The sequence below is a fragment of the Pseudomonas sp. LBUM1651 genome (assembly GCF_059716135.1).
Window position 1 is genome coordinate 227,318 of the sequence record NZ_CP166805.1, and the last position, 56,145, is coordinate 283,462.

Sequence of the window (56,145 nt, forward strand, 5' to 3'; positions counted from 1 at the left end):
GAACGTGCCTTGTGCTTTTGCGACGAGTTTGTCGCCCTGCATCACGTCAGCTTCAACCACCAGCGTGCGGCGGCCCGGGTGGATGACCCGCGCCGTGCACATCACCTCACCGTCAGAAACGGCGCGGATGTAGTTGATCTTGCACTCGATGGTCGCGCTCTGCTGGTCAAAGCCGTGGGTGCTGGAGCAGGCCAGCCCCATGGCAATGTCCACCAGACTGAACAAGGCCCCGCCGTGCAGCTTGCCGCCGCGATTGCGCAGTTCTGGTGCAAGCCCGAGGGCGACTTGCGCCACCCCGGCCTCCAGACTGTGCAAGCGACACCCCAGCAGGTTGAAAAACGCGCTTTCGGTCAGCCCGGCCGGAATGTCCATCAGCGTTTCTTCAACTGCTTGGCGTTGGCGAACAGCGAAGCCATGGCGTTGTTGGCCGGGGCCGCCGCCGTGGTTTCCTTGCGCGGTGCAGTGTTCTGGGACTGGCGCGGTGCCGACCCCGGACGTGCGCCACGGGCGCCGTCAATTTTCTCGCCCGGGGTGTCGCTCATGCGCATCGACAGGCCGACGCGTTTGCGCGGGATGTCGACTTCCATGACCTTCACCTTCACCACATCACCGGCCTTGACCGCTTCACGCGGATCCTTGATGAACTTCTCCGAAAGCGCGGAAATGTGCACCAAACCGTCCTGATGCACGCCGATGTCGACGAACGCGCCGAAGTTGGTCACGTTGGTCACGACGCCTTCGAGGATCATGCCCAGCTGCAGGTCCTTGAGGTCTTCGACGCCTTCCTGGAACTCGGCGGTCTTGAACTCTGGACGTGGGTCGCGGCCCGGTTTTTCCAGTTCTTGCAGGATGTCGGTGACCGTTGGCAGACCGAAAGTCTCGTCGGTGTACTTCTTCGGATCGAGGCGTTTGAGGAAGCTTGCATCGCCAATCAGCGAGCGGATGTCGCGGTCGGTTTCAGCGGCGATGCGCTGGACCAGTGGATAGGCTTCCGGGTGAACCGCAGACGAATCCAGCGGGTTGTCGCCGTTCATGACGCGCAGGAAGCCAGCGGCCTGTTCGAAGGTTTTTTCGCCCAGACGCGCGACTTTCTTCAACGCCGCGCGAGTTTTGAACGCGCCATGCTCGTCGCGGTGGCTGACGATGTTTTGCGCCAGGGTCGCGTTGAGGCCGGAGATGCGGGCCAGCAGCGCCACGGAGGCAGTGTTCACGTCCACGCCGACGGCGTTTACGCAGTCCTCAACCACAGCGTCCAGGCCGCGCGCCAGTTTCAGCTGCGACACGTCATGCTGGTACTGGCCGACACCGATGGATTTCGGATCGATCTTCACCAGCTCGGCCAGTGGATCCTGCAGGCGACGGGCGATCGACACTGCGCCACGGATCGACACGTCGAGGTCCGGGAATTCCTTGGACGCCAGTTCCGACGCCGAGTAAACCGATGCACCGGCCTCGGAGACCATGACTTTGGTCATCTTCATCGCCGGGTATTTTTTGATCAGCTCAGCGGCCAGCTTGTCGGTCTCGCGGCTGGCGGTGCCGTTGCCGATGGCGATCAGGTCCACCGAGTGCTTGGCGCACAGGGCAGCAAGTATCGCGAGGGTTTGGTCCCATTTGTTGTGCGGCACGTGCGGGTAAACCGTGGCGTGATCCAGCAGCTTGCCGGTGGCGTCGACCACGGCGACCTTGCAACCGGTGCGCAGGCCCGGGTCGAGGCCCAGCGTGGCGCGCGGGCCGGCCGGGGCCGACAGCAGCAGGTCGTGCAAGTTATGGGCGAACACGTTGATCGCTTCGGTTTCCGCGCCATCGCGCAGCTCGCCCAACAGATCGGTTTCGAGGTGGGTGTAGAGCTTGACCTTCCAGGTCCAGCGCACCACTTCGCCCAGCCATTTGTCGGCGGCGCGGTTCTGGTTCTGGATGCCGAATTGCTGGCCGATCATGCCTTCGCACGGGTGCATGGTGCCCGGCAGTTCATCGCCGACTTTCAGCGCGGAGCTGAGAATGCCTTCGTTGCGGCCACGGAAAATCGCCAGCGCGCGGTGCGACGGCATGCTTTTCAGCGGTTCGTCGTGTTCGAAGTAATCGCGGAACTTGGCGCCTTCCTCTTCCTTGCCGGCAATCACGCGGGCACTGAGGGTGGCTTCCTGCTTGAGGTAGTTGCGCAGCTTGTCCAGCAGGCCGGCGTCTTCGGCGAAGCGTTCCATCAGGATGTACTTGGCGCCTTCGAGGGCGGCCTTGACATCGGCGACGCCTTTTTCGGCATCAACGAAGCGCGCGGCTTCGGTGTCCGGATTCAGGGTCGGGTCGTTGAACAGGCCGTCGGCCAGCTCGCCGAGGCCGGCTTCCAGGGCGATCTGGCCCTTGGTGCGGCGCTTCTGCTTGTACGGCAGGTACAAGTCTTCGAGGCGGGTCTTGGTGTCGGCGAGCTTGATGTCGCGTTCCAGTTGCGGGGTCAGCTTGCCTTGCTCCTGGATGCTGGCAAGGATGCTGATGCGCCGTTCGTCGAGTTCTCGCAGGTAGCGCAGACGCTCTTCCAGATGACGCAACTGAATGTCATCGAGGCTGCCGGTCACTTCTTTCCGGTAACGGGCGATGAAGGGAACGGTAGAGCCTTCATCGAGTAGCGCGACGGCCGCTTCGACCTGTTGTGGGCGTACGCCGAGTTCCTCGGCGATGCGGCTGTTGATGCTGTCCATAAAACCACCTGACAAATTGTGAAAGCAGGCTCGCAGGCACAGGGATAAAGGCTCGGCGAGTCTGGTTGAGCGGCCTGGCCTGCGCCGCTACCTGGATCAACAGGCATCCCGTTGACCCGTGAAATCGAACAAATACTGCCAGCGCCTTGAAAATAAAAAGCGGCTACCGCAGTAATGATCAGACGTTGCCTGACACAAAAGGCCGCGCATTATAACCAGCGTTCTGTCATTCGGGGGCATCACAGGCTGTAGGCACAATGCCCGGATTTCTGGCGGTGAAGGAAAAATCTGCTAACAATGCACACGGTGCGTATAACGGCAGCTACGCCATAATGCGCGCCGAGATCAAAGGAGCATCCAATGAGCAGCACTGCAAACATTGCTGAAGGCGAAAAAATTCTTATCGTTGACGACGATCCGGGGCTCAGCAGCCTGCTGGAACGCTTTTTCGTCAGCAAGGGCTACCGTGCCCGCGCCGTACCGAACACTGAACAAATGGACCGCCTGCTGGCGCGTGAAGTGTTCAACCTGGTCGTCCTCGACCTGATGCTGCCCGGCGAAGACGGTCTGACCGCCTGCCGCCGCCTTCGCGGCGCGAACAATCAGATTCCGATCATCATGCTCACCGCCAAGGGCGACGAGCTGAGCCGTATCAAGGGCCTGGAACTGGGCGCCGACGATTACCTGGCCAAGCCGTTCAACCCGGACGAGCTGATGGCGCGCGTCAAAGCCGTCCTGCGTCGTCAGTCCGCGCCGGTGCCGGGTGCGCCGGGCAGCGAAGACGAAAGCGTGACGTTCGGCGACTACGAATTGTCGCTGGCGACTCGCGAACTGAAACGCGGTGACGAAGTGCACATGCTCACCACCGGTGAGTTTGCGGTGCTCAAGGCGTTGGTCATGAACGCGCGTCAGCCACTGACTCGCGACAAACTGATGAACCTGGCCCGTGGTCGTGAGTGGGATGCCCTGGAGCGTTCCATCGATGTGCAGATTTCCCGTCTGCGCCGGATGATCGAACCCGATCCATCCAAGCCCCGTTACATCCAGACCGTCTGGGGCGTGGGCTACGTGTTCGTTCCGGATGGCGCCGCCGCCAAGTGATCGGCGATTTGTAGGAGCGGGTCGTGCGGATGATGTTGTCCGCAGACTCGCGATCCGCAATATGCGAGCATCGCTCGCTCCTGCAAGTGTGTAGCGGTTATCCATGAAAACCCCCGTGTGGTTCCCCCAGAGTTTCTTCTCCCGCACCCTGTGGCTGGTGCTGATCGTCGTCCTGTTTTCCAAGGCGCTGACCCTGGTTTATCTGTTGATGAACGAAGACGTGCTGGTGGACCGTCAATACAGCCACGGCGTCGCCCTGACGCTGCGCGCCTATTGGGCGGCGGATGAAAACAACCGCGACAAGATTGCCGAAGCCGCGACCCTGATCCGGGTGGTGGGCACTGGCGTGCCGGAGGGCGAGCAACACTGGCCTTACAGCGAGATCTATCAGCGGCAGATGCAGGCAGAGCTCGGTGCCGACACCGAGGTGCGATTGCGCATGCACTCACCGCCAGCGCTGTGGGTTCGGGCGCCAAGTCTGGGCGATGGCTGGCTGAAAGTGCCGCTTTATCCGCATCCGTTGCGCGGCCAGAAAATCTGGAACGTGCTGGGCTGGTTCCTTGCCATCGGCTTGCTGTCCACCGCCTCGGCGTGGATCTTCGTCAGTCAGCTCAATCAACCTTTGAAGCGCTTGGTCTATGCCGCGAGGCAACTTGGCCAGGGCCGTAGTGTGCGTCTGCCGATCAGCGATACGCCAAGCGAGATGACCGAGGTGTATCGCGCCTTCAACCAGATGGCTGAAGACGTCGAACAGGCCGGCCGCGAGCGCGAGCTGATGCTGGCCGGGGTGTCCCATGACTTGCGTACGCCACTGACGCGATTGCGGCTGTCACTGGAACTGATGGGCGACCACAGCGACCTGACGGACGACATGGTGCGTGACATCGAAGACATGGACGCGATTCTCGACCAGTTCCTCGCGTTCATTCGCGATGGCCGCGATGAGTCGGTGGAAGAGGTGGACTTGACCGATCTGGTGCGTGAAGTCGCTGCGCCTTACAACCAGAATGAAGAGAAAGTACGCCTGCGCCTGGAGCCGATTCAGCCGTTCCCGTTGCGTCGCGTGTCGATGAAACGGCTGCTGAACAACCTGATCGGCAACGCGCTGCATCATGCTGGCAGTGGGGTCGAAGTGGCGGCGTATGTGTCCGGGGACGTGAGCGCGCCCTATGTGGTGCTGAGCGTCATGGACCGCGGGGCGGGAATTGATCCGTCGGAGCTGGAAGCGATCTTCAATCCGTTTACCCGGGGGGATCGTGCTCGTGGTGGTAAAGGGACCGGGTTGGGACTGGCCATTGTGAAGCGGATTGCTTCGATGCATGGCGGGAATGTTGAGTTGCGCAACCGGTCTGGTGGCGGGCTGGAAGCGCGGGTGCGGTTGCCGCTTGGGTTGATGTTGCCGAGAGACGCGGTTTAAGCGGCGCAGATAAACCTTGTGGCGAGGGAGCTTGCTCCCGCTGGAGGCCGAAGGACTCCCAAAGCTGGCAACCGTGTTCTCGTAGCTGAAACACGGTTGCCTGGTTTTACGGCTGCTGCGCAGCCGAGCGGGAGCAAGCTCCCTCGCCACAGAGGACCGGTTTAACCCTTGCCTTTGGTCCGCGTCATATTCGGCCCACCATTCTTCTCAAGATGCTCAATGATGATCCCCGCCACATTCTTCCCGGTGGTGGTTTCAATCCCTTCCAGCCCCGGCGAAGAATTCACTTCCATCACCAGCGGCCCGTGATTGGAACGCAGGATATCCACGCCCGCAACCGACAAACCCATCACCTTCGCCGCACGCAACGCGGTCATGCGTTCTTCCGGCGTGATCTTGATCAGACTGGCGCTGCCACCGCGATGCAGGTTGGAGCGAAACTCCCCAGGCTTGGCCTGACGCTTCATCGCCGCAATCACCTTGTCGCCGACCACGAAGCAGCGAATGTCCGCACCGCCGGCTTCCTTGATGTATTCCTGAACCATGATGTTCTGCTTGAGGCCCATGAACGCCTCGATCACCGATTCCGCCGCCGTCGCCGTTTCACACAGCACCACGCCGATGCCCTGGGTGCCTTCCAGCACCTTGATCACCAGCGGTGCGCCGTTGACCATGTCGATCAGGTCGGGAATGTCGTCCGGGGAATGCGCAAATCCGGTGACCGGCAAACCGATTCCACGGCGAGACAGCAATTGCAGCGAACGCAGTTTGTCCCGCGAGCGGGCAATGGCCACCGATTCGTTGAGCGGAAACACCCCCATCATTTCGAACTGGCGCAACACCGCGCAGCCATAGAACGTCACCGAGGCACCGATCCGCGGGATCACCGCGTCGAAACCTTCCAGCGGTTTGCCGCGGTAGTGGATCTGCGGCTTGTGGCTGGCGATGTTCATGTAGGCGCGCAGGGTGTCGATCACCACCATTTCATGGCCACGCTCGGTACCGGCTTCGACCAGACGACGAGTGGAATACAGACGCGGGTTCCGCGACAGCACAGCGATCTTCATGCAACACCTGTGGAGGAGGTAGATACCGGGAACACCGGCTTGTCTTGTACATATTTAATGCCCGGATTGACCACCAGTTGGCCGTCGATCAGGGCTTTGGAACCGAGTAACAGGCGATAACGCATGGACTTGCGGCAGGCGAGGGTGAACTCGACCCGCCAGACCCGATCACCGAGGGCCAGGGTGGTGCTGACCACGTAACGCTTCTGCGCATGGCCGTTGGAGCTTTTAATGGTTTTCATCGTCACCAGTGGTGCTTCGCAGCGGCGGTGACGTAGTTGCACGACCGTGCCCAGGTGCGCGGTGAAGCGCACCCAGCTCTCGCCCTCGCGCTCGAACGGCTCAATGTCGGTGGCGTGCAGGCTGGAGGTGCTGGCCCCGGTATCGATTTTTGCCCGCAGGCCCGCGACTCCCAAATCCGGGAGCGCCACCCACTCGCGCAGACCGATAACGGTTAAATGGTCAAATGTCTTCAATAGGAAAAACCGGCGATTATCGCGTCCAGGCTTCAGGCGATACCTGAGCCAACGCTTTGAATGCAGGTTTGGCGAACCAGTAACCCTGCATCAGAAAAATTCCACAGTCCGCCAGGAAATCCCGTTCTCCAGCGCTTTCAATGCCTTCGGCGATGACTGTAACGTCCAACTCCGCACAGATTGTGACAATCCCCCGAACGATAGCCTGACGAACACGATCGCGGTCGACATCGCGGATCAGTGCCATGTCGAGTTTGATCAGGTCCGGTTGGAAATCAGCCAGCAGATTGAGCCCCGAGTAGCCCGCGCCGAAATCGTCGATGGCGGTCTTGAAGCCGAATTCGCGGTATTCACGCAGAATATTAGTCAAATGGCGATAGTTATCTACGTGCTCGCTTTCCAGGGTTTCGAAAATCAGCTGGTCGATGGGGAAGTTGTGTGTTTTCGCGGCCTCCAGCGTGCTGCGAATGCAGAGTTCCGGGCGGTATACAGCGTTGGGCATGAAGTTGATCGACAAGTGTGTCTGCATGTTTAGACGAGCGGCTCCTTCAATGGCCCGGGTCCGGCAGAGCTGGTCGAAGCGGTAGCGATTCGCCTCTGTAATCTGCTCAAGCACAGACAGTGCGCCTTCCCCGGCAACGCCGCGTACCAAGGCTTCGTAGGCGAAAATCGACTGATCCCGCAAGTCGACGATCGGTTGGTAGGCAAAGGCAAAATCGAAGCCCAGCGGCTCGCTTTGCTGACAGCCCTGGCAACTGCCTTGGGGTGAGGTCAATGAAGCCGGAAATATAGTCACTCAATCACTCCATGCCGGTGAGCCGGCCTTGATCACATTCTATCTGGAGGGCCGGGTTGTTGCGCCCGACAGAAACGGTAGTACAGTTCCGACTATTGGCGGAAAGAGGAATTCAAGTGGCACAAAAACAGGAAGAGGACGACAAGGTCCGTCTCGATAAATGGTTGTGGGCCGCGCGTTTTTATAAAACACGCGCGTTGGCGAAAGCGGCTATTGAAAGCGGCAAGGTGCATTGCCGTGGCGAGCGTTGCAAACCGGGTAAGGAACCGCGAATCGGCGACGAGTTTCAGATTCGTACCGGGTTCGAGGAGCGCACGGTGGTGGTCCAGGCGTTGTCGATCGTGCGCCGTGGCGCGCCGGAGGCTCAGGCGTTGTACGCCGAAACCGAAGCCAGCATCGCCAAGCGCGAAGCGGCTGCGGCCATGCGCAAGGCGGGCTCGCTGGGCGTAAGCACCGATGGCAAGCCAAGCAAGAAACAGCGGCGGGATTTGTTTAAGTTTCGTGGGAGCAGTAACGACGAGTGAGTCAGTTGCTTCTGCGTCGTCTGGGCTGACGTCTTCGCGGGCAAGTCGAATCGTCGCACCGCTCGCTCCTACAGTTGATCACGAATCCCTGTAGGAGCGAGGCTTGCCCGCGAATCGAGTGCGCAGCACTCGCCCGGCAGCACAAAAAATCAGGCGCTACGCACCACACTCATCCGCGAAACCATCGGCATTTTCCCCAGCAGGCCGAACAACGCCAGCCCCCAAATCACCAGTGAAGCAGGATCACCCCGACCACCGCATCGAAGGGTCGCAGACTTGCAATTGCCCAGATGTGCAGCCATATCGGGTTAGTCGCCAGCGGCGAACCGAGTGGGGGAAACAGCCACTCGTCGAAAATCACACACAGCCTCTGACCCGTAGGCCATAACCAGAAGGCCAGCAGTGCCAGAGGCACAACATTGCAGAATGCCAACCGGCGGGCGTTCCACCTTGCTTGGAACAAACCCGGATTGTTCATAAAATGCCTCCCATGGCTGAACATCGCGCACCAAAACGGTGCTGCGGACGCGCAATTTTCAAGTTTTGTAATTATTTTGTCATCACTTCAGATACCCAGACCTATGACCGATCTACCGGATACCGACTACACCCAACGCTTCATCTTCGATGACAGCGACACCCGCGGCGAACTGGTGTCGTTGGAGCGCAGCTACGCCGAAGTCCTCGCCAAACACGCTTACCCGGAACCGGTAAAACAATTGCTCGGCGAACTGATGGCAGCGGCGTCGTTGCTGGTCGGCACCTTGAAGTTCGATGGTTTGCTGATTCTCCAGGCCCGCTCCGACGGCCCGGTGCCACTGTTGATGATCGAATGCTCGAGCGAGCGCGAAATCCGTGGCCTGGCCCGTTACGAGGCGGACCAGATCGCCCCCGAAGCAACCCTCGCCGATCTGATGCCCAATGGCGTATTGGCGCTGACCGTCGACCCGACCCAAGGCCAGCGCTACCAGGGCATCGTCGACCTGGATGGCGAAACCCTGTCGGAGTGCTTCACTAATTACTTCGTCATGTCCCAGCAGGTGGGCACGCGTTTCTGGCTGTACGCCGATGGCCGTCGCGCCCGTGGCCTGTTGCTGCAGCAATTGCCCGCCGACCGTCTGAAAGACGAAGAAGAACGCGCCGCCAGTTGGCAGCATGTCACTGCACTGGCCGGCACCCTGACCGCCGATGAATTGCTCAGCCTGGACAACGAGACCGTGCTCCATCGCCTCTACCACGAAGAGCAGGTTCGGCTGTTTGACGTGCAGAAGCTACGCTTCCGTTGCAGCTGCTCGCGCGAACGTTCTGCCAATGCACTGGTCAGTTTGGGTCAGGAAGATGCCCAGGCACTGGTCATCGAACACGGTGGCCACATCGAGATCGATTGCCAGTTCTGCAATCAGCGTTACCTGTTCGATGCCGCCGATATCAGTCAATTGTTCGCTGGCGCGGGTGTCGAGACGCCGTCAGATACCCGTCACTAAAACGGTTCAGCGCAGGTAAATTCACTGGATAGTGCCGGAATAACGCCGTTACGACGGGAGGGCCCTACTTTTTTTGGGCTTTTCTGGCATAATCCGGCCCACTTTTTTCGCGGTAGTAGTGCACGACTTTCTACTACAAAACGTTTGGAGCACTCGGCCACTGGCCGACGGGGAACCTCATGACGCAAGCCAATAACGCCGTGTACACCGATCTGAGTGTTGATGATCTGGTTAAAGAAGCCCTGAATCGCGGTGAAGGCGAGCTTGCCGATACCGGCGCGCTGGTTGTTCGCACCGGTCACCGTACCGGCCGCTCGCCAGTCGATCGTTTCATCGTTGAAGAGCCGACCACCCAGGCCGCCATCGCCTGGGGCCCGATCAACCGCAAGTTCCCGGCCGACAAGTTCGATGCCTTGTGGGCTCGCGTTGAGGCGTTCAACAACGCGCAAGAGCATTTCGTTTCCCACGTGCATGTAGGTGCGTCTGAAGATCACTACCTGGCCGTGAAGATGACCACCCAGACTGCCTGGCAGAACCTGTTCGGTCGTTGCCTGTTCATCAACCCGGAAAAGTACAACCCGGCTGGCCGTGATGAGTGGCAAGTGCTCAACGTTGCCAACTTCGAATGCGTTCCAGAGCGTGATGGCACCAACTCCGACGGTTGCGTGATCCTCAACTTCGCACAGAAGAAAGTGCTGATCGCCGGCATGCGTTACGCCGGTGAAATGAAAAAAGCCATGTTCTCGGTGCAGAACTTCCTGCTGCCGGCTGCCGACGTACTGCCAATGCACTGCGCCGCCAACATCGGCGAAGCGGGCGACGTGACCCTGTTCTTCGGCCTGTCCGGCACCGGCAAGACCACCCTGTCCGCCGACGAAAGCCGGTACCTGATCGGTGACGACGAACACGGCTGGGGCGAAGGCGTTGTCTTCAACATCGAAGGCGGCTGCTACGCCAAGTGCATCGACCTGTCCGAGAAGAACGAGCCGGTCATCTGGAAAGCCATCAAGCACGGCGCAGTCCTGGAAAACGTCGTGATCGACGACGCCAAGCACGCCGACTACACCGATGTCAGCCTGACCCAGAACAGCCGCGCCGCCTACCCGCTGGAACACGTTGCCAAGCGTTCCGAGAAAAACCTCGGTGGCGAGCCAAACGCTGTGATCTTCCTGACCTGCGACCTGACCGGCGTACTGCCGCCAGTCTCGATCCTCAGCGAAGAACAAGCGGCCTACCACTTCCTGTCCGGCTACACCGCACTGGTGGGCTCGACGGAAATGGGTTCCGGCAGCGGCATCAAGTCGACCTTCTCCACCTGCTTCGGCGCACCGTTCTTCCCGCGTCCGGCCGGCGAATACGCAGAGCTGCTGATCAAACGCATCCGCGGCTTCGGCTCCAAGGTCTACCTGGTCAACACCGGCTGGACCGGCGGCGGCTACGGCGTCGGCAAACGCTTCAACATTCCGACCACTCGCGGCGTGATCGCAGCGATCCAGAGCGGCGCGTTGATCGGTGCTGAAACCGAACACCTCGACACCATCAACCTCGACGTGCCACTGGCCGTACCGGGCGTTGAGACTGGCCTGTTGAACCCGCGTAATACCTGGGCTGACAAGGCTGCTTATGATGAAGCCGCTAAAGCACTGGCCGGGTTGTTTGTTGAGAACTTCAAGAAGTTCGAAGTGAGCGACGCGATCAAGGCGGCTGGGCCGAAGTTGTAAGACTGGTTTGATGTAATGAGAAAGCCGCCCTTTGGGGTAATGCCGATCAGTTAGGCGAAAGCTGCCCCCTGTAGGAGCGAGCTTGCTCGCGATGGACGTTAACGATAACGCGTATTTTCTGGATAAACGCGTCGCCTTGAAGTCCATCGCGAGCAAGCTCGCTCCTACAAATCTGCTTAACTGACCGGCATTAGCCCTTTGGGGCGGTTTTTTTTGTGGGCGCGTAATGCCAGGGTCAATTTCCGGAAAGACGAAACGCTGGTGCCATGTTGTCTTGCTCACGCTTTGATAGCCCTAACGCACTGGCCAGTGTTGGCCATTGGCTGACTACCTCTTGGAAACTCTCAATAATTTCCTCCGCATCTGCACGGCTTACCCGAAAGTACTCGGCCACTTCACGAGCCAGTTCGAGATCCAAAGCGTTGTCCGCATCTGTGATGTTGAGCTTCAACCCATCAGCGTGTGCCACAGGGTTCATGTCGTAGGCGTCAGACAGGCGCCACCCTCGACCGGGATCAAGAATAAAACCATGGTTGCGCAGGTGGTCGTCGGTATTGGAGACCAGGATGTTGAACACGATACGGGACCACAACTCGCGAAGATCCGCGTTGGCTTCCGAGCCATGCTCCATGAGCACTTCTGCTAACTCAAGGTAGCTCGCACCGACCGATGCGTCGTCACCGTCAACGCGATCGGTCATGGTCATGGCTGAAGCAAAATGCAGTCGGCCACCCTGTTCGGTACGGTCGAAACGCTTGACCATGAAGCAGTGATGATCGCTCGCGAAGCGGCGTGCAGTGCCGGTCGCGACCCGCAAGCCACAATGATTTGCCAAGGCATTGACCACCATTTCCCAGCCGCCTACGTCATAGTCATCGCGAGTGCTCGGAAATTTGGCGATCCACAAATGACCACGCTCGTCAGCAACGCTGGCTTTGGGTCTGGCGCCTCCTAATGAACCCCCGGGTGCTATCAGCATCCTCAGCCACTCTCGCCCATCGGGAGACGTGTTGTCCGGATCGCTTTCCAAGGCGCGGCTTGCTTCCTCTAATGCGCGTAATTCAACGAAAGGCGGAGCGGCCAAACCGTCGCGATCATCTAGAAAGTTGCCTTCATCATTGAGCTTGTAGCGGATAGCTCCGACCCGGAAGAGGTCATGAACGCCTAAAAGGAAATCCGATTCGTATAGTTTGGTGCCTTGAGGAGTTAACCCTTCACGAATGTCTCGCTCCAGGCGCCGCTTCATTAACAATTGGCCCCATCGATCGGGGCTTGAGTCGGCAAAAACGCCAAACCGGGTTTGATGTTGACCGGGAAACTGTCGGCCTTCGAAGAGCCCGATGCGCGGATCCAGCGATGTGAAGTTCAATTCGGGATCGGCTAGTGCTGCGGCGTCGTACTCAAACTCGAATACATTGCTGGAGTGAGCCTTTCTGGCATGGAGGAACCCAAGACGCCTTGGGCCATTCAAGGACTCCCAATCGGCATACACCGCGATCCGTGTCATTTTTTACCCGTCGTAGGTTTAGGTTTTTTCTTGGTTAATAAACTGGACAAAGAGTGGGTGTTCAAAGGGAAATCAGCAGCGAGGTCCGATTTTGAGGTGGGACTATCAGATGCCCTCGTCTCCCTGTCGCGAATAGGTGGTGATGTCTTTGCGGGAGTCACACTGCGTGCTCGTTGGCGTTTGTTGACGGCGAGGTTTGCTCCTGGGATCAATTGAGCGTCTTGCAGTTGGCGGCCCAGTTCATCCGCTGCGGCGAGCGTGCTCAAGTCTTTCTCCAGCCCCAGCACCTGCATCACTGATAAATAGGCGCCCATCGTCACACCTGATCCACCCGATTCCAGAGAGCGCAGCGTCGTCAGGGACATACCAGCCCTCTCGGCTACCTGCTTGGCTGTCAGCTTGCGGCGCAGCCGAGCGAGTTTCAGTCGTTCCCCAAACTCGGAGAGCAGCTTGGCTGCTGCGGGCAGGAGTGGCGCTGTTTTCTTTGCCATGTGCCATTATTCCTTCATTTTTCAGGCTTAACTGCCAGAATAATAGCACTTATTGGTGTTTGTGCCGGTCCCCCCGCGGGGAGCTTCTCTCGGTTGACGCTGCAATATTTTGGTTTTGCTAGTTCATCGTAACAACCATTATTCCAGCTGAAATAATGATAAACAGCCAGAATATTGCCACTTAGGTTCGGATTTAGCTTCGGTGATGACCTAAGTGCTGCAGGCTCTCCAGCGCTTGTGTATCCCATCGTTGCGCCTGAGTCGCTTGGTAAAGCATGCCAATGGTTAAAGGCACCTTGTCGCCACGGCCTTTGGTTCGGCGTTTCAGGAACACATCGAACCCTTCCGGCTGAAAGTAGCGATAGGCATCGTAGTCCACGAAATCGACCCCGAACTGTTCTTCCAGCGCTTCCATCAGATGCCGGGCGTCAGCGCCGTCGCAGCCCAAATCGAAGTTGATCGAGGTACTGAGGCTGATGGTTTTGCGTTCGGGCAGGCCGAGTTCTTCGTGCAGCAGCTGCATGAGCAGGTGCATGGTGTGGTCGTCGGGGAAGTTGGGGGTGAGGTTCATTCGGGTGCGTCCGGTTGGGCTTGGGCGGATCTTATTGGTCGTCAGGCTCGCTGGGAAGAACGGGAGCAAACTGTTGCAGTTTGTCTTGTCGGTGATCGTTCCTACGCTCTGCGTGGGAATGCAGCCCGGGACGCTCTGCGTCCCAAGAGCCGAACGCGGAGCGTGGGAACGATCTTTGTTCGGCTTCAGGCAGGCGCTTTCCAGCCCATCATGCGTTGTTGGGCGACTGTGAGCAGGTCGCAGCCGTCTTGGGCCAACAGGTAGAGCGCGTGGGTGATGTGGGGGATGTCTTCGAGATCGCCTTGTTCGAAGCATTGGCAGTGCAGGGTTCGGAGCAGTTCGCTGGAGGCTCGGACACGCTGGAGGGCCGCTTCGAGGAGGTCTTTGGGGTTGGCCTCTGTGTCGATGATCAGGGCTGGGGTATCGGTTAGGTTTGTTTTGAGTGGGCGGTAGCGGCTTGGAAACGGATTTAATGTGGTCACTGAAGAACACCTCAACGTAATGGGAAAGTGAGCTCTCTCTTTTCGGGTGACCAAGCCCGAGTCGCTGAATTGGCAGCGACAGTCCGACTATAGATACGAGTGTCCAGTTGGCGATAGGCGACAAGGTGTCTTCTGTTGTAGGACCGGGATGAAGCTTTGATAGGGCGTTGCCTACGGACTTATCTCTTGCGCAATTTTTCGCGTTTGCTTGCCATCAACTGCCTGGCTTCTTCGTCCGTAATGCTTGGGCGAGGGTCGTCGAGGCTGGCTTGTACTTGTGCTCGGAACCATGCGTCGTAGGCCGCTTTTTCTTCTGGCGATGGTTGAGTTTCGGGCGTTTTGGTTTTCATCAGGTTCACCGCGTTATCGTTCTTCGCGAGCAGGCTCGCTCCCACAGGGGTGTGTGGTGGGGCGTTAACCCGCGGTGATTTTCGGGAGGCGTTGGCGGGCGATTTCGAGGAGTTCGTTGCCGTCCTGGGTCAGCAGGTATAGCGCGCTGACGATGTTCGGGATGTCGCTCGCATCGGCCTGTTTGAAGCACAGGCAGTAAAGCGTTTCGAGCAGGTCGCTGGCGGCGCGGATGCGTTGGCGGGCGGCGTCGAGGATTTCGTGGGGGTCGGCCTCGGTGTCGATGACCAGGACAGGAGTGTCGCTGTAGCTGCTTTTAAGTGGGCGATAGCGGTCTTGCATCTGGGTCCGTCCTGTAGGAAGTCTGGCAGGCCGACACACTGTTTCAGCCGCGGCGAAAACTATGAGGGGGATAACACGCTGCGGCAATACGGCCGCAATCGACAGGATTCGTAGGGGGTTTTACTGGCTTTTGGGGAATGGCCCTACGTGTTTAACGAGGTTTTTAACAGCTAAACCCCTATAGGTGAAATTTCCTACGAGTTTGTCAGGCGCGGCGCAGCAAACCTCTGTATCGTGCGCGCCAGAATCTGTAGGGCATTTCGAAAATGCCTGGTTAAGCACTTAAAGGGAATTAGGTATGCAGTGGCTACGTATGGCCTCGGTTTTGTTGTTGTGGGCGGGTGTTTGTCGTTTGACGGGCGCGGCTGACGCAGGTAACTCGATGGTGCTGGCCAACATGGACCGCACCGGTTGGCCGGACGCTCTCACCACTCAAGCGAACATGGACACTGCGTCCCGCGCCGAGGTGTTGATGTTCGGCAAGGCGCTGCTGGCCAGCGAAGCGCTGGACGAACAGGGTCTGAAACAGCGCCTGGGCGTGCAGGCGGTGAAGCTCAAGTCTGTGCGACAGGTGCGTGACGGGCTGTGGGATCGGTTGCTGACCACCTACCGCAACGCCAGCCAGAACTGCGACGGCGAACCGTTCTGCCCGCGTGTGCGAAGCGTCGCTGATTTGCGTCAGTTGGCGGCGGCGTTCACCGGCGAAATCAGTCCGGCTCATGCGGCTTGGGCGAGCAAGAGCCAGGTGTTTCATGAGCAGGCGTTGAATGAGCAGCTTCGGGTGGCGGTGTTGGTGCCCTGAGTAGTTTCATGACTATTGTGGTGAATGGGCTGGCCTCATCGCGAGCAGGCTCGCTCCCACAAGGGTTCCGGGTCGTACGAAAAATCCGGGTTCACTGACGATCAACTGTGGGAGCGAGACCGGCTTGCCGGGGATAGCGATCTATAAGCCGCCATATTCCTCAAACCCCGTAATCCTCCCCGCACCATCCGCTGTATCATCCCGTATCGTTTTCGCCCCCGACCTTTTCTCGACTCGCTGCGATCACCGGCTAGGCTTTGGGCTTCGCAGCGGTCAACGGAGTGACAGCTTATGCACAACACCCTGGAACAGGTTTTCGGTTATCCACAGTTTCGGCCCGGCCAGGAGGCGGCGATCAGCGCTGTACTGGCCGGGCGCTCGGCGGCGGCGATTTTCCCCACGGGTTCAGGCAAGTCCCTGTGTTACCAGATGTCGGCGGTGTTGCTGCCGCACCTGACGCTGGTGGTCTCGCCGTTGTTGGCGTTGATGCAGGATCAGTTGGCGTTTCTTCAGCGTCACGGTATCGCAGCGGGCAGTATCGATTCGGCCCAGAGCCGCGACGATGCCAGCGATGTGATGGCCCGCGCCAAGTCCGGCGAGTTGAAGATTCTGATGATTTCCGTGGAGCGTCTGAAGAACGAGCGTTTTCGCAATTTCCTGCAGCAAGTGCCGATCTCGTTGCTGGTGGTGGACGAGGCGCATTGCATCTCGGAGTGGGGCCATAACTTCCGCCCCGACTACCTCAAGCTCCCGGACTACCAGCGCCAGTTCAACATCCCCCAGGCGTTGCTGCTGACCGCCACCGCGACCCCGAAAGTGATCGCGGATATGGAGGCGAAATTCGCCATCGCCCCTGAAGACGTGGTCACCACCGGTTTCTATCGGCCGAACCTCAACTTGCTGGTGGAGCCGGTGCGCGGTCAGGACAAACGCCGACGCCTGGTCGAATGGATGCGTGAACGTCCCGGCCAGCCGAGCATTGTCTACGTCACCCTGCAGAAAACCGCCGAGCACATCGCCGAACACTTGGGTCGCAATGGCATTCAGGCCGAGGCGTATCACGCCGGTTTGCCCCATGAACAACGGGAAGCGATTCAAAAGCGCTTCATGGGCGGTCAGTCCAATTGCATCGTCGCGACCATCGCGTTTGGCATGGGCATCGACAAGAGTGACATCCGCAACGTGGTGCATTTCGACCTGCCCAAATCCATCGAAAACTACAGTCAGGAAATCGGTCGCGCCGGGCGTGACGGACAACCGTCGGACTGCCTGGTACTGGCCAACCGCGACAGCCTCAACGTGCTGGAAAACTTCGTCTACGGCGACACGCCGGAATTGGACGGCATCCTTCACGTGCTCGACGAATTGCAAGCCGCTGCGCCTGAAGGGCAATGGGAGTTTCTGCTGGGACCGTTGGCCGATCAGAGCAATATCCGCCAGTTACCGCTCAAGACCTTGCTGGTGCAATTGGAGCTACGCAGGATCATCACCCCGCGTTACGCCTATTACGCCGAATACCGCTTCAAGTATTTGCAGGAGCCGGAAGACTTGCTGACCCGCTTCGAGGGTGAGCGCAAGGACTTCGTTGCGGCAATCATCCAGACTTCCACTCGCGCGCGGACCTGGGCCACGGTTAATTTCGATGCGTTGTACGAGCAGCATCGAGCCGAGCGCGATCGGGTGGTCAAGGCACTGGATTATTTCCAGGAGAAGGGCTGGGTCGAGCTGGAAAGCAAGCAGATGACCGAGGTCTACAGCCTGTTGCAAACGGACTTCGACAGTCAGGTGTTGAGTGCCGAACTGCACGCCTGTTTTACCCAGCACGAACGCACCGAGATCGCGCGGATCCACGCCATGCTGGATCTGTTCGCCACTGACCATTGCCTGGGTTATCGCCTGGCCGAGTATTTCGGCGACGAAAACGCGCCGCAGCAGTGCGGGCATTGTTCGGTGTGTCACGGGCACGTGGCGCGGCTGCCCGCACCACCCGAGTTGCCGGCGCTTGTGGATAAAAACTTCGAGGCGCTGTGCGGTGATTTTATCCACAAGCATGAACAGCACGTGGGCAGTGTTCCCTCAGCCGAGCGCGTGACGCGGTTTTTGTGCGGGATCAGTGTGCCGCTGTTTACCAGGCTCAAGGCGCGGTCGATTTCGGGGTTTGCGGCGCTGGAGGATTATCCGTATGGCGAAGTGCGAACTTGGTCCGAACAACATCTGGCACGCTGAGCCGTGTCCCTGTAGGAGCAAGCTTGCTTGCGATGGACGTTAACGATATCGCGTGTTTCCTGAATAAACGCGCTGCGCTTTAGTCCATCGCGAGCAAGCTCGCTCCTACAAGGGGGAGCGGTGTTTTCGGGAGACATCCATCCGCTGAATGTCCCCCATCACAGGAATAAATTTCAAAAAAGCCCGGTGGCTGACTATGGTGGGGACTGTCTTTGGATCGAAAACAAGAGAACAACCATGAGCCAGACACCGTTCAACATTCAGCGCGCCGCCGTCATCGGTGCGGGCACCATGGGCCGTGGCATTGTCATGTGCCTGGCCAACGCCGGGGTGCCGGTGCAGTGGGTCGATAACAATCCGCAGATGCTTGAACAGGCTCTGGCCACTGTGGCCGAGACCTGCGCACACAACGTGCGTCAGGGGCGGATCGATCAGGCCGAGGCGGACGCTCGTATTGCACGGATCTCGGCGGCTGCCGATTACGCAGCGATCCGCGATGTCGATCTGGTGATTGAGGCGGTGTACGAAAACCTTGAGCTCAAGCAGAAAATCTTCCGCGAACTGGATGGCCTGCTCAAACCCGAAGCCATTCTGGCCAGCAACACGTCGGCGCTGGATATCGACGCGATCGCCGCGGCCACTCGCCGTCCGCAACAAGTGCTGGGGCTGCACTTCTTCAGCCCGGCGCACATCATGAAATTGCTGGAAATCGTTCGTGGCGCACAGACTGCGCCGGCGGTGCTGGATGCCGCGCTGGAACTGGGCAAGCGCATGGGCAAGGTCAGCGTGGTGTCGGGCAACTGCGAGGGGTTTATCGGCAACCGCATGCTCAATACCTATGTGCTCGAAGCGCGCAAGATGCTGCTTGAGGGCGCTTATCCCTATCAAGTGGATGCGGCGCTGCAGGGATTCGGTTTCGCCATGGGGCCGTTTCGCATGTTCGACGTGGTCGGCATCGACCTGCAATGGCGCGCGCGGGAGCTGGCCGGTGTCGGGCAGGATGCGCCGCAAGTCCAGGTGGACAACCGCCTGTGCGAACTGGGGCGTTTCGGCCAGAAGAGTGGCAACGGTTATTACCACTACGAAGCGGGCAGTCGCCAGGCTGAGCACGATGTGGAGGTGGATGCGCTGGTGCTGTCCGTCAGCGAAGGATTGGGCTTCCAGCGTCGCGAGATCGGAACTGAGGAAATTCTCGAGCGCTGTTTGCTGGCACTGGTCAACGAGGGCGCGAAGATTCTTCAGGAAGGGATTGCCGAATCGGCGCACGACATCGATCTGGTGTACCTCAACGGCTATGGCTTCCCGGCGGACAAGGGCGGGCCGATGGCCTGGGCGGATCAGCAGGGGTTGGCGGATGTTCATCAGCGGTTGTTGGCGCTTGAAACCCGGCAGGGTGATCACTGGCAGCCGGCGCGGTTGATTGGGGAGTTGGCGGCGGTAGGGAAGGGGTTTGCTGACAGGTGATTGATAGAGCGCCTGTGCCGGCGCTTTCGCGAGCAGGCTCGCTCCCACAGTTGATCTTCAGTGAACACAGAGTTTGTGGACGACCAAGATCTCTTGTGGGAGCGAGACCGGCTTGCCGGCGAAGAACGATAAAGCGGTTTTCACCTTAAACTCGCAATCCAACTCCAGGAATCGTCCCTGATGTCCAACCCGATGCCCCAACGCACCGACTACCCGCACTTCCAGCCCATCACCACGCGCTGGCACGACAACGATGCCTACGGTCACGTCAACAACGTCACCTACTACAGCTTCTTCGACACTGCGGTGAACACCTATCTGATCGAAGTCGGCGGCCTGGATATTCATGACGGTGAAGTCGTGGGTTTTGTCGTGAGTTCGGCTTGTGATTACTTTGCCTCCATCGCTTTCCCCGACCCGATCGAGATCGGTTTGCGGGTGGGCAAGTTGGGCAACAGTTCGGTGCAATACGAACTGGCGGTGTTCAAGGCGGGTGAAGACGAAGCCTGTGCGGCGGGGCGTTTCGTGCATGTGTTTGTGGATCGGACGTCGAATCTGCCGGTGGCCATTCCTGCCGGGTTACGCGGGGCGCTGGAGCGGTTGGTGGTTTGACGGGCAAAAAAAATCGCAGCCGTTGGACTGCGATATTTTGATCTACCGGTAAACGAGGCGACTCAGGCCTCAGTCGTCGTGGTAGCGATGTTTGTGCTTGTGCTTGCGATGGCCGTAATGGTGGCCACGATCATGGTGCCCATCACGGTAGGAGCGGCGATCGCCACGGTTACGACGATCATCTTCCTCGTCGCTCTTGTTACCCATGTAGTTACCCAGCGCGCCACCGGCGCCGCCGCCTGCTGCGGAGCCGATCAGGCTGCCGGTGGTGCCGCCCATGCTGCGGCCGACCACGTTACCGCCCGCTGCGCCCAACGCACCGCCAATGGCCGCTTCGCCACGGCTGCGTTTGTCTGCGCCGACTGCGCTACCACCCGCGCCGCCCAAGGCTGCGCCAATGGTTGAACCTGTGTTGCCGCCTAACGATTGACCGACGACCGAGCCCAAAACCCCGCCCAATGCGCCGCCCACACCTGCTTCGGTGGTGCCTCCGGCAGAAGCGAAGCCACTGACCAGGCCAAGGGACAACAAGAGAATCGAGGAGAACTTCATAGAGGAACCTCAAGGGGATGACGGCGCGATCCTGAGGCTGAGGCATGGTGCTTACAATCGATATCCGACGAATGACACGACTTCAAAAGATATACCTAAGTTGCTGTTTTTAAGCCGGAACTTAAGTGTTTTTCGCCGGTCTTTAGCTACTTCGGAATGGCCGTTTTTGTGAAAAAACGGCCTTTTTTGTGGGCGTTTGGAAAGTGCTTGAATGGTCCCGATCATGTGTTGCCATATCGGACGCCTTCGCGGGCAAGCCTTGCTCCAGGACTCTCGTCGTGTACAAAAAATGCGAACAACACGAAACCTGTAGGAGCAAGGCTTGCCCGCGAAGAGGCCGGACCTGCTGTCGCGTTAAGCCGATTTGGCCAAAATCAACCCAGTCTCACTCGCCGCTTCCAACCGAATCGCCACAAACTTCGACGTCGGCGTATGGCTGCCATCCCCAGTGCTCTCCAGCGGCACCAGCGGGTTCACTTCCGGGTAATACGCGGCAGCCTGTCCAGCAGGAATATCAAACGCCAGCAGCGTGAAGCCCTTCACCCGACGCTCAACGCCATCGTCCCAGATCGACACGATGTCGGCCTTCTGGCCAGGCTTGAAGCCCAGACGAATGATGTCGGCTTCGTTGACGAACAACACGTCGCGCTGACCTTTCACGCCGCGATAACGGTCATTCAGGCCATAGATCGTCGTGTTGTATTGATCGTGGGAACGCATCGACTGCAGGATCAGGTCCGGCATTACGCCAGTGGCGCGGGTGCGTTCGTGCACCAGGTCCTTGGGCAATACGTTCGGGCGGAAATTGGCCCGGCCTGACGCGGTGTTCCATTTGCGCGCACCGGCACTGTTGCCGAGGTAAAAGCCACCAGGGTTCTTGATCCTCTCGTTGAAGTTCTTGAAGTTGGGAATGGTGTCGGCAATCAGGTCGCGGATGCGGCTGTAGTCCGCCACCAGCCAGTTCCAGTCCACCGGGTGGCTGCCCAGCGTTGCGGCCGCGATACCGGCAAGAATCGCTGGCTCCGAGCGCATCTGGTTCGACAGCGGCTCCAACTGGCCATTGGAGGCGTGGACCATGCTGAACGAGTCTTCGACGGTCACTGCTTGAGGGCCTTCGGTTTGCCGGTCGATGTCGGTTCGGCCCAGGCACGGCAGGATCAGCGCGTCTTTACCGTGGGCCAGGTGGCTGCGGTTGAGCTTGGTGCTGATCTGCACGGTCAGGTCACAATTGCTCAGAGCCTTGAAGGTCCGTGGACTGTCAGGGGTGGCTTGGGCGAAGTTGCCACCCAGGGCGATGAACACTTTTGCCCGACCTTCGGCCATGGCGTGAATCGCCTCAACCACGTTGTGGCCGTTTTCACGCGGCACCTTGAACTGGAAGCGACGTTCCAGGGCGTCGAGGAACGCCACCGGCGGACGCTCGTTGATGCCCATGGTCCGGTCGCCCTGCACGTTACTGTGGCCACGCACCGGGCACAGGCCTGCGCCCGGCCGGCCGATGTTGCCGCGCAAGAGCATCAGGTTGGCGATTTCCTGGATGGTCGCCACCGAATGACGATGCTGGGTGATACCCATGGCCCAGCACATGATGACGTTCTTGCCTTTGGTGTACATGCGCGCGGCTTTTTCGATCTCGACAAGGGGCAGGCCGGATTGCTCGACAATCTGTTCCCACGACGTGTCGTCGACGATGCCCAGGTATTCCAAAACGTTGACGCTATGTTCATTGAGGAAGTCGTGGTCGAACACCGCAGGCTCACCCGCCTTCTGCGCATCGCGCTCCCATTGCAGCAGGAACTTGGCCATGCCGCGCATGATCGCCATGTCGCCGCCCAGTGCCGGACGGAAGTACGCGGTGTTGGTCGGCTTGTCACCGTTGGTGAGCATTTCGATCGGGTGTTGCGGGTGCTGGAAACGTTCCAGTCCCCGTTCTTTTAGCGGGTTGATACATACCACTTGAGAGCCACGTTTGACCGCTTCGCGCAACGGTTCGAGCATCCGTGGGTGGTTGGTGCCGGGGTTCTGGCCCCAGACGAAAATCGCATCGGCGTGTTCGAAGTCATCGAAGGTCACGGTGCCTTTGCCGACGCCAACGCTCTGCGCCAACGCGACACCGCTGGCCTCGTGGCACATGTTCGAGCAGTCGGGGAAGTTGTTGGTGCCATAGGCGCGTACGAACAATTGATAGAGGAACGCCGCTTCGTTGCTGGCACGTCCCGAAGTGTAGAATTCGGCCTGATCCGGGCTCGACAAACCGCGCAGATGCTTGGCGATCAGGGCAAACGCATCTTCCCAACTGATCGGTTGGTAGCGATCGGTTTCGGCGTTGTACCTCAATGGCTCGGTCAGGCGGCCCTGATATTCAAGCCAGTAGTCGCTCTGTTCCAGCAACTGAGTGACGCTGTGTTTGGCGAAGAACTTGCCGTCGACACGGCGTTTGGTCGCTTCCCAGTTCACCGCTTTGGCGCCGTTCTCGCAGAACGCCACCATGCCGGCTTCATTGGAATCGCCCCAGGCGCAACCGGGGCAGTCGAACCCGCCGTTCTTGTTGGTCTTGAGCATCATGCGCAGGTTTTTCAGCGCGTTGTCGCTGGTCAACCAGGCCTGGGCAACGCTGATCAGCGCGCCCCAACCACCGGCCGGGCCTTTGTAGGGCTTGTAGCGGGGGATGGGTGTCTGGTCGGCTTGACGATGTTGACTCACGCTTGATTCTCCAACGCAGGGCTGTAGACCCGCGGCGCACTTTTCTGCGGCAGGTGGATGAGATTGAGGTTATGGCGACGGGCCCATTGCACGGCCAAGCCCGTGGGCGACGACAGGCTGACGAGGGTCTGGATGCCTGCGCGCAACACTTTCTGGATCAATTCGAGGCTGCAACGGCTGGTGACAATCGCCAGGCCGCCGGTGGTTGGAATTTTTTGCCGGATCAGCCCGCCAATCAGTTTGTCGAGGGCGTTGTGCCGGCCAATGTCTTCGCGGCCCAGCAGCAATTCGCCATTGGCGTTCATGAACACCGCCGCATGCACCGCGCCGCAATGCTGGCCGAGTGGCTGGAACGCGCCGATGCGCTGGCGCAAACCATCGAGCCATTCGGCGGGCGGCAGAGGCGCGCCGGGCAACACCTTGAGATCCGGCAAGGCCTGCTCGACCGCTTCCACGCCACAGAGCCCGCAACCGCTGGTGCCGGCCAGTTGCCGACGCTGCTGCTTGAGGTTCCAGAAGGCACGGTTGGCGATGGTCACTTGCGCGTATTGCGCCGAACCCGAGCCGCTCAGTTGCAGGTCATAAATGTCGGAGGCGTCTTCGATGATGCCGCTGCCGAGGCTGAAACCGACGATGAAGTCTTCCAGGTCCGTCGGCGTGACCAGCATCACCGCCTGGCTGATGCCGTTATAGGCAATCGCCAGCGCGACTTCTTCGGCCAGCGCTGTGCTGGCCGATTCGATGTATTGAAGATCACTGTAACTGTACGTTTGGCTGGCGGCGGGCGCGGGCGTTTCGAGGGCTGGCGCCGCGCAAACAGGACGCTTGGCGTTCATGAGCATCACCGACGGTTTAGTCAGGTTTAAGCCTATGCGCGTCAAGTTGTCGCGTCTAATCGCTATTACTGATCTGCCGATAGATGGCGTCGATCAAGAGATGGTTGGCGATTTCTGATAGATCGCAAAACAGGCTTCCGCCAGCGCCGACCGCGGCGCGCTGCGACGCATGATCAGCCCTAGTTGGCCGAGGGTCTGCGCGTTTTCGATCGGTTGTAAACGCAGATGATCGGTCAGGTTTTCCAGGCCGCCATCCAGCGGCATCACGGCGCAACACAAACCACCATGCACGGCTTGTAACAGTTGATGCACGGCATCGGTCTGCAACAGCGGTTGCGGGGTGAGGCCGCGACTGTGGAAATTGTGGTCGATGGATTGGCGGAAATGCATGCCGCTGGTGAGCATGCCGAGCGGCAGTTCGATCAGCGACTCCCAGCTCAGGGGTGCCTCGCCGAATGTGAAGAAGCGCTGATCGTAGAGCAGGCCCATGCGGGTTTCGCTGAAGGTCAGGGAATCGAAACGCTCGGCGTCCAGACGTTCCAGGTACGACACGCCGAGGTCCAGGCGATTGTTCGCCAGTTGTTCGAGGATCTGCTCGGAGCTCAGCGCCGAGAGTTCGAAACGCAGGTTCGGGTGTTCGGCGTGCAGGCGTTGCAGCAGGGGCAGCGGATCGAAACTCGACAATGGCACCACGCCCAGACGCAGCGTACCGACCAGATTGCCGCGACAGGCAGCGGCCTCGGCCTGCAAACCGTCACAGGCCGCCAGCACGGTGCGCGCCCAGGCAAGCACCCGCTCGCCAGGCGCGGTAAAACCTTCGAAGCGTTGGCCACGGTTGACCAATGGCAACTCCAGCTCTTCTTCGAGGCTGCGCAGGCGCATGGACAGGGTCGGCTGCGTGATGTGACAACGTGCGGCGGCCTGGCCGAAGTGCCGGGTTTCGTCGAGGGCGATGAGGAATTTCAGTTGCTTGATGTCCATCTTCGCTCCAGGGCGCGGGAAGGTCGGGATTCTAGCGCCTGGGGGCAAGCGGCGTCATTGGTCGGGCGGGAGCCGAGGGTTGCAACCTTGGTCTAGGCTTTTGCGTCTGGAACCCAAAACCCAAGGAGAGTGCACCATGAGTATTTTTAGCTTTGTGAAAGAAGCAGGCGAAAAGCTTATCGATCTGCTGACGCCGGGGAATGCCAATGCCAGCGAGCAGTTGAAGGAACACATCAGCAAGGTCGGCCTGGGAAATCCGAATGTGCAGGCAACGGTGGACGGCGACAAGGTCACCGTGACCGGTGAAGTGGCGAGCCAGGAAGAGAAGGAAAAGATCCTGCTGGCGGTAGGCAATATCGCCGGGGTCGGTAGCGTGGATGACCAGATTACAGTGACCGGGCCGGTGGTGAAGGCTGCAACCTTTGTCACGGTTGTGAAGGGCGACACCCTTAGTGCGATTTCCTTGCGCGTGTATGGCGATGCCAACAAGTATCAAAAAATCTTCGAGGCCAATAAGCCAATGCTCAAGGATGTGAACAAGATCTATCCGGGGCAGTCGTTGCGGATTCCTGAGTAAGGCTCAGGACCGCAATCGCGGGCAAGCCTTGCTCCTACAGGATCTGTGTCGTTCACAAAAAATATGTGCGACTCGGACCTGTAGGAGCAAAGCTTGCTCGCGATGCAGGCGACGCGATCTCAGAGTCCTGCAATCAACTCCCGATAATCGACCACCGCCGCAAACTCCGCCGTATCCTTCGGCCCCTTGCGACTGTCCGGCTCACTCACGGCCAATAAATGCGAGACCCCGAAATCCCGCGCACTGCGCAGGATCGGCAACGTATCGTCGATAAACAGGCTGCGCGTCGGATCGAAGCCGATATCCGCCTGCAATGCTTCCCAAAACTGCGGATCCTCCTTGGGAAAGCCGTAATCGTGAGAGCTGATCAACCGCTCGAAGTACGGCGCCAGTTCAATTCTTTCCAGTTTCAGTGACAGCGAATCACGGTGCGCATTGGTGATCATCACCACCCGCTTGCCGGCCTGCTTGATGGCCTCCAGAAACGTATCCGCATCCGGGCGCAAAGCGATCAGGTGCGCGGTTTCCAGTTTCAGCTCGCGCACCGGCAGCTTCAGCTCGGCGCTCCAGAAATCCAGGCAATACCATTGCAACTGACCGGCGTTGCGTTCGAACAGCGGCTGCAATTCCATCTCGGCCATGGCCCGGCTCACCCCGTGCAACTCGGCGTAACGCTGGGGCAAATGCTCCAGCCAGAAATGATTGTCGAAGTGCAGGTCCAGCAGCGTGCCGTCCATGTCCAGCAGAACGGTGTCGATGTCGCGCCACGGCAGCAGTGACATAAAAAACTTCTCCAACGGTAAAAAAGATATCCGAGGTCAACAATCAGGATAGGCCGGGTATAGTAACGCGTTCACGCCAAGGAGCTTTTCATGCGCCAGAAACCCACCATCCTCGCCCGCGAGATTGTCGCCACCAGCCGTTTGTTCTGCGTCGAGGAGCTGAAATTGCGCTTTTCCAATGGCGCGGAGCGCACTTATGAGCGACTGGTCGGCAAGGGCGCCGGGTATGGCGCGGTGATGATCGTGGCGATGATCGATTCGGACCACGCGGTGTTGGTCGAGGAATATTGCGGCGGCACCGATGAATACGAGCTGTCGCTGCCCAAAGGCTTGATCGAGCCGGGTGAAGACGTGCTGGCGGCAGCGGAACGCGAGCTCAAGGAAGAAGCCGGGTATGGCGCGCGACAGCTGGAGCATCTGACCGAGTTGTCCTTGTCGCCGGGTTACATGAGCCAGAAAATTCAGGTGGTTCTGGCCACCGATTTGTACGAAGAACGGCTAGAGGGCGACGAGCCCGAGCCGATGGGCGTGGACAAAATCAATCTGCGTGAACTGTCCGGCCTGGCCCAGAACCCGCGATTCACCGAGGGCCGTGCCTTGGCGGCGTTGTACCTGGCCCGTGACCTATTGACTCAGCGTGGGGTGTTCCTGCCATGAATTTTCCGCATCCATTGATGGCGCCGGTGGTTGAACTGGCATTGAAGGCTGGCGACGCGATCCTGCCGTTTTGGCGTATCGGCACTGCGGTGACCGCCAAGGCCGACGATTCGCCGGTCACCGCAGCCGATCTGGCCGCTCATCATCTGATTCTGGCTGGGCTGACCGCGCTGGACCCGAGCATTCCGGTGTTGTCCGAAGAGGACGCCAACATCCCGCAGAGCGTGCGTGCCGGCTGGCAGCGCTGGTGGCTGGTCGATCCGCTGGACGGGACCAAGGAGTTCATCTCTGGCAGTGAAGAATTTACCGTCAACATCGCGTTGATCGAACAAGGTCGCGTGGTGTTCGGTGTGGTGTCGATGCCGACCAACGGGCGTTTCTATGTCGGTGGTGCCGGGCTGGGCGCGTGGCGTGGTGATCAAGAAGCCGAGCCGTCGCCGATTCAGGTTCGCAATGTTCCGGCTCCGGGAGAGGCGTTCACTGTCGTCGCCAGCCGTCGGCATTCAAGCCCTGAACAAGAGCGTTTGCTGGCCGGGTTGAGCGCCAGTCTGGGTGAGCTGCAATTGGCCAATATCGGCAGTTCGTTGAAGTTTTGCCTTCTGGCGGAAGGCACGGCGGATTGTTATCCGCGTCTGGCGCCGACTTCGCAGTGGGATACGGCTGCGGCGCAAGGTGTGCTGGAAGGGGCGGGTGGTGAAGTGCTGGAGTTGAGCGGCGTGCCGTTCAGCTATCCGGCGCGGGAGTCTTTGCGGAACGAGTTTTTCCTGGCACTGCCGGCGAAAGCGGCCTGGCGGGAAAAACTGCTGGCGTTGGCGCGTTCCTGAGTTGCACACGACTTTGTGGCGAGGGAGCTTGCTCCCGCTGGGCTGCGAAGCGGCCCCAAACCCAGGCACTGCGCAGTAGCAGTTAAACCCTGTTGCCTGGCTTGCGGCTGCTGCGCAACCGAGCGGGAGCAAGCTCCCTCGCCACAGGGTTATGCACTGGCGTTTACTCTAGCGATGCAGGACGTACTGCCCGGTAAACCTCACCGCATCGTCATCGCTATCGGCATTGACGATCCGCGAATGCAACGTCAGCCGCGCCCGTCCATAGCGCTGATACATCGCCAAAAACTTCTTCCACACCGCCGCACTCGGCGCTTGGCAAATCGCTGTCGCGTCCATGGTCACCGGCAGTGGATAGCTGATCTGCCCTTCGTGAATCACGATGTGCCCGTCTTCAATCCCTTCCTCACGCAAACGCAAATGCAGCCAGCCCCAACCTGCCAGCACCGCGCCGCAATACAGGCTGCCGCCGAACATGGTGCTTTTGTGATTGACGTTGGCTTCCAGCGGCAAGTGCAGGCGCAGTTGCTGGTCGTGCCAGTCGAGCACTTTGACGCCCATGGCCTGCGTCAGGGGAATGTCGCGGTGGAGGACTGATTCCAGGTGACGACTGTCGCGGTTCATGAATGGGCCTTTTGCTTGAAGAGGAAGGATTGACGGTCGCTCAATCGAGTTCGTCGGTCGGGTGATGGTCGGCAAAGTTCAGCCCGTGTTTGCGCAGTTTGTCGTGCAAGGTTTTGCGCGGAATGCCGAGGGCTTCGGCAAGGCTGCGGACCGAGCTGTGAGAGCGCGCCAGTTCGGCGGCAATCAACGATTTCTCGAAGTTTTCCACCTGCTCGCTCAACCCGCCGCTGACCACTTCAACCGTTGTGCTCGCCCCACCCTCCAGCGCGCTGTTGTCCAGCGCCAGCTCCAGGCCCAGGGCAAAACGTTCGGCGGCGTTCTGCAGTTCCCGTACATTACCCGGCCAGGTGTGACGCAGCAGCAAGGCCCGTTGTCCCGGTTGCAGTTCGTGGGGCGACAAGCCATGGCGAGCACTGGCTTCATCGGCGAAATACTGGAATAGCATCAGCGCATCTTCACCCCGTTCGCGCAATGGCGGAATGCGTAGCGGCGCGACGTTGAGACGGTAATACAAGTCGGCACGGAAGCGGCCCTGATCGGCGGACTGGCGCAGGTCTTCCTTGGTCGCAGCGATGATGCGGATGTCCAGCGGGATCAGCTGATTGCCGCCCAGGCGCTCTACCACCCGTTCTTGCAGCAAGCGCAGCAACTTCACCTGCACGTCCAGGCTCATGCTTTCGATTTCATCGAGGAACAGCGTGCCGCCGTTGGCGAATTCAAACTTGCCGATGCGACGCTTTTGCGCGCCGGTAAAGGCGCCCGGCTCGTGGCCGAACAATTCGCTTTCCACCACCGACTCGGCCAAGGCGCCGGCGTTGATCGCCACGAACGGGCCGTTACGCCGACTCGACAAATCATGCAGCGCCCGGGCCACGACCTCTTTACCGGCACCGGTTTCGCCAAGGATCAACACGTCGGCCTTGGTCGCCGCCAGTGCGCCAATCTGCTCGCGCAAGCGCAGCATTGGCGCCGATTGCCCGACCAGTCTTGTGCTCAGTTCATTGCGGTCACTCAGGGCCAGACGCAGGCTGCGGTTGTCCAGCACCAGACGGCGCAAGGCCAATGCGCGGCGCACGCTGTCGAGCAGGGCATCGCTGGCGAAGGGTTTTTCCAGAAAGTCATAAGCGCCGGTGCGCATCGCTTGCACCGCCAGCGGCACGTCGCCGTGACCGGTGATCAGCAGCACTGGCAGCTCCGGGTCCTGCGCGTGCAGTTCTGTCAGCAACTCAAGACCGTCCATGCCCGGCATGCGGATGTCGCTGACCACCACCCCCGGCCAGTCGCGCTCCAGTTGCCCGGCCACGCCCTTGGCTTCGGCGAGCGGCAGGATTTTCAGGCCCGCCAGGTCCAGCGTCTGGCTCAAGGCCTGACGCAGATGGGGATCGTCGTCGATCAGCACGACCTGGATGCGGTTGTCGATGGTCATGCACTTCGGTCCTCGGACGGTTGCAGGCTCACGCCCGGTGCGCCTGCGCGCAGTTTCAGGGTAATCAGGGCGCCGCCTTCCTTGTGGTTGGCGAACGACAGTTCACCACCGAAGGCACGCATCAGGGTCTCGCAAATCGCCAGCCCCAGACCCAGCCCCTGCGTGCGGGTCTTGGTGGTGTAGAAAGGCTCGCTGGCGCGGCCAAGGGCTTCCATGCAAAAGCCGGGGCCGTTGTCGCGAATGTACAGATTGACGCCATCGGCGGTGGCTTGGGCACTCAACCAGAGTTTACGCGGCGGGCCTTTTTCCGTCAGCGCGTCCAGCGCGTTGGCCAGCAGGTTGCCGAGCACCTGGCGCAAACGGGTTTCCCCAGCCTCGACCCACAGCGTGGCGGCCGGCAAGTCGCGGATCAGCTCGACCTCCATGCTCCGCCGGCGCTTGGCCAACAGCGCCAGCGCGTCATCCAGCGCCGGTTGCAGCGCGACGCTTTCCGGGGCGTGGCGATCACGCCGGGCAAAGGCGCGCAGGTGCGCGATGATCGAGGCCATGCGCCCGGTCAGTTCACTGATCAGCTTGAGGTTGCCGCGCGCATCGTCGGTGCGCTCGTGATCAAGCAGCACCTCGGCGTTTTCCGCGTAGCTGCGGATCGCCGCCAATGGCTGATTGAGTTCGTGGCTGATGCTCGCCGACATGGTCCCGAGCGCCGACAGCTTGCCGGCCTGCACCAGGTCATCCTGGGCGCGCACCAGTTCCTGCTGGGCATGTTCACGCTCCAGCACTTCCTGTTTCAGCCGACGGTTGAGGCCTTCGAGGTCGCTGGTACGTTCGGCGACGCGGCCTTCCAGTTCCCGACGGGCCTTGGCTTCGAAGGCGATTCGTTCGAGGTAGTGGCGGCGGCGCTGCATCATCAGGCCGAGCAGCAGCATCAACACCAGCAGTGTCGCGCCGCCGATGGCGACCACCGTGCGCACCGGGCGGTCGATCAGGGTGCGCGGCGCAAGGATGCTGACGCTCCAGCCGGTTTCGTCGATCTGCCGGGTCTGGGTCAGCCACGCGTCCGGATCGAGGTTCAATGGCTTGGGTTCGCGGGTCGGGTAGGGCTGAATCGCGGTGATCGCCTCGCGCTCGGCGTCGCTCAACGGACGGGTCGCGCGAAACCGCCATTCCGGCCGCGAAGTGAGGATGACCACGCCGTTGTGGTCAGTCACCAGCAGTTGTTCCGGGGTTTTACCCCAGAGGCTTTCGGTGTGGTCCAGGTCAACCTTGACCACCAGCACGCCGATGATTTTTTCGCGATCCCGGACCGCTGCCGCGAAGAAGTAACCGCGTTTGCCCGAGGTGGTGCCCAGGCCGAAAAAGCGCCCCAGACGCCCGGCCATGGCTTCACTGAAATACGGCCGAAAGGCGAAATTGCGCCCGACGAAACTGTCGTGCTTGTCCCAGTTGGAGGCGGCGAGCGTCTTGCCCGTGGTGTCCATCAGGTACATGACTTCGGCGCCGGTCTGGGCGCTGATGTTCTTCAGCAGCCGATTGGCGTTGCCCTGCGTTACGCCGTCGTCCGGTGCAGACAGGTCGGCGCGCAGGGCCGGCAGGTCGCCAAGGATCTGCGGCATCACTTCATAGCGATGCAACGTGCCCAGCAGGTTGGCGACGTACAGGTCGAGGGTCTGACGGTTCTGCCCGGCCAGTTCGCTGCGGTAATAACGCTCGGCCAGATGCTCCAGCGGCCACAGCAATGGCGCCAGGCACAGCGCAAGCAGGGCCAGGCTGCGCCAGCGGGGTCGGCGAGGAAGGGTCGGGTTCATGAGCATCAGGCGCCTGTGGGTACAGGCGCATTATGCCTAGGCTTGTCCGGCAAGACACTCGCGCAGCGCGGTTTGCCAGTCAGGCTGACTGACGCCCCATTCGCGCTGCAGGCGACCGCAATCCAGGCGCGAGTTCAGCGGGCGGGTGGCGGGTGTCGGGTATTCACTGGTGGTAATCGGTAGCAGGTTTGCGCAAGGCTTTCCCTGTTCCCGCAGCGCTTTGCCGATGGCCTGGGCGAAACCGAACCACGAGGTTTCACCCTGCGCGGTCAGGTGATAAGTGCCCCAGGCGCCGGTCTCGCCGGCCTGCCAGCGTTCGATCAGGGCGAGGGTGCTGTTGGCGATCGTGCCGGCCCAGGTGGGTGCTCCGATCTGGTCGGCGACGATGCGCAACTCCGGTTTTTCTTGCAGCAGACGTTGCATGGTCAGCAGGAAATTTCGGCCGTGGGTCGAGTAGACCCAGCTGGTGCGCAAAATCAGATGCTTGCCCTGTACCGCCGTGATTGCTTGTTCGCCGGCCAGTTTGCTCTGGCCGTAGACCCCCAACGGGTTGGGCGCATCGTCCTCGCTGTAAGGACCGATCTTGCCGCCGTCGAACACATAGTCGGTGGAGTAGTGAATCAGCGGAATGCCAAGCGTCAATGCTTCTTCGGCGAGAATGCCTGGGGCAGCCGCGTTGATGGCGAAGACCACTTGCGGCTCGCTTTCAGCCTGATCGACCGCCGTGTGGGCCGCCGCGTTGATGATGAGGTCGGGACGAGCGCGCCGGACCTGCTGGCGAATCTGTTCCGGTTGAGTCAGGTCGAGTTGATCGCGTCCCGGAACGACCAACTCGCCCAAAACGCCCAGACGATGCTGTAACTCACGTGAAACCTGGCCCTGCTGGCCACAGATGAGTATTTTCATGAAAACACTTTAACTTCCTGGAAGGTTTTGCCCTGCTGATCCCTGGCCGAAAGCTTGGGCGCTTCCTGCAGTTGCCAGTCGATGGCAAGCGTTGGATCGTCCCATCGGATGCAACATTCGGCGTCCGGGTTGTAATAGTCGGTGGTCTTGTAGAGGAACTCGGCGAAGTCACTCAGCACCACGAATCCATGGGCAAAACCTTCCGGTACCCAGAGTTGGCGACTGTTTTCTGCGGACAAACGCACTGCCGCCCACTGGCCGAAATTCGGTGAGCTGCGACGTACATCCACCGCGACATCGAGCACTTCACCGGCCGTAACCCGCACCAGTTTTCCCTGGGTGTTTTCCAGTTGGTAGTGCAGGCCGCGCAGCACGCCTTTCTGGGAGCGGGAATGGTTGTCCTGAACGAACTGCCTGTTCAGGCCGGTTGCCTCTTCGAACGCCTTGGCATTGAAGCTTTCGTAGAAAAAGCCGCGCTCGTCGCCGAAGACCTTGGGCTCAAGGATCAACACACCGGGCAGCACGGTTTCAATCACATTCATTGATTTTCCCCGGCCAGCTTGTAGAGGTACTGGCCATAGCCGGTCTTGCCAAAATACTTGGCACGTTCGAGCAAATGCTCGCGACTGATCCAGCCATTTTCGTAAGCGATTTCTTCCAGGCAGGCCACTTTCAGTCCTTGGCGATGCTCGATGGTCTGCACGTACTGGGACGCTTCGAGCAGGCTGTCGTGAGTGCCGGTATCCAGCCAGGCGAAACCGCGACCGAAACGCTCGACCTGCAAATCGCCACGCTTGAGGTAGGCATTGTTGACGTCGGTGATCTCCAGTTCGCCGCGTGGCGACGGCTTCACGGCCTTGGCGATGTCGATCACGTCGTTATCGTAGAAATACAGGCCGGTCACGGCATAGCTGGATTTCGGTACTTTCGGCTTTTCTTCGATCGACAGCGCGCGGCCTTCGCTGTCGAAATCAATCACGCCGAAGCGCTCCGGGTCTTTGACCCAATAGCCGAATACAGTAGCGCCTGAAGCGCGTTTCACAGCGTTCTTCAACTGCTCGCCAAAGTGCTGACCGTGGAAGATGTTGTCGCCGAGGATCAGGCACACCGGATCATCGCCAATAAACTCTTCACCAATCAGAAACGCCTGGGCCAGGCCATCGGGCGAAGGCTGTTCGGCGTAGCTGAAATGCACGCCGAACTGACTGCCGTCACCCAGCAGGTTGCGATACTGCGGCAGGTCCTGCGGGGTGGAAATCACCAGGATTTCCTTGATGCCGGCCAGCATCAGCACCGAGATCGGGTAGTAGATCATCGGTTTGTCGTAGATCGGCAACAGCTGTTTGGATACGCCCAGCGTAATCGGGTGCAGACGCGTGCCCGAACCACCGGCCAAAACAATGCCTTTCATCATGCGATCAACTCCTTGGTATTGATGGCGCCCAGTCGTTCACCCTGATAGCTGCCGTCCTGAACACGGCGGCACCACTCCAGGTTTTCCAGATACCACTGGACGGTTTTGCGCAGGCCGGTCTCGAAAGTTTCTTCGGGCGTCCAGCCGAGTTCGCGCTCAATTTTGCTGGCATCGATCGCGTAGCGCAGGTCATGGCCAGGACGGTCCTGGACGAAAGTGATCAGGTCGGCGAAATGCGCGACGCCGTCGGGTTTGTGTGGCGCCAGTTCTTCAAGCAAGGCGCAGATGCCACGCACGACGTCGATGTTCTTCTGCTCGTTGTGACCGCCGATGTTGTAGGTCTCGCCGACCACCCCTTCGGTGACCACTTTGAACAGTGCGCGGGCGTGATCCTCGACAAACAGCCAGTCGCGAACCTGCAGGCCGTTACCGTAAACAGGCAGCGGCTTGCCGGCGAGGGCGTTGAGAATCACCAGCGGGATCAGTTTTTCGGGGAAGTGGAACGGCCCGTAGTTGTTCGAGCAGTTGGTCAGCAATACCGGCAGGCCGTAGGTGCGCTGCCACGCGCGGACCAAGTGGTCGGAGGCCGCCTTGCTGGCGGAATACGGTGAGCTCGGCGCGTACGGGGTCGTTTCCGTGAACAGGTCATCGACGCCATGCAGGTCGCCGTAAACCTCGTCCGTGGAGATGTGGTGAAAACGGAAGGCGCTTTTCTCGGGCTCGGCCAGGGTCTGCCAGTAGGCGCGGGTTGCCTCGAGCAGGCTGTAGGTGCCGACGATATTGGTTTGAATGAAATCCGACGGACCGTCGATGGAGCGGTCGACGTGGGACTCGGCTGCCAGATGCATGATCGCATGCGGCTGGAAGCGTTCCAGCACGGCGCTGACGGCGGCCTGATCAACGATATCGGCCTGCACGAATTCGTAACGTGTGTCGTTGGCAATGCTGGTCAGCGATTCCAGATTGCCGGCGTAGGTCAGTTTGTCCAGGTTGAGCACTTCATGCTCAGTGTGCCGGATCAGGTGGCGAACCAGGGCAGAGCCAATGAAACCGGCACCGCCGGTGATGAGAATACGCATGTTGGCCAGCCTTTATCTGTAAGACGATTGAAGCAAATGAGCATAGCTTGTCGGCAGGAGAGGAGTGGTGCAATAGGGTTGTGACTGCTATTTGGGTTTTGATGCATGCGCGGGGGTTGATTATCGACCGACGTGGTGGCGATATAAGCGCCTAATAGAATTTTCAGGGGTTGTTGTATGCCGCTCGCCACGTTGATTCATCGCGCCAGTTTGCCCAGCCCGCAAGTGTCTGCGGTGCAAGCGCTAGAGCTGCTCGAGGGGCATTACGGGCTGAGCGGGCGATTGCAGGCGCTCGGCAGCCAGCAGGATCTCAACTACCGCGTTGACAGTAAGCATGGGCGTTTCGTCCTGAAAATCTGCCGAGGCGACTATTCGGCGCTGGAACTGCAAGCCCAGCATGCCGGGCTCAAGCATCTGGCCGAGCACTCCGGCGTGCCGGTGCCGCGAGTGATTGCTGCCCAGAACGGCGCCGACCTGCTGTCACTTGAAGTCGGCGGGCAAGCGGTGCACGTGCGCCTGCTCGAATACATCGAGGGCCAATCGCTCACACACCTGGACTATCTGCCCGGACCAGTGGTGGCAGGTTTCGGCCGGCTCTGCGGTGAAATGGACCAGGCGCTGGCCGATTTCAACCATGCGGGCCTTGAACGCACCCTGCAATGGGACGCCCGTCACGCCAGCGCCTTGATCGCGCATTTGCTGCCGGTCATCGAGGATGACGCGCAGCGAGCGTTAATCGCGCAAGTGGCCGAACAGGCCGAGCGACATTTGCAGCCGCTGGTGGACAAGTTGCCGGTGCAGGCCATCCACATGGACATCACCGATGACAACGTGGTCTGGCAGCGCGATTCGCAACGCCAGTGGCAACTGCAGGGGGTTATCGATTTCGGCGACCTGATCCACACCTGGCGCATCACCGACCTTTCGGTGACCTGCGCGGCGCTGCTGCATCATGCCGGTGGCGATCCGTTTTACATCTTGCCGGCGGTTCAGGCGTATCACGCGGTCAACCCGTTGCAACACGAAGAACTGCTGGCGCTGTGGCCGCTGATCATCGCGCGGGCGGCGGTGCTGGTGCTCAGTGGCGAACAGCAGGTCAGCATCGATCCGGGTAATCAATACAGTCGCGACAACCTGACCCACGAGTGGGAGATTTTCCGCGTGGCCACCTCGGTGCCGCTGGCGTTGATGGAAGCGGCGATCCTCACCTCTGTCGGTCAGAGCCTGCCAGGCATCGGCAGCGAAGGTTTCGCACCGCTGCTGCCGAGCCTGGTCGGACGTGAATTCGCCTTGATCGACCTGGGTGTACTCAGCCCGCATTTCGAGGCCGGTAACTGGGAGCAGGAAGGGATCGATCAGCGTCTGTTGAGCGAAGCGGCTGCAGCGCACGGCCTGGCTGCCAGCCGTTATGGACAATACCGTTTGTCCCGCACCCGCCCCGACAGCGCCAGCGAACCGGACACGTGCCCGCTGCATGTCGAGTTGCGAGTCCCCCACGGCACGGCGGTGGAATCGCCATTTGCCGGTGTGGTCCACCAACCGGCGCCGGGTGTGTTGCAACTCGACGGCCCGCAATTGAGCGTGCGGCTGTGGGGCGTGACGCCGTCGCTGCACACCGGCGCCACGCTGGTCAAGGGCCAGGTGTTGGGCGCGGTCAGCGGTCCGTTGCGGGTGCAGTTGTGCCGAGGCGCTTCGTTCGACGCGCCGTGGTTTTGCACGCCGTCTCGCGCAGCGGCCTGGCAAGCGTTGTGTCCGTCGCCGGCGACGCTGTTGGGGCTGGCGTGCGATGCTGAAGCGGAACTTGATTCGCAGACCTTGCTGGCGCGCCGCGACGCCAGTTTCGCCCGGACCCAGAAGCACTATTACGTCGACCCGCCACGCATCGAACGCGGCTGGCGCAATCACCTGATCGACATGCAGGGCCGTTCCTACCTCGACATGCTCAACAACGTCGCGGTGCTCGGTCACGGCCATCCGCGCATGGCAGCGGTGGCCAGCCGCCAGTGGTCGCTGCTCAACACCAACTCGCGCTTCAATTACGCGGCGGTTGCCGAATTTTCCGAGCGTTTGCTGAAGCTGTCGCCAGATGGCATGGACCGGGTGTTCCTGGTCAACAGCGGCAGCGAGGCCAACGACCTGGCGATCCGTCTTGCATGGGCCTACAGCGGCGGTCGCGACATCGTCAGCGTGCTGGAGGCCTATCACGGCTGGACGGTGGGTGCGGACGCGGTCTCGACGTCGATAGCCGACAACCCCAAGGCCTTGAGCAGCCGCCCGGACTGGGTGCACCCGGTGACGGCCCCGAACACCTATCGTGGTGAATTCCGTGGCCCGGACAGTGCGCCGGATTATGTGCGCAGCGTCGAACACAACCTGGCGAAAATCGCTGAGCAAGGACGCCAGCTGGCCGGTTTCATTTGCGAGCCGGTGTACGGCAATGCCGGCGGCATCTCGCTGCCGCCGGGGTATTTGAAACAGGTTTACTGGTTGGTTCGCGACCAGGGCGGCGTATGCATCGCCGACGAAGTGCAGGTCGGTTACGGGCGCATGGGTCACTTCTTCTGGGGCTTCGAAGAACAGGGTGTGGTGCCGGACATCATCACCATGGCCAAAGGCATGGGCAACGGCCAACCGCTGGGCGCGGTAATTACCCGCCGGGAAATCGCCGAGGCGCTGGAAGCCGAGGGTTATTTCTTCTCCTCGGCGGGTGGCAGCCCCGTCAGTTGCCAGATCGGCATGGCCGTTCTGGATGTGATGGAAGAAGAAAAGCTTTGGGAAAACGCCCAGGTCGTGGGCGGATATTTCAAGGAGCGTCTTGAGGCGCTGATCGATATTCATCCGCTGGTGGGCGCGGTGCACGGGTCCGGTTTTTATCTGGGCGTTGAATTGATCCGCGACCGCGAAACCCTGGAGCCGGCGACTGAAGAAACCACGGCGTTATGTGATCGCCTGCGGGAGTTGGGGATCTTCATGCAGCCGACGGGAGATTATCTGAACGTCCTCAAGATCAAACCGCCGATGGTGACCTCGCGCCGGAGTGTGGATTTCTTTGTCGACATGATGGCGAAGGTCTTGGATGAAGGTTTGTAAGGCTTGAGATCGCTTTCGCGGGCAAGCCTCGCTCCTACAGGTTGTGTCGTGTAAAAAATTCGCGTTCGACACGGACCTGTAGGAGCGAGGCTTGCCCGCGAAGGCGTCATCAAAAACACCCACAAAACATCGATTGTTATCGGGTTTAAGTGCTGTTTTTTTCGACAGAATGAAGATTAATCGCTTCTAAAGCCGATTTTTATCGGCTATAAAGTCGCCATTGCTACGGCGTGACTCATCACGCCCGTGCTTCCCGTTTCTGTCATTAGTCGATGCCAAACTCGACCCACAGCACTTGCCCGGAGATGATTCATGAGCCGTATCGTTACCGTCGCCGCCACCCAGATGGCCTGTTCCTGGGACCTTGAAGCCAACCTCGAAACCGCTGAAAGGCTGGTCCGTGAGGCCGCAGCCAAAGGCGCGCAGATCATCCTGATCCAGGAACTGTTCGAAGCGCCGTACTTCTGCCAGAAACCCAATCCGGATTACCTGCAACTGGCCACGACGGTGGAAGACAACGTCGCCATCAAGCATTTCCAGAAAGTCGCCAGGGAACTGCAAGTGGTGCTGCCGATCAGCTTCTACGAACTGGCCGGCCGCGCGCGTTTCAACAGCATCGCGATCATCGATGCCGACGGCAGCAACCTCGGGATTTATCGTAAAAGCCATATCCCGGACGGCCCTGGCTACCACGAGAAGTACTACTTCAACCCGGGCGACACCGGTTTCAAAGTGTGGAGCACCCGTTACGCGAAAATCGGCGTGGGCATCTGCTGGGATCAGTGGTTCCCGGAGTGCGCCCGCAGCATGGCGTTGCTGGGTGCGGAAATTCTGTTCTACCCGACCGCCATCGGCAGTGAGCCGCACGACAAGACCATCTCGTCCCGCGACCACTGGCAGCGGGTGCAGCAGGGCCATGCCGGCGCCAACTTGATGCCGTTGATCGCCAGCAACCGTATCGGCAATGAGGAGCAGGACGGGTACGACATCACCTTCTACGGCTCGTCGTTTATCGCCAACCAGTTCGGCGAGAAGGTCCAGGAACTCGATAAAACCGAAGAAGGCGTGCTGGTTCAGAGCTTCGACCTCGACGAACTGGAGCACATTCGCAGCGCGTGGGGCTCGTTCCGTGATCGTCGCCCGAACCTATACAATGCGCTCAAAACCCTCGACGGTTCCCTGGAGTCCTGACTGCATGACCACTTTAAACAGCACCCCGCGCGCCGACGGCTTCTACATGCCCGCCGAGTGGGCGCCACAAACCCAGACCTGGATGATCTGGCCCGAGCGCCCGGACAACTGGCGCCTGGGTGGCAAACCGGCGCAAGCCGCACACGTGGCGGTGGCCAAGGCCATCGCGCGTTTCGAACCGGTGACCGTGGCGGTTTCCGCTGGCCAGTATGAAAACGCTCGCGCCCGTCTCGATGTGCCGAATATTCGTGTGGTCGAGATGTCCAGTGACGACGCCTGGGTCCGCGACACGGGGCCGACGTTCGTCATCAATAACAGTGGCGAAGTCCGCGGTGTGAACTGGGATTTCAACGCATGGGGCGGTTTTGACGGTGGCCTGTATTCGCCGTGGAACCGTGATTCGCAGGTCGGCGGCAAGATCCTCGAGATTGAACGCAGCCAGCGTTATCGCACCGAGGGCTTCGTGCTCGAAGGCGGTTCGATCCACGTTGATGGCGAAGGCACGCTGATCACTACCGAAGAATGCCTGCTCAACCGCAATCGCAACCCGCACATGAACCGTGCAGAAATCGAAGCGGTGCTCAGCGCGAACCTGGCGGTGGATAAAATCATCTGGCTGCCGGACGGTTTGTTCAACGACGAAACCGACGGTCATGTGGATAACTTCTGCTGCTACGTGCGTCCGGGCGAAGTGTTGCTGGCCTGGACCGACGACCCGCAAGACCCGAACTACCCGCGCTGCCAGGCGGCAATGAACGTGCTGGAAAGCAGCACCGACGCCAAGGGTCGCCCGTTCACGGTGCACAAGATGCCGATTCCGGGGCCGCTGTATGCGACCGAAGAAGAGTGCGCCGGCGTGGACCCGGTAGACGGAACCCAGGAACGCAATCCGACCGTTCGTCTGGCCGGTTCCTACGTGAACTTCCTCATCGTCAACGGCGGCATCATCGCGCCGAGCTTCGACGATCCACTGGATGGCCCGGCCAAAGAGATTTTGCAGAGCCTGTTCCCGCAGCACGAGGTCGTCATGGTGCCGGGCCGCGAACTGTTACTGGGCGGCGGTAACATCCACTGCCTTACCCAACAGCAGCCTGCGCCGCACAAGGAGTGAGTGCCGTTGTAACAGCCTGAGTTGACTGGAAAATCACTCGGACAACGGTTTTCCTTCGACGCCTTGCAAAAAGCCCGCAGCCCATCAGGACTGCGGGCTTTTTTTGTATCCGCTGGTCGACCGTCCCGACACATTGGCACAGCTCTTGTATCTCTCCTGACGAGAAACAGGGAGGGGAGAACTTCGATGTTCTGTCATAAACCTTGGATAAGTTAGCCGCTCACAAACCAGGAGAGAGCGCGGAAATGAACGCCGAAATGAACGTAGTGAGCGATCGGGCACTGCATCCCCTGGCAGTAAACAGCGAATCGCTCCAGATCCTGGCGCACTGGTTGAAGTCCAATGGAACGCGTCAGATCAGGGAACCTGATCCGCGCCGGATGATGATCGAGCGTTACCCTGCTGGTTTATTCAGCGAAGCGGAGCTGGATGCGTTGTGGGATGTGATGGAAGGATAAAAAAGAACAACAACGGATTGATAAAAGCGCTGCCCGGAAGGTGGCGCTTTTTTATGGGTGATGGTTTTGTGTTCGTGGAGATTAGTGTGGGAGCGAGCCTGCTCGCGATGGCGGCCTGACAGTCAACAGAGATGTTGGATGTTATGGCCACATCGCGAGCAGGCTCGCTCCCACAGGGTTTGGTGTGGTTAGAAGCTGTAGGTGCCAGTGACCACCAGGCTGCGCGGCTCACCCGGTTGAATCTGCGCCGCGCTGGTGGCCGACGAGTAATAGGTTTTATCGCTGATGTTGTTCAGCGCCGCGCGCAAATCCCAGTCCTTCTGACGGAACCCGACCAATGCATCCCAGCGGCCATAACCCGGCAAAACGGTGGTGTTGAGGTTATCCGCATAGCGGTCGCCCACCAGGGTCAGACCGGTTTCGGCGTACCAGCCCATTTCCGGCTTCCAGGTCAGGAACAGACTGCCGTTGTGCTTGGCCACGTTGCTGATGCGCTTGCCTTCAAAACCGTTGTTGTCCTTCTCGACAGTCGCGTCTTGCACACCCACGCCACCGCGCACATACCAGTTGCCGGCAATCTTGCCGGTGCCAGTCAGCTCGATCCCGCGTGAACGTTGCTTACCGGAAAGCAAGGTTATGGTCGGGTTGAGCGGGTCGCTGGTGCGACGGTTGTAGAGTTCCAGTTCGTAGATCGCCAGCGTGGTGCTCAGGCGATCGTCGAGCCAATCGCTCTTCACGCCGATTTCTTTCTGCTTGGTCAGCTCGGGGCTCAGGTCGTTGGTATTGCCGGCAGCGCCCGGGGTAATGCCGATCAAACCGCCGCCGACCGGCGAAAACGTCTTGGTCCAGGAGGCGTAGAACGAATGATTCTGCAGTGGCGTCCAGACCAGTCCTACACGCGGGCTGGTGCTGTGGCTGTCGCGGTCTTCGGAGATGTTGCGCAGCTTGTTGGTCGACTCGATGTCGAAGGTGTCGTAGCGCAGGCCGGCCAGCAATTGCCATTGATCATTCAGGCGTAGCTGATCCTGCACGTACACCGCACGGCTTTCGACTTCGGTGTGGTTGTCGCTGGACACTTGCATGCGCCCGGTGTGGCGCAAATCCCGATCCGGGTTATACAGATCCAGCGACGGCACGGCCTGGCGGCCAGGCCCGGTAGTGGCCGCGGTGTAAAGCTTCGGATCACGGCGTTGACTGCCGATTTCGACGCCGGTCAGCAGGCGATGCTCAAGGCCGAACGTATCGAAACCACCTTCCAGCTCAATGTTGTTGTAGACGTTGCGAGTGGTCAGATCCTGTTGCCAGTGCTGACGCGTGACCCGGTTGGTCGCCGGTGTGTAGCCGGTGAGGTAGGTGTTGTCGAAATCGCTGTTGAGCTTGAACACCCCCAGCGTCTGGCGCAGTTGCCAGTCTTCGTTGATGTCGTAGCTGAGTTTCGAGCGCAGGGATTGCGACTTATCGTCGATGAAATCGTGATCGCTGCCGTAGGTCGTATCCCGTCCGACGTCGGCCGGGCGTCCGTTTACACCGGGAATACCGCGATCCGGCGTACGGTTGTAGCGGCTGTATTCGTACTGCACCAACCAGTTCAGGTCGGGTGTCAGTTGCCAGCTCATCGACGGCGCAAACAACTGGCGATTGCCGCTGACGCCATCGCGAAAGCTGTTCTGGTCCATGTTGCCCATGTTCAGACGCAGGCTGATGTTCTCGCTGGGGTCGGTGCTCAGGTCCGCGTAAAGGCTGCGCAGGTCGTTGCTGCCGCCTTGGGCTTCAATGGAAGAGCGCCGCCCGAACTCCGGCAACTTGCTGACCCGGTTGACGATCCCGCCCTGGCTGCCACGGCCGTACAACACCGCCGCCGGGCCCTTGAGGACTTCGATGCGTTCGATGTTGTGCAGGTCGCGCACGTACTGACTGTCGTCGCGAATGCCATCCAGATAGAAATCGTTACTGGCGTCGAAACCGCGGATGCGCAGGCTGTCGAAGCGGGTATCGGCGCCGCTGCTGACGTTGGGAATGCCGCTCAGGGCTGTGCCCAGATCGTTAGTGCCGTAATCGACGACGTTCGAGGTTTTTATCGAGTCGATGGCTTGTGGCACGTAGCGCACGGGTGTAGCGGTACGGGTTGCGGTGCTGGTTTCCTTTACGCGTGGGTCGTCGGCTTCCGCTTCGGCGCTGATGGAGGTTTCTGGCAATGTTGTAGGCGCGGCATAGGAAAAACCGGCCGACAGCAAAGCGGAGAGGCCAAGACTAAAGGGAGTAAGGCGAAAAGGGGCAGGCATTGAAGGACGCGTCCGTAGGGTTTTGAGGGTGTAGCGTGTAGGGCGCGAATGATAATGCTTGCTATTTACTTTCGTGAATTATTCCTGAAAAGTTCCTCGTTTTGATTGTTTCAATTTGTGTCGTAGTTGTTACAAGAGCCGTTGGAGGCATTCGACCGATTCATGTAACAGACTGAAAGCTATTCCGGCGTTTTTCAGAAATAGAAGGAGGACTAACCTGCCGGCATCGAACTTCCTACCCCTTCGCCGGAGCCTCCCATGATCCTTCACTACATTTACGACCCGTTGTGCGGCTGGTGCTACGGCGCAAAACCCTTGGTGCAAGCTGCCCAGGCAGTTCTGCCGGTGATTGCCCATGGCGGCGGCATGATGACCGGCGCCAACCGTAAGAACGTCTCGCCGCACTTGCGTAACTACGTGATGCCTCACGACCGGCGTATCGCCGAGTACACCGCTCAGCCATTCGGCGAAGCCTACTTCGAAGGTTTGCTGCGCGATGAGACGGCGGTGTTCGATTCCGCGCCGCCGATTGCCGCCGTGCTCGCGGCCGAGCAGATCGCTGGCCGTGGACTGGCGTTGCTGGGGGATTTGCAGAGCGCGCATTACGTGGAAGGTCGGCGCATTGCAGATGAAGCGGTGTTGTTTGAACTCGCCCGCGACATCGGCCTGGAACCTGAAGGCTTCCAGACCGCGTTCAAAAACGCCGACACCGATCGCCACATCAAGGCCAGTCGCGACCTGCTGGCCAACGTCGGTGGTCATGGTTTCCCGACCTTCGCACTGGAGCAGGATGGCCAGTTCACGCTGGTCGACATCGGGCCGTGGCTCGGCAAGCCGCAAGCCTTTGCGGCCTGGCTGAGTCAGTCACTTCCCGCACAAGCCGCTGCATCCGGGCTTCAAGCCTGTGGGCTCAACGGCTGCGATTAAAAATTTCTTAGACGATTTTCGCCTATTCACAGACGATTCATGAAATTGACACAGTGTTCAGGGCGCGACTAGGATTCGCCCCAACGCCTGTGGCCAACCGCCATGACTCAAAAATAATAAAAAGGCCCGCCGCGATTTTTCGTGGGCGGGCCTTTTTGTTTCGGGGTGAAAAAAGAGTGCGATAGCGCCGTTTCAGCCGTTCGACGCAGCGCGTATCAACCCGTAATAAGGAAAAGAACAAAATGTTGAACAAGCGAATCAGCCTGATCGCTCTGGGGATGTTGAGCGCGACACAGGCCATGGCTAACGACCAGGCCGAATCCAAGGGTTTTGTTGAAGACAGCAGCCTCAAAGTACTGCTGCGCAATGCCTACATCAATCGTGACTACAAAGACGGCCGACCGGACAAAGCCGAGTGGGGCCAGGCGGCCATCGGTACGTTCTCGTCCGGTTTCACCCAAGGCACCGTCGGTGTGGGTGTGGACGCGTTCGGTCTGTACGCGCTGCGTCTGGATGGCGGCAAGGGTCGCACCGGCGCACAAGGTATCGACTTCTTCAAAAAGGGCGACAGCGGCAACGCGGCTGATGACCTGTCCAAAGGCGGCGCGGCGGTCAAGTTCCGTGTCTCCAGCACCACGTTGACTTACGGCGACCAGATGCCGGCCCTGCCGGTGCTGAGCTACGACAACGTGCGCCTGCTGCCGGAAAGCTACACCGGCACTTTGATCACCTCCAAGGAGATCAAAGGCCTGGAGCTGAACGCCGGTCGCTTCACCGCCGAATCGCGCAAAAGCGCGGAAGGCCGTGACAGCGGTGGTCTGAAGTCGATCAACGTGTTGGGTGGCAGCTACCAGTTCACCGAACAGTTCAAGGCTGCGGTGTACGCGTCTGACGTTGAAGACGTGTTGAAGAAGCAATACGTGAACGCCAACTACGTGTTCCCGATCGACAAGGATCAGTCCTTGACCCTCGACTTCAACGGCTACCGCACCAAACTGGATAATGCCTACATCCGCGAAAGCGGTGCGACCGGTGACGACAACAAGATCTGGAGCCTGGCAGCGACTTTCGCCACCGGCCCACACTCGTTCACCGTCGCGCACCAGCGCAGCACCGGCGACAGCAACCTGGGCTACGCCTACGGCGGCTACCAGAAAGATCAAGGTCGCGTCGGCGATGGCGGCAACACCATCTACCTGGCGAACTCCTACTGGTCCGACTTCAACGCCGAAGACGAACGCAGCTGGCAGGTGGGTTACGGCCTGGACTTCAGCACTTTCGGTGTCCCAGGCCTGAGCTACAACGTGGCCTACGTGCGCGGCGACAACATCACCACCTCCACCAGCGAAGGCGGCACCGAGCGCGAAATCTTCAACCAGTTCAAGTACGTCGTGCAAAGCGGCCCGGCCAAAGACCTGAGCGTAAAACTGCGCAGCTCGATCCTGCGCGTGGCGCAGAAATCCAGCGAGTACAACGTCAGCGGCAACGAAGTACGGGTGTTCGTGGATTACCCGATCAACATTTTCTGATGATCGGTTGCAGTATTGAAGCCTGATTCAAGGCTGAGAAGGAAAAGCCCCGACTGGTTCGCAATGCTGTTCACTTAAGGATCGTTGACTAATCCACGAGCAGCAGGAAAATCCGGAGTCTGATAAGGACTCCGGATTTTTTATGCCCATAACCCAGGATTTAAGCGCTGTTCTTGAGCTGGCCGACCGACCTCTGTCACGCCTTGATGTGCTTACCGACCATATTCCTTTGGAGTGGATCGAAGCCGCAGCCACGCTGGCGGATAAGGCTATGATTCAGCGCCGAGCAAGTCGCAACGCTTTATCACGAACGATGGGAAATCGAGCTGGGTTTCAGAGACATCAAATGCTCGATGCAGGACAACGCCTTGACGCTTCGCAGCAAGACGGTCGCCTTGGTGCATCAAGAGTTATGGGGGCTTTTACTGGCTTACAATGTGGTTCGTCGGGAAGCCAGCCAAGCAGCGGTTGCCCATAAAAGGTCGCCCAGCGAAGTGAGCTTCAAGTTTGCCTGTCAGCACATCGCGAGCCATCTCGTGGTGATGGCCGGCGCAGTCTCGCCATCGCATACCCCCAGAAGACTGGAGGAGTTGCGCGGCAGTATCGGCGTGCTGTTCATAACAAAACGCCCCAGACCGGCGAGGCCCAGGGCGGTGAAGATGTCAAAAACCCGATATCCCGTGGATCGCAACGCTGCTCCGCTTAAGTGAACAGCATTGCCGATTAATTCGGGGCTTTTTCATTCGTGCGATTTAGAGAACGTCACTGGCTGCAATTGTTACCCGGCGCATCAAGCACCTTCGCCACATCATCGATGATCGCCTTACTCATATCCTGCAAGAAATACGACGCCCAGGCATGTCGGTCAGAGTCGCGAATCATGGCGGCGTCTGATGCCAGCAATTTTGCGATGTGGAGCAGATCTGAGGCGTGGTAGAGGGCTTGGATAACCGGGACACCCCGGTTGATTCGGAACAGCGGTTGATTGGCGTGGTAGGAAAATGGGGTGAGGCCGATGGTTTCCAGGTCTTGGGGATTGGTCATTGGGCACCTCCGATTTTTCGGCGGTGGAGGGCGTGACCCGGTGTAGCAGTAGCGAGAATTTTGATTGGATTGCGGGCATGCATAAGGAGAACTCCGATTGGTTCCTACATCGAATTCGAGTTCTCAGGCTCGGTCGCTGAATTGGCAGCAACGATTTCAAGGTAGCTTGCGACGGGAGGCCGCGCAATCGTGGCTAGGTGGTGGCGTGGTTTGAAGTTTTAGTGATTTTTATGGCTGGGCAATAATTATTGCTGAGCCATAATTTTCATAATTTCAAAGATTGAATGGGGAAGGCTCTAGTGTGGGACTCAGTAGCAGAGCTCATTGGTTTTCGGAGACGGACTGCTACTGGGTAGTGCCTACGTCATAAGATCGAACAGACAAACGTGCATTGCTCATCTATACGGCAAAGCCGTATAGTCAGGCTCATGTTCACGATTATCGAAACCGAAATTTTCAAGCGTTACGCTGAATCCATCTGGGACGATGGCGAACGTCATGAATTCATTACCTGGCTGGCGGCTAACCCATTGGCCGGCGATGTGGTTCCTGGCAGCGGCGGTCTGCGCAAGGTTCGTTGGTCCCGTAGCGGGATGGGCAAACGAGGTGGTACACGTGTCATTTACTACAACACGCTTTCAGAAGGCTCTATTTGGTTGCTGATCGCCTACACCAAGGCGAAATTCGACAATTTACCCGCAGCCTTCCTTAAGCAACTGAAGGAGGAAATCAGCAATGGTCAATGAACTGGAGCAATTCCAGCAAGACTTGCTGGACTCTGTGCGTCAAATGAAAGCCGGCAAAGCGGCTCGTGTGACAGAGGTGCCGCTGTCAGCGGCTGCTGAAGCACGTGCCAAGGTGGGTATTTCTCAAAGTGCGTTCGCTAAGCTGATTGGAGTCAGTTTGCGGACGTTGCAGGATTGGGAGCAAGGGCGTCGGCAACCGACGGGAGCGGCGCAAACGCTGCTGCGTGTTGCGAGTCAGCATCCTGAGGCTTTGCGTGACCTGCAAGCAGTCTAGGATTAGTGAAAGGCCAGATTTGTTGCACGTAACTAATCTGGCCATTTAAAGATTACTGTTCCATTTTTTCAGCGTATATCTCGAGCTAGTCATTACACCGCGTAACTAATGATGTTCCCGCCCCCACCTTTATCCCCACCCCCCAAACTCCTACATTGAACTCCAACACCTACCCATCATCCCGATGAGCAGGTCACTGGAGATCTTCCTCATGCCTTTTGTAAGCGTACGCATTACCCGCGATGGCGTTACCTCTGAGCAGAAAGCTCAGGTGATCGCTGAAATCACTGAAACACTGGAGCGCGTCCTGAAGAAAGACCCGCACCTGACCCACATCGTGATCGAAGAGGTCGACACCGATAACTGGGGTTACGCCGGCATCACCACCACCCAGTACCGCAAGCAACTGGCTGAAAAGGAGGGCAAGTCGTGACTGCATCGGTCTCCATCGATTTCATTTCCGACGTGGTGTGCCCTTGGTGTGCATTGGGCGCGACGGCGTTAGAGCAAGCGATCGCGAACGTGGCTGGTGAAGTCTCGGTGGAGCTGACCTACAAGCCCTTCGAGTTGAACCCGAACATGCCGCCGGAAGGCGAGAAAGCCGTCGAGCACTTGATGCGCAAATACGGCCGCACTGCCGAGGACGTCGCCGCTGGTAAGGCAATGCAGATCGCTCGCGGTGAGGCCATCGGTTTCACCTTCGATCTGGAGAAGCGCAGCCACTTCTACAACACGTTTGATGCGCATCGGTTGCTGTTGTGGGCGTTGCAGGAAGGGCGGCAGGTCGCACTGAAAAAGATCCTCCTGCGCGGTTACTTCACTGACGGCCAGAACCCGAGCGATCGCGAGACGCTGGTTCGTTTGGCAGCAGAAGCGGGGCTGGACGCGGCAGCGGCTCAAGAAGTGTTGGCGTCCGGCGCGTTCGCCAAAGAAGTGCGTGAACTGGAAGCGTTTTACCAACAGCGCGGCATCAACTCGGTTCCGGCCATGGTGCTTAACGGTCGTCACCTGGTGTCCGGTTCACAGTCGGTCGAGTACTACGAACAGATGTTGAGACAAATGGCGAAGGAACCCGCCGAAGCCTGATTCATTACTTTTTAAAACCATCATTTATTAGTAGAGGTTCATCATGAGCAATTCGAAAAAAGTCATCGTTATCACTGGCGCCTCCCAAGGTCTCGGCGCAGGCATGGTCAAAGCGTTCCGTGATCTGGATTACAAAGTTGTCGCCACTTCGCGTTCGATCAAGCCATCCACCGACCCGGACATCCTCACCGTGGCCGGCGACATCGGCAACCCTGAAGTCGCTCAACAAGTGATCCGTGAAGCGATCGCACGTTTCGGCCGCATCGACACCCTGGTCAACAACGCCGGTATCTTCGTCGCCAAACCGTTCACCCAGTACACCGCTGAAGACTACGCCAATGTGCTGTCGGTGAACCTGAACGGCTTCTTCTACATCACCCAACTCGCGATCACCGAGATGGAAAAGAACGGCAGCGGCCACGTCGTCAACATCACCACCAGCCTGGTCGATCACGCTATCGACGGCGTGCCATCGGTACTGGCTTCGCTGACCAAAGGTGGCCTGAATGCGGCGACCAAATCCCTGGCCATCGAGTACGCCAAGCGCGGGATTCGGGTGAACGCGGTTTCGCCTGGCATCATCAAAACCCCGATGCACGGCGAAGAAACCCACGCAGCGTTGGGCGCTCTGCACCCGGTCGGGCACATGGGCGAAGTCAGCGACATCGCGCAGGCAGTTGTGTACCTGGACAGCGCCAACTTTGTCACCGGCGAAATCTTGCATGTGGATGGTGGGCAGAGCGCGGGTCACTAAGATCTGGTTTTTCCAAACCGCAGAAACAACAAAGCCCTCTTATGAGGGCTTTGTCTTGAATAGTCGAACATGAATCCAACGCCGTTCTGTGGTTCTGTTATGTGCCGCGTTCTAGTCAATTGGGTCGAGGCGGTCCAGTGCACGATTCACCGAGATTTCTATCGAGGACATGATCAGGTGGAAACCTAGCAGGGTGTTGCGACTTGTCCCCGTCTCTCGGTCTGCATGATCCATGATCATCACGCAGGCAGACGCCAGCGCCTCGCTTGAAAAGCCCAGTAGTTCTTGAACATCGAGTTCAGGGTTGACGATGAACCTCGTGGAAGGCGTGCGCGGGGTGGCTTTGATGTCGGCGATGGAGGCTCGATACTCATCGTCGTCACGCTGGGTGGCTTCGTCGAGCGTTTCGGTTTTGGGGTTGTCGTGGGCGGATGTGTTGTTGTCTGCACCCGGAGGATTAGGAGTTATTTTAGGCATATCAAAGTTCCACATTGGGTGCCAACCCTTTCCACCGCTAAGAGAAAAGGGTGGCAGCTGCACGCAGGTTAGCGGACCGGGGAACTTCGCAAAGCCGGTGCGCCCGAAGGCGCCCTGCGTACAGCCACCATCGAACCGCAGGTCTGGAGAACACCTATGGGATGGATGCACGTGCAAACGAAATACCGCGAGCCGCTAAGCCCGACCACTGATGAGCAGTGGCAGGTCAACGATAGAGCCCGGGCAATAGCGGCACAAGTCGGCGGATTCTGGAGTAATCGTAGGCAATGCCGCAAGGTTTTGTAGCTTTCAGGAAGTGACGCGTAACGCTTTTAAACAAGCATCGCCAAGCAAGCCATACATCTGACGTACAAGACTTTCAAGGGAGCATTTCCATCGAGTAACGAGGAAATCTCCGACGATTTTTAATGCGTGCCGCTCGGATTTTCTGGGGTATCACATAGCTGCGCAGACGCGTCGTGTGCGATGACATACCCAATACCGAGAGGGATAGTCGAGCTTTTTTTGCGCGCTGAAAATTTGAAGTGTGGACGTTTTTACGATTTGACGTGTGCCCGTCTCAACCCCCAGAAACAACAAAGCCCTCGTATTTCTACGAGGGCTTTGTTTTGTATGGTGCGGCACCAGACGAACGGTAGATTGGCGCGAGGCTAGGTTTTCTGCGGAGCTGGAACTCGGTGGAAAACTTGGCGTACCCCAACTAGTAACTATAAATAAATCAGCTAGTTATGGCTTGCAGTGGAATCGAATCCGGGATTTATTGGAGCGGCGCCACTCGCTCGTAGTATTCGGCACCTTCGGCAATGAGGCTCACACGGCACACGTGGGGGCGATCATCGCAGTCCTGTCGATTCTCGTGCTGTTTTAACAGATCATTCGGCAGTAGTGACGCGGTGCGAATCGGAAAGCTAAGGCAATGTTCATTCCAGACAGATTGATGCTTCCAATGGAGGCTGATGAGGGGGGAAGGGGCATAAGCTAGTTAATGGTTAAACATAGGTGGCGTATGATCTGTCGCACGACCACGTTCGGGACACTACCCGGCACTCTACAAAGTTTTGATTTATCGGTAAGCCAAGCGATGGTGTTGACCAATGCTCCTGTGATCGGCTCCTTGATTTTCCTTAGCGGCCTTACGTCACCCCTGCGATAAATCGCTAACGAGTAGCAGTGATGTTAGATGTTGCAAACGACCTACGGCATCTTTAGAGTCTTGCTTCGCAAAATCTAGTGGCAAGCTCAGCGATCAGCTTGACTTGGAAAGCTTTTTATCTCTATAAGGAAATTATTTTAAATGGCTGAGTCGGATAACCAAACACAACTACTCGATAGTGTCGTAGGTAGTCTCAAGGATATCAATCCATGGATTACCACCACAATCATTTGCTTGTTGATAATATGGGCTATCTCTCGTGCTCGATCCGCACACTTCCTATATGACAGAGTTTGGCGAATCATCGGTGGTGGCGAAATACAAAATTCGACGCTGAAGGAATATTGGGCTGATGTACGTGATGTTGAAGGTTTCAGGTTTCGTACTGGTATTAACTTTTCTTCGATGAAAGTGCTTCTGACCACGATACAATGGATGAGAGATCACAATATCAATATCAAAGACTTGTCTTTTGCTCGCGGCTGGATTCGCGAGCTGCCATGGGTATTCGGAAATCCATGGTTGAAAACGATAAGAATCTTGGTAATAGTCTTATTGATTCCATTGGGAGGGCTCGCTGCTGGCACTGCTTACATGCTGGGTAATGAAAGCGTACTATTGACCATCAAGGAGTCGAAAGTAGTTTTCTGGACGAACGGCTCTATAGCGACAAACTCCATCTTTGACCGAAACGTCCCAGAATTTTCAGTCAATCAAAATGACTGTCAAAAACTTCCTCTTAAGGGGCTAACTAGAGACGATGTAAACGTCATCTGTGAAACGCTTTCCCCAAGCAACCTCGAAAAAGTCAAAAACTCTTTGATGGAACAAAGGATTATTGCTGGATATTTCCTGGCTGTGTTGACGTTTATTTCATTCGTTCTCCTGCGCTCATTTGCTCAAGCTCAGATGGCGAGCAAACTTCGTAAAACACTAGCACCGTTTTATGAGGCTTCCGAAAAATCAGGGACAGACCACGATTGATTTATCGTTTATATATTTTCCTGAGCCAGGAACCATGTCCTGTCCCCGAATTAGTCTTGGTCCGAGTGGATGGAGACAGGCGTGAGGTCGATGGTTTTGAGGTCTTGGGGATTGGGCACCTCCGGGGAGGTGAATGGCCATGGCGTGCTGAATGGAAATGCAGATTTTTGGATGGATAAAACTCTCATATCAAAGTGAAAGCTACCACGTTCGTTATCAGGCGAAGGGGTGGCAGCTGTGCGCAGGTTGATAAACCGGAGATACAGGAACCCGACAGGCCCGAAGGTCTCCCACACACAGTCGCCATTGCACGAAATTGCGGCATAAAAAGGCGCCTGCAATCGTGGTTGGGGCGCTGTTGCGCCTGCATCTTGCCGGGTTATCAGTCCCGGTCGCTGATTTGGCAGCGACGGGATGAAGGTAAGCTTGATGTTTCTATGGCTGCAACCGTGAAAAATAAACATGTCCTCTTTTTCTATGGCTTTAATATGTTGGTGTCTAACTAAAGCTCTAGCTCGCTAAATTTAAAATTCCTGGGATATCCTGCTCCAGTTTGAGACTGTTTCCGTCATTTGTTATGTAAGACTTTAATATTTCGTATCGAAGCTTATAGCTTAAGGGGTCATTCGTGCTTCGACTTGCATTGTTGTATGCAACAACAGCGGGATGATTTTTGCTGGCATTTCTGAAAGTTTCAAAACTGAGAATTTGATCGCGAAGGTTAACTATTCCTATATTGCGCGTTAGCCAATAATAAACGGGGATGACTCCAGAACTTTTCAGGAGAGGATCGTTTTCTTTGAATATATGAAAGGCATCGGTCAGGCTTGATTTGACTCTTTCTGCACTGAGCGAAAATTCCGTTTCGGTCAATGCAGCTTCCAATGCAAAACGATCTAGGTTTATTTTTTTAGTTTCTACAAAGCCGCCGCGATGCTCAATTAATAGAAGTTTTGCTGCAACGTTTTCGCTTTGTTTTCGAGTGTTAGAGAATGCAATAGATTTAGTCAGAAAATTAGTCTGTGAAATTTCACGTATTAACCTAGGAACCTCTCCAGTCATTGCGCTTCTGACTTCGGCGCCAGTTAATGGCTTGTTGCGGTTGAGGCGTACAAATAACTCATTAATCATATCTTCTCGGTTCGTAATCACCGACATGACGGTAATGTTAAAGTTTTCCACTCTCTGTGCGATTTTTGAATGCTTTTCTTTAAGCTTGAAATAATCCATTCCTGAAATATCTACAGGCTCATCACCTAGATAAACCATGTTTTTATTTAGCTTAAGTTTTCCATCTAGAAAGTCAAATATCGCTTCAAAACGTTGCCGTCCGTCGATAACTGCATAAGGCTTTCCGGTTATATTTAAATTGCTGCTAACGTAGCTGAAGTCGGCAATATAAAATTTTGGTATATCGTATCCGTTTATGATTGAGTCAATCAAATAGGCTTTGTCTGTTGAAGACCAAACACCGGGGCTGCGTTGGTATGGCGGAGATAGATCTAGTTGGTCTCGCTCTGAATGCCACCATGAAAGAGTAGTTGCTTGAAAAGGGCGAACAACGAACATAGGCTTGCTCATTAGTTAAAATCCAAAGCTGGTTTTGATTTCAGATCCTAAGCCCGATAAATCGGGATATATGACCGAATGAGTATAGCCTATAGATAGTATTTTTTTAAATAGCTCTTGTTTTACTTGGTCGGCTACGATTAGGCAGGTAATGCAGCTCTTTGCGTAGGTTATGTTTTCCATCGCAGTAAGTCCCCGTCCGAATAGTGTAAAAGTCCCACGTTGAGCGACTATTCGTGGATTCGTATGATTTGAATAAATCGCAATCGGGTCGGTCCTTGGTGCGAGGTCGTCAGTTAAGCTCTCAATAAATCTAACAGTTGCATTGTCTGCTGGATCGGGTATGCGAGGTAGGTTTACATTGTTCAGCGCTTGTTTCGTCCACTGTAAAGGATCTAATAGCCAAACACATGGGGTATTATTTCCTTTGGAGCTCGATAGTGCAAAATATAATGCAATAAAAGGATTTTCAGACCAGTCAAGCAACCTGGTTGGTACACCAAAATGTTGGGCCATGAACATCCAGTCAAGTGGTGTGACCGGAGGCGCGCTCAAAAAAGGCGGACTGGTTTGTTTTAGTCTAGCTATAACTCGTCCCTCTAGCTCTATCGGATCTATGCTTCCATTCTTTACATCAGGATGTCGAAATAGTGATGGGGAAAGTCCGTGAGAGTAGTCCCCTGCTCCACGAAACCATCGAGGCCCTGGATTTTGCTCAATTGAAATTTCTATATGATTGAGGAACTCTGTTAAATTGCTTATAACTTCTATTCGAACCATATATCATCCATTGATGGGCTACTTTCAAAAAAGTCACACTTAGTGTGTGCTAGTAAAAATTTTCACTCGGAATTGTGTTATCACTCTGAGCCAAGAGTATACAAAACGCCATTACCCCGTCTACGACAACTTGGGTTTTTCGTAGATTGTCGGGCGCCTACTATCAGCTTTGGGTCTTGTAGGGCTTCCCTGCGCGGGAGAGGAAAGGGGACGGGCTCTGAGGAATCCCACAAATCTATACCAAGTCGTTTGACTCGTTAACGAACAAGGTCAGGGAACGCAGCAAGCGAGTCAGGAGGGCTATGGGTAAGCCGCGTAGCAAGCGCAATCAAGACAAGGCCCATGTGCGACAACTCCAACCCTACCAAACCCCAGAAACAGCAAAGCCCTCGCATCTCTGCGAGGGCTTCGTTTTGTATGGTGCGGTACCAGACGAACGGTATCTTTCTATGAAGCTAGGTTTTCAGCGGACCTGGAATTCGGTAGAAAATTTGGCGCACCCAGTTAGTAACTAAAAATAAAATCGAATCCGGAATTTATATGGCGTTAGCACATTGTCGGCCTGCGCGTAAATTATCCAAAGCAGCGTATGACCCGGTAAACACAAGCCCCGCGTGCTGGAGGTCGCTGTAGAGGCCACTCTAGACAATTAAAACTGGACTCCGAAATTCCATTTAAGAGTGATATCCGGTGTGGTTACCTTGTTTCTCAGCAACTGCATCGCTGAATCAGCAGCCTTAAAGCAATCATCAGGCAGGCAGACGGCTGTGACGGGCTGGTGCATCAGCACATTTCGTACACGATCTCGGAGATCATCTATAGCTCCGTATTGAGCAGAGCTAATGATACTGTCCTTCTCTAGGTCAATCAGGATTTCATATATTGTAGGTTTTTTGGCTTTTTTACCTTTTACTTTTAGTAGCCATAGCTCTTTAGCTACGGACTCGATCACAAACCAAAGCATTGTAAATGAACCTCTAAAATCGTGATTTTGATATGCAGATTTGGCCCTAGCGATGAACGCAAGACGTTTAATCAATACAGGATCATCAACGGCTTTCTCAAATTGTTGTAGGGCAGCGCTTATGGTGGCTTTTTTAACTTTGGTGAAATTCGACCATGTTCCAATGTCGTGATGGGGCACGTGTGCCCCATCCATTACTAAAGATGTACATCTTGCTGCCATTAGAGATATATTATTTGAATGGCTTTTTCGTACAGGTATGCCTCCCCTGAACCCTACTCGACAAGTGTTTGCAATTGAAACTGCGGAAAAAGAAATTTCACCGGAGTCGAGGCATTTTATAGACTCTGACTCTATAAATAATTGCATTACATTTGCATAATCCATATGCTCGTCCCACCATTGAACGGCC

At 57.9% G+C, this 56,145-nt stretch carries 54 protein-coding genes and 2 pseudogenes (2 of these 56 only partly in view); 25 read left to right on the forward strand and 31 right to left on the reverse strand.

The window, feature by feature from the left end; translation table 11 throughout:
- Positions 1-372, reverse strand: partial view of a PaaI family thioesterase gene (locus ACA066_RS01110; RefSeq protein WP_497697789.1) — the 5' portion only. 12 nt of this gene lie to the left of the window's left edge; only the first 372 of its 384 coding nucleotides appear in the window; it begins with the start codon at positions 370-372; its stop codon lies beyond the left edge, outside the window.
- A complete protein-coding gene (locus ACA066_RS01115) occupies positions 372-2,696 on the reverse strand; it encodes a Tex family protein (RefSeq protein WP_497697790.1) in 2,325 nt (774 codons plus the stop codon). Before ACA066_RS01115 ends, ACA066_RS01110 begins: the two co-directional genes overlap by 1 nt.
- A gap of 360 nt (positions 2,697-3,056) precedes the next feature.
- Here ACA066_RS01115 and ompR point away from each other — a divergent pair, with 360 nt between their 5' ends.
- Both ompR and ACA066_RS01125 read left to right on the forward strand, forming a co-directional pair.
- Complete coding sequence (ompR, locus tag ACA066_RS01120) at positions 3,057-3,797, forward strand: osmolarity response regulator transcription factor OmpR (protein WP_497697791.1); 741 nt, start codon at positions 3,057-3,059, stop codon at positions 3,795-3,797.
- Positions 3,798-3,900: 103 nt separating this feature from the next.
- The gene (locus ACA066_RS01125; protein WP_214380174.1) at positions 3,901-5,214 is read left to right on the forward strand and encodes an ATP-binding protein; all 1,314 of its coding nucleotides are present in this window, start codon (positions 3,901-3,903) and stop codon (positions 5,212-5,214) included.
- 161 nt (positions 5,215-5,375) lie between these two features.
- On the opposite strand, the gene rimK is transcribed toward ACA066_RS01125, so the two are convergent.
- From rimK to rimA, 3 genes are read right to left on the reverse strand one after another with little or no spacing between them, the layout of a single operon-like run.
- Complete coding sequence (rimK, locus tag ACA066_RS01130; protein ID WP_007952690.1) at positions 5,376-6,281, reverse strand: 30S ribosomal protein S6--L-glutamate ligase; 906 nt, start codon at positions 6,279-6,281, stop codon at positions 5,376-5,378.
- Positions 6,278-6,757, reverse strand: a complete 480-nt coding sequence (gene rimB / locus ACA066_RS01135; protein WP_017335912.1) for a retropepsin-like aspartic endopeptidase RimB — start codon at positions 6,755-6,757, stop codon at positions 6,278-6,280. The genes rimK and rimB overlap by 4 nt, the downstream gene beginning before the upstream one ends.
- Positions 6,758-6,773: 16 nt before the next feature.
- Positions 6,774-7,553 carry a S6 modification regulatory phosphodiesterase RimA gene (rimA, locus tag ACA066_RS01140; protein ID WP_497697792.1) on the reverse strand — a complete coding sequence of 260 codons (780 nt, stop codon included), beginning with the start codon at positions 7,551-7,553 and terminating at the stop codon, positions 6,774-6,776.
- A gap of 116 nt (positions 7,554-7,669) precedes the next feature.
- Between rimA and ACA066_RS01145 the strand changes: the two genes are divergently transcribed.
- A complete protein-coding gene (locus ACA066_RS01145) occupies positions 7,670-8,077 on the forward strand; it encodes an RNA-binding S4 domain-containing protein (protein ID WP_017335914.1) in 408 nt (135 codons plus the stop codon).
- A 235-nt stretch (positions 8,078-8,312) separates the two neighbouring features.
- Here ACA066_RS01145 and ACA066_RS01150 read toward each other — a convergent pair.
- A pseudogene (locus ACA066_RS01150) lies at positions 8,313-8,555 on the reverse strand (phosphatase PAP2 family protein); the annotation flags it as partial.
- Between the two features lie 103 nt (positions 8,556-8,658).
- Between ACA066_RS01150 and hslO the strand changes: the two are divergent.
- Positions 8,659-9,561 (forward strand): Hsp33 family molecular chaperone HslO, encoded by a 903-nt coding sequence (gene hslO, locus ACA066_RS01155; protein ID WP_497697793.1) that lies wholly within the window; start codon positions 8,659-8,661, stop codon positions 9,559-9,561.
- Between the two features lie 179 nt (positions 9,562-9,740).
- The gene (locus ACA066_RS01160; RefSeq protein ID WP_497697794.1) at positions 9,741-11,282 is read left to right on the forward strand and encodes a phosphoenolpyruvate carboxykinase; all 1,542 of its coding nucleotides are present in this window, start codon (positions 9,741-9,743) and stop codon (positions 11,280-11,282) included.
- A 235-nt stretch (positions 11,283-11,517) separates the two neighbouring features.
- On the opposite strand, the gene ACA066_RS01165 is transcribed toward ACA066_RS01160, so the two are convergent.
- The 6 genes from ACA066_RS01165 to ACA066_RS01190 form a co-directional block, all read right to left on the reverse strand.
- Positions 11,518-12,789, reverse strand: a complete 1,272-nt coding sequence (locus ACA066_RS01165) for a type II toxin-antitoxin system HipA family toxin (protein ID WP_497697795.1) — start codon at positions 12,787-12,789, stop codon at positions 11,518-11,520.
- Positions 12,786-13,280: a helix-turn-helix domain-containing protein gene (locus tag ACA066_RS01170; RefSeq protein WP_497697796.1), complete on the reverse strand. Its 495-nt coding sequence runs from the start codon at positions 13,278-13,280 to the stop codon at positions 12,786-12,788. The genes ACA066_RS01165 and ACA066_RS01170 overlap by 4 nt, the downstream gene beginning before the upstream one ends.
- 193 nt (positions 13,281-13,473) lie before the next feature.
- Positions 13,474-13,851: a DUF1493 family protein gene (locus tag ACA066_RS01175; RefSeq protein WP_497697797.1), complete on the reverse strand. Its 378-nt coding sequence runs from the start codon at positions 13,849-13,851 to the stop codon at positions 13,474-13,476.
- A gap of 185 nt (positions 13,852-14,036) precedes the next feature.
- A complete protein-coding gene (locus ACA066_RS01180) occupies positions 14,037-14,333 on the reverse strand; it encodes a hypothetical protein (protein WP_497697798.1) in 297 nt (98 codons plus the stop codon).
- Positions 14,334-14,512: 179 nt separating this feature from the next.
- The gene (locus ACA066_RS01185; protein ID WP_497697799.1) at positions 14,513-14,683 is read right to left on the reverse strand and encodes an antitoxin PaaA2 family protein; all 171 of its coding nucleotides are present in this window, start codon (positions 14,681-14,683) and stop codon (positions 14,513-14,515) included.
- A 64-nt stretch (positions 14,684-14,747) separates the two neighbouring features.
- The gene (locus ACA066_RS01190) at positions 14,748-15,023 is read right to left on the reverse strand and encodes a hypothetical protein (protein WP_497697800.1); all 276 of its coding nucleotides are present in this window, start codon (positions 15,021-15,023) and stop codon (positions 14,748-14,750) included.
- A gap of 298 nt (positions 15,024-15,321) precedes the next feature.
- Between ACA066_RS01190 and ACA066_RS01195 the strand changes: the two genes are divergently transcribed.
- From ACA066_RS01195 to ACA066_RS01210, 4 genes are all read left to right on the forward strand, one after another.
- Complete coding sequence (locus ACA066_RS01195) at positions 15,322-15,825, forward strand: polysaccharide deacetylase (RefSeq protein WP_497697801.1); 504 nt, start codon at positions 15,322-15,324, stop codon at positions 15,823-15,825.
- 291 nt (positions 15,826-16,116) lie between these two features.
- The gene (locus tag ACA066_RS01200; protein ID WP_497697802.1) at positions 16,117-18,051 is read left to right on the forward strand and encodes a RecQ family ATP-dependent DNA helicase; all 1,935 of its coding nucleotides are present in this window, start codon (positions 16,117-16,119) and stop codon (positions 18,049-18,051) included.
- Between the two features lie 237 nt (positions 18,052-18,288).
- Positions 18,289-19,515 (forward strand): 3-hydroxyacyl-CoA dehydrogenase, encoded by a 1,227-nt coding sequence (locus ACA066_RS01205; protein ID WP_497697803.1) that lies wholly within the window; start codon positions 18,289-18,291, stop codon positions 19,513-19,515.
- Positions 19,516-19,695: 180 nt separating this feature from the next.
- Positions 19,696-20,127 (forward strand): acyl-CoA thioesterase, encoded by a 432-nt coding sequence (locus tag ACA066_RS01210; protein ID WP_497697804.1) that lies wholly within the window; start codon positions 19,696-19,698, stop codon positions 20,125-20,127.
- A 69-nt stretch (positions 20,128-20,196) separates the two neighbouring features.
- Here ACA066_RS01210 and ACA066_RS01215 read toward each other — a convergent pair whose 3' ends face one another.
- The 4 genes from ACA066_RS01215 to ACA066_RS01230 all read right to left on the reverse strand — a co-directional run bounded on the left by ACA066_RS01215 (position 20,197) and on the right by ACA066_RS01230 (position 25,199).
- The gene (locus ACA066_RS01215; RefSeq protein ID WP_497697805.1) at positions 20,197-20,679 is read right to left on the reverse strand and encodes a glycine zipper domain-containing protein; all 483 of its coding nucleotides are present in this window, start codon (positions 20,677-20,679) and stop codon (positions 20,197-20,199) included.
- 354 nt (positions 20,680-21,033) lie between these two features.
- The gene (locus ACA066_RS01220) at positions 21,034-23,382 is read right to left on the reverse strand and encodes an FdhF/YdeP family oxidoreductase (protein ID WP_497697806.1); all 2,349 of its coding nucleotides are present in this window, start codon (positions 23,380-23,382) and stop codon (positions 21,034-21,036) included.
- Positions 23,379-24,218, reverse strand: coding sequence for a formate dehydrogenase accessory sulfurtransferase FdhD (gene fdhD / locus ACA066_RS01225; RefSeq protein ID WP_497697807.1), 840 nt, complete (start codon positions 24,216-24,218; stop codon positions 23,379-23,381). Before fdhD ends, ACA066_RS01220 begins: the two co-directional genes overlap by 4 nt.
- Positions 24,219-24,311: 93 nt before the next feature.
- A complete protein-coding gene (locus ACA066_RS01230; protein ID WP_084318268.1) occupies positions 24,312-25,199 on the reverse strand; it encodes a LysR family transcriptional regulator in 888 nt (295 codons plus the stop codon).
- 136 nt (positions 25,200-25,335) lie between these two features.
- Between ACA066_RS01230 and lysM the strand changes: the two genes are divergently transcribed.
- A complete protein-coding gene (gene lysM / locus ACA066_RS01235; protein ID WP_084318267.1) occupies positions 25,336-25,776 on the forward strand; it encodes a peptidoglycan-binding protein LysM in 441 nt (146 codons plus the stop codon).
- A gap of 119 nt (positions 25,777-25,895) precedes the next feature.
- Here the strand turns inward: lysM and yrfG are convergent, their stop codons facing one another.
- A complete protein-coding gene (gene yrfG, locus ACA066_RS01240; protein ID WP_497697808.1) occupies positions 25,896-26,558 on the reverse strand; it encodes a GMP/IMP nucleotidase in 663 nt (220 codons plus the stop codon).
- Between the two features lie 90 nt (positions 26,559-26,648).
- On the opposite strand from yrfG, the gene nudE reads away from it, so the two are divergent.
- A complete protein-coding gene (nudE, locus tag ACA066_RS01245; RefSeq protein WP_497697809.1) occupies positions 26,649-27,215 on the forward strand; it encodes an ADP compounds hydrolase NudE in 567 nt (188 codons plus the stop codon).
- The gene (cysQ, locus tag ACA066_RS01250; protein WP_497697810.1) at positions 27,212-28,039 is read left to right on the forward strand and encodes a 3'(2'),5'-bisphosphate nucleotidase CysQ; all 828 of its coding nucleotides are present in this window, start codon (positions 27,212-27,214) and stop codon (positions 28,037-28,039) included. Before nudE ends, cysQ begins: the two co-directional genes overlap by 4 nt.
- 168 nt (positions 28,040-28,207) lie before the next feature.
- Here the strand turns inward: cysQ and ACA066_RS01255 are convergent, their stop codons facing one another.
- From ACA066_RS01255 to rfbB, 7 genes are read right to left on the reverse strand one after another with little or no spacing between them, the layout of a single operon-like run.
- Positions 28,208-28,663 (reverse strand): thioesterase domain-containing protein, encoded by a 456-nt coding sequence (locus ACA066_RS01255; protein ID WP_497697811.1) that lies wholly within the window; start codon positions 28,661-28,663, stop codon positions 28,208-28,210.
- A gap of 40 nt (positions 28,664-28,703) precedes the next feature.
- A complete protein-coding gene (locus ACA066_RS01260) occupies positions 28,704-30,089 on the reverse strand; it encodes a sigma-54-dependent transcriptional regulator (RefSeq protein ID WP_497697812.1) in 1,386 nt (461 codons plus the stop codon).
- A complete protein-coding gene (locus ACA066_RS01265) occupies positions 30,086-31,894 on the reverse strand; it encodes a sensor histidine kinase (RefSeq protein ID WP_497697813.1) in 1,809 nt (602 codons plus the stop codon). The genes ACA066_RS01260 and ACA066_RS01265 overlap by 4 nt, the downstream gene beginning before the upstream one ends.
- A gap of 36 nt (positions 31,895-31,930) precedes the next feature.
- Positions 31,931-32,800: a dTDP-4-dehydrorhamnose reductase gene (rfbD, locus tag ACA066_RS01270; protein WP_497697814.1), complete on the reverse strand. Its 870-nt coding sequence runs from the start codon at positions 32,798-32,800 to the stop codon at positions 31,931-31,933.
- Positions 32,797-33,342, reverse strand: a complete 546-nt coding sequence (gene rfbC, locus ACA066_RS01275) for a dTDP-4-dehydrorhamnose 3,5-epimerase (protein ID WP_497697815.1) — start codon at positions 33,340-33,342, stop codon at positions 32,797-32,799. The genes rfbD and rfbC overlap by 4 nt, the downstream gene beginning before the upstream one ends.
- Entirely contained in the window at positions 33,339-34,214 is an 876-nt protein-coding gene (gene rfbA / locus ACA066_RS01280; protein ID WP_497697816.1) for a glucose-1-phosphate thymidylyltransferase RfbA, read from the reverse strand. The genes rfbC and rfbA overlap by 4 nt, the downstream gene beginning before the upstream one ends.
- Complete coding sequence (gene rfbB / locus ACA066_RS01285) at positions 34,211-35,293, reverse strand: dTDP-glucose 4,6-dehydratase (RefSeq protein WP_497697817.1); 1,083 nt, start codon at positions 35,291-35,293, stop codon at positions 34,211-34,213. Before rfbB ends, rfbA begins: the two co-directional genes overlap by 4 nt.
- A 177-nt stretch (positions 35,294-35,470) precedes the next feature.
- On the opposite strand from rfbB, the gene ACA066_RS01290 reads away from it, so the two are divergent.
- From ACA066_RS01290 to ACA066_RS01305, 4 genes are all read left to right on the forward strand, one after another.
- Positions 35,471-38,383: an aminotransferase gene (locus ACA066_RS01290; RefSeq protein ID WP_497697818.1), complete on the forward strand. Its 2,913-nt coding sequence runs from the start codon at positions 35,471-35,473 to the stop codon at positions 38,381-38,383.
- Positions 38,384-38,695: 312 nt separating this feature from the next.
- Positions 38,696-39,574: an N-carbamoylputrescine amidase gene (aguB, locus tag ACA066_RS01295; RefSeq protein WP_497697819.1), complete on the forward strand. Its 879-nt coding sequence runs from the start codon at positions 38,696-38,698 to the stop codon at positions 39,572-39,574.
- Positions 39,575-39,578: 4 nt separating this feature from the next.
- A complete protein-coding gene (gene aguA / locus ACA066_RS01300) occupies positions 39,579-40,685 on the forward strand; it encodes an agmatine deiminase (RefSeq protein ID WP_497697820.1) in 1,107 nt (368 codons plus the stop codon).
- A 245-nt stretch (positions 40,686-40,930) separates the two neighbouring features.
- A complete protein-coding gene (locus ACA066_RS01305) occupies positions 40,931-41,143 on the forward strand; it encodes a hypothetical protein (protein WP_497697821.1) in 213 nt (70 codons plus the stop codon).
- Between the two features lie 188 nt (positions 41,144-41,331).
- Here ACA066_RS01305 and ACA066_RS01310 read toward each other — a convergent pair whose 3' ends face one another.
- On the reverse strand, positions 41,332-43,425 hold the full coding sequence (locus ACA066_RS01310) for a TonB-dependent receptor (RefSeq protein WP_497697822.1): 2,094 nt from the start codon (positions 43,423-43,425) through the stop codon (positions 41,332-41,334).
- Between the two features lie 258 nt (positions 43,426-43,683).
- Here ACA066_RS01310 and ACA066_RS01315 point away from each other — a divergent pair, with 258 nt between their 5' ends.
- From ACA066_RS01315 to ACA066_RS01325, 3 genes and pseudogenes are all read left to right on the forward strand, one after another.
- Positions 43,684-44,352, forward strand: a complete 669-nt coding sequence (locus ACA066_RS01315) for a DsbA family protein (protein WP_497697823.1) — start codon at positions 43,684-43,686, stop codon at positions 44,350-44,352.
- Positions 44,353-44,594: 242 nt separating this feature from the next.
- A complete protein-coding gene (locus tag ACA066_RS01320; protein ID WP_497697824.1) occupies positions 44,595-45,881 on the forward strand; it encodes an OprD family porin in 1,287 nt (428 codons plus the stop codon).
- 275 nt (positions 45,882-46,156) lie between these two features.
- A pseudogene (locus ACA066_RS01325) lies at positions 46,157-46,591 on the forward strand (transposase); the annotation flags it as partial.
- A 52-nt stretch (positions 46,592-46,643) separates the two neighbouring features.
- Here ACA066_RS01325 and ACA066_RS01330 read toward each other — a convergent pair.
- Entirely contained in the window at positions 46,644-46,925 is a 282-nt protein-coding gene (locus ACA066_RS01330) for a DUF3077 domain-containing protein (RefSeq protein ID WP_497697825.1), read from the reverse strand.
- Positions 46,926-47,353: 428 nt separating this feature from the next.
- On the opposite strand from ACA066_RS01330, the gene ACA066_RS01335 reads away from it, so the two are divergent.
- The 5 genes from ACA066_RS01335 (at position 47,354) to ACA066_RS01355 (ending at position 49,785) form a co-directional block, all read left to right on the forward strand.
- Complete coding sequence (locus ACA066_RS01335) at positions 47,354-47,671, forward strand: hypothetical protein (RefSeq protein WP_046040827.1); 318 nt, start codon at positions 47,354-47,356, stop codon at positions 47,669-47,671.
- Positions 47,661-47,945 carry a helix-turn-helix domain-containing protein gene (locus tag ACA066_RS01340; protein ID WP_017335959.1) on the forward strand — a complete coding sequence of 95 codons (285 nt, stop codon included), beginning with the start codon at positions 47,661-47,663 and terminating at the stop codon, positions 47,943-47,945. The genes ACA066_RS01335 and ACA066_RS01340 overlap by 11 nt, the downstream gene beginning before the upstream one ends.
- A 211-nt stretch (positions 47,946-48,156) precedes the next feature.
- Positions 48,157-48,378, forward strand: a complete 222-nt coding sequence (locus ACA066_RS01345) for a tautomerase family protein (protein WP_008025002.1) — start codon at positions 48,157-48,159, stop codon at positions 48,376-48,378.
- Entirely contained in the window at positions 48,375-49,031 is a 657-nt protein-coding gene (locus tag ACA066_RS01350; RefSeq protein ID WP_145314179.1) for a DsbA family oxidoreductase, read from the forward strand. The genes ACA066_RS01345 and ACA066_RS01350 overlap by 4 nt, the downstream gene beginning before the upstream one ends.
- A 43-nt stretch (positions 49,032-49,074) precedes the next feature.
- Positions 49,075-49,785, forward strand: coding sequence for an SDR family NAD(P)-dependent oxidoreductase (locus ACA066_RS01355; RefSeq protein WP_497697826.1), 711 nt, complete (start codon positions 49,075-49,077; stop codon positions 49,783-49,785).
- A 111-nt stretch (positions 49,786-49,896) separates the two neighbouring features.
- On the opposite strand, the gene ACA066_RS01360 is transcribed toward ACA066_RS01355, so the two are convergent.
- On the reverse strand, positions 49,897-50,262 hold the full coding sequence (locus ACA066_RS01360) for a DUF6124 family protein (RefSeq protein ID WP_497697827.1): 366 nt from the start codon (positions 50,260-50,262) through the stop codon (positions 49,897-49,899).
- Between the two features lie 1,315 nt (positions 50,263-51,577).
- Here ACA066_RS01360 and ACA066_RS01365 point away from each other — a divergent pair.
- Positions 51,578-52,420 carry a DUF6216 family protein gene (locus tag ACA066_RS01365; protein ID WP_497697828.1) on the forward strand — a complete coding sequence of 281 codons (843 nt, stop codon included), beginning with the start codon at positions 51,578-51,580 and terminating at the stop codon, positions 52,418-52,420.
- 50 nt (positions 52,421-52,470) lie between these two features.
- On the opposite strand, the gene ACA066_RS01370 is transcribed toward ACA066_RS01365, so the two are convergent.
- The 4 genes from ACA066_RS01370 to ACA066_RS01385 form a co-directional block, all read right to left on the reverse strand.
- Complete coding sequence (locus tag ACA066_RS01370) at positions 52,471-52,884, reverse strand: hypothetical protein (protein ID WP_497697829.1); 414 nt, start codon at positions 52,882-52,884, stop codon at positions 52,471-52,473.
- Between the two features lie 46 nt (positions 52,885-52,930).
- A complete protein-coding gene (locus tag ACA066_RS01375; protein ID WP_448193582.1) occupies positions 52,931-54,001 on the reverse strand; it encodes a DUF262 domain-containing protein in 1,071 nt (356 codons plus the stop codon).
- Positions 54,002-54,004: 3 nt separating this feature from the next.
- Positions 54,005-54,769 (reverse strand): FRG domain-containing protein, encoded by a 765-nt coding sequence (locus ACA066_RS01380; RefSeq protein ID WP_448193581.1) that lies wholly within the window; start codon positions 54,767-54,769, stop codon positions 54,005-54,007.
- Between the two features lie 649 nt (positions 54,770-55,418).
- On the reverse strand, positions 55,419-56,145 hold the 3' portion of the coding sequence (locus ACA066_RS01385) for a hypothetical protein (RefSeq protein WP_497697830.1). It continues 269 nt past the right edge of the window; 727 of the gene's 996 nt are visible here — the last part of the coding sequence; the start codon falls outside the window, past its right edge; the stop codon is at positions 55,419-55,421.

What these genes read in the sequence shown, in the direction of transcription:
- cysQ (WP_497697810.1), top strand. Translation starts at nt 27,212, where the DNA reads ATGAATTTTCCGCATCCATTGATGGCGCCGGTGGTTGAACTGGCATTG.
- rfbD (WP_497697814.1), bottom strand. Translation starts at nt 32,800, where the DNA reads ATGAAAATACTCATCTGTGGCCAGCAGGGCCAGGTTTCACGTGAGTTA.
- ACA066_RS01290 (WP_497697818.1), top strand. Translation starts at nt 35,471, where the DNA reads ATGCCGCTCGCCACGTTGATTCATCGCGCCAGTTTGCCCAGCCCGCAA.
- ACA066_RS01185 (WP_497697799.1), bottom strand. Translation starts at nt 14,683, where the DNA reads ATGAAAACCAAAACGCCCGAAACTCAACCATCGCCAGAAGAAAAAGCG.
- ACA066_RS01315 (WP_497697823.1), top strand. Translation starts at nt 43,684, where the DNA reads ATGATCCTTCACTACATTTACGACCCGTTGTGCGGCTGGTGCTACGGC.
- ACA066_RS01215 (WP_497697805.1), bottom strand. Translation starts at nt 20,679, where the DNA reads ATGAAGTTCTCCTCGATTCTCTTGTTGTCCCTTGGCCTGGTCAGTGGC.
- hslO (WP_497697793.1), top strand. Translation starts at nt 8,659, where the DNA reads ATGACCGATCTACCGGATACCGACTACACCCAACGCTTCATCTTCGAT.
- ACA066_RS01230 (WP_084318268.1), bottom strand. Translation starts at nt 25,199, where the DNA reads ATGGACATCAAGCAACTGAAATTCCTCATCGCCCTCGACGAAACCCGG.
- ACA066_RS01210 (WP_497697804.1), top strand. Translation starts at nt 19,696, where the DNA reads ATGTCCAACCCGATGCCCCAACGCACCGACTACCCGCACTTCCAGCCC.
- fdhD (WP_497697807.1), bottom strand. Translation starts at nt 24,218, where the DNA reads ATGAACGCCAAGCGTCCTGTTTGCGCGGCGCCAGCCCTCGAAACGCCC.
- ACA066_RS01170 (WP_497697796.1), bottom strand. Translation starts at nt 13,280, where the DNA reads ATGGCAAAGAAAACAGCGCCACTCCTGCCCGCAGCAGCCAAGCTGCTC.
- ACA066_RS01370 (WP_497697829.1), bottom strand. Translation starts at nt 52,884, where the DNA reads ATGTTTATTTTTCACGGTTGCAGCCATAGAAACATCAAGCTTACCTTC.
- rfbA (WP_497697816.1), bottom strand. Translation starts at nt 34,214, where the DNA reads ATGATGAAAGGCATTGTTTTGGCCGGTGGTTCGGGCACGCGTCTGCAC.
- ACA066_RS01335 (WP_046040827.1), top strand. Translation starts at nt 47,354, where the DNA reads ATGTTCACGATTATCGAAACCGAAATTTTCAAGCGTTACGCTGAATCC.
- rimK (WP_007952690.1), bottom strand. Translation starts at nt 6,281, where the DNA reads ATGAAGATCGCTGTGCTGTCGCGGAACCCGCGTCTGTATTCCACTCGT.
- ACA066_RS01305 (WP_497697821.1), top strand. Translation starts at nt 40,931, where the DNA reads ATGAACGCCGAAATGAACGTAGTGAGCGATCGGGCACTGCATCCCCTG.
- rfbB (WP_497697817.1), bottom strand. Translation starts at nt 35,293, where the DNA reads ATGCGTATTCTCATCACCGGCGGTGCCGGTTTCATTGGCTCTGCCCTG.
- lysM (WP_084318267.1), top strand. Translation starts at nt 25,336, where the DNA reads ATGAGTATTTTTAGCTTTGTGAAAGAAGCAGGCGAAAAGCTTATCGAT.
- ACA066_RS01255 (WP_497697811.1), bottom strand. Translation starts at nt 28,663, where the DNA reads ATGAACCGCGACAGTCGTCACCTGGAATCAGTCCTCCACCGCGACATT.
- ompR (WP_497697791.1), top strand. Translation starts at nt 3,057, where the DNA reads ATGAGCAGCACTGCAAACATTGCTGAAGGCGAAAAAATTCTTATCGTT.
- ACA066_RS01165 (WP_497697795.1), bottom strand. Translation starts at nt 12,789, where the DNA reads ATGACACGGATCGCGGTGTATGCCGATTGGGAGTCCTTGAATGGCCCA.
- ACA066_RS01160 (WP_497697794.1), top strand. Translation starts at nt 9,741, where the DNA reads ATGACGCAAGCCAATAACGCCGTGTACACCGATCTGAGTGTTGATGAT.
- ACA066_RS01260 (WP_497697812.1), bottom strand. Translation starts at nt 30,089, where the DNA reads ATGACCATCGACAACCGCATCCAGGTCGTGCTGATCGACGACGATCCC.
- ACA066_RS01365 (WP_497697828.1), top strand. Translation starts at nt 51,578, where the DNA reads ATGGCTGAGTCGGATAACCAAACACAACTACTCGATAGTGTCGTAGGT.
- aguB (WP_497697819.1), top strand. Translation starts at nt 38,696, where the DNA reads ATGAGCCGTATCGTTACCGTCGCCGCCACCCAGATGGCCTGTTCCTGG.
- yrfG (WP_497697808.1), bottom strand. Translation starts at nt 26,558, where the DNA reads ATGTCACTGCTGCCGTGGCGCGACATCGACACCGTTCTGCTGGACATG.
- ACA066_RS01190 (WP_497697800.1), bottom strand. Translation starts at nt 15,023, where the DNA reads ATGCAAGACCGCTATCGCCCACTTAAAAGCAGCTACAGCGACACTCCT.
- ACA066_RS01340 (WP_017335959.1), top strand. Translation starts at nt 47,661, where the DNA reads ATGGTCAATGAACTGGAGCAATTCCAGCAAGACTTGCTGGACTCTGTG.
- ACA066_RS01200 (WP_497697802.1), top strand. Translation starts at nt 16,117, where the DNA reads ATGCACAACACCCTGGAACAGGTTTTCGGTTATCCACAGTTTCGGCCC.
- ACA066_RS01330 (WP_497697825.1), bottom strand. Translation starts at nt 46,925, where the DNA reads ATGACCAATCCCCAAGACCTGGAAACCATCGGCCTCACCCCATTTTCC.
- ACA066_RS01175 (WP_497697797.1), bottom strand. Translation starts at nt 13,851, where the DNA reads ATGAACCTCACCCCCAACTTCCCCGACGACCACACCATGCACCTGCTC.
- ACA066_RS01375 (WP_448193582.1), bottom strand. Translation starts at nt 54,001, where the DNA reads ATGAGCAAGCCTATGTTCGTTGTTCGCCCTTTTCAAGCAACTACTCTT.
- ACA066_RS01115 (WP_497697790.1), bottom strand. Translation starts at nt 2,696, where the DNA reads ATGGACAGCATCAACAGCCGCATCGCCGAGGAACTCGGCGTACGCCCA.
- aguA (WP_497697820.1), top strand. Translation starts at nt 39,579, where the DNA reads ATGACCACTTTAAACAGCACCCCGCGCGCCGACGGCTTCTACATGCCC.
- ACA066_RS01345 (WP_008025002.1), top strand. Translation starts at nt 48,157, where the DNA reads ATGCCTTTTGTAAGCGTACGCATTACCCGCGATGGCGTTACCTCTGAG.
- ACA066_RS01205 (WP_497697803.1), top strand. Translation starts at nt 18,289, where the DNA reads ATGAGCCAGACACCGTTCAACATTCAGCGCGCCGCCGTCATCGGTGCG.
- ACA066_RS01380 (WP_448193581.1), bottom strand. Translation starts at nt 54,769, where the DNA reads ATGGTTCGAATAGAAGTTATAAGCAATTTAACAGAGTTCCTCAATCAT.
- ACA066_RS01360 (WP_497697827.1), bottom strand. Translation starts at nt 50,262, where the DNA reads ATGCCTAAAATAACTCCTAATCCTCCGGGTGCAGACAACAACACATCC.
- ACA066_RS01320 (WP_497697824.1), top strand. Translation starts at nt 44,595, where the DNA reads ATGTTGAACAAGCGAATCAGCCTGATCGCTCTGGGGATGTTGAGCGCG.
- ACA066_RS01125 (WP_214380174.1), top strand. Translation starts at nt 3,901, where the DNA reads ATGAAAACCCCCGTGTGGTTCCCCCAGAGTTTCTTCTCCCGCACCCTG.
- ACA066_RS01310 (WP_497697822.1), bottom strand. Translation starts at nt 43,425, where the DNA reads ATGCCTGCCCCTTTTCGCCTTACTCCCTTTAGTCTTGGCCTCTCCGCT.
- nudE (WP_497697809.1), top strand. Translation starts at nt 26,649, where the DNA reads ATGCGCCAGAAACCCACCATCCTCGCCCGCGAGATTGTCGCCACCAGC.
- ACA066_RS01265 (WP_497697813.1), bottom strand. Translation starts at nt 31,894, where the DNA reads ATGAACCCGACCCTTCCTCGCCGACCCCGCTGGCGCAGCCTGGCCCTG.
- ACA066_RS01195 (WP_497697801.1), top strand. Translation starts at nt 15,322, where the DNA reads ATGCAGTGGCTACGTATGGCCTCGGTTTTGTTGTTGTGGGCGGGTGTT.
- ACA066_RS01355 (WP_497697826.1), top strand. Translation starts at nt 49,075, where the DNA reads ATGAGCAATTCGAAAAAAGTCATCGTTATCACTGGCGCCTCCCAAGGT.
- rfbC (WP_497697815.1), bottom strand. Translation starts at nt 33,342, where the DNA reads ATGAATGTGATTGAAACCGTGCTGCCCGGTGTGTTGATCCTTGAGCCC.